The organism is Rubritalea profundi, from assembly GCF_002954445.1.
GTDB classification, from domain to species: Bacteria; Verrucomicrobiota; Verrucomicrobiia; order Verrucomicrobiales; family Akkermansiaceae; genus Rubritalea; species Rubritalea profundi.
This window is the reverse complement of sequence record NZ_MQWA01000001.1, coordinates 1,196,421-1,252,975: the sequence shown is the minus strand read 5'-3', so window position 1 is coordinate 1,252,975 and position 56,555 is coordinate 1,196,421. Positions and strand designations below refer to the sequence as shown.

Here is a 56,555-nt window from a genome sequence, read left to right as displayed (position 1 = left end):
AAGTAAGCTATGGATTTGCTGATTTATGGTAAACTCTGCTGAATGAGTATGACTGATCAACCTATAAAAGGGGTAAAATAAATGGTGATCTGACAGAATTACGACTTGGCGAGAGATGTTTCCTAGGGGATGCTGCCAGCAGCAATGAGTAATCCTTTCAGAGAAGATTTGGTTTCACGCTCCCGTGCGGAGTCGTGTACGGTAGTGATATTTGGAGCTACTGGAGACTTGACCCACCGCAAGCTGGTTCCAGCGCTTTATAACTTAGCTGTGGATGGTGAATTACCTCACGGCGTGAAAATTATTGGCTTCGCTCGACGAGAAAAGAGCGATACTGTTTTCCGTGAAGGTTTGGAGGAGTTGAATAAACAAGTCTCAAGGAGTGGCCACGATCCAGAATTATGGAGTGAGTACCAAGAGAGTATCCAATACCACCAAAGTGAGTTCACTGACCTCGATGGCTATCAAAGACTGGCGGATCGGTTGGATGCCATCGACCGCGAGCGCGGTGGCGCAGGCAATCGCTTGTTTTATGTCGCGAGCGCGCCAGAATTTTTTGATATTATCCTAGAGAATCTCAAGCTGTAGGCCTGAGTGACTCTGTGGGTGATTGTTGGTCGCGCGTGATTGTTGAGAAGCCATTTGGAACCGATCTCGCAACGGCAAAGCACCTCAATAAGGTGGTAAATAACACATTTGCTGAGGAGGATACTTACCGGATCGATCATTACCTAGGTAAAGAGACCGCGCAAAACATCATGGTCCTGCGCTTCGCAAATGCCATTTTTGAACCACTCTGGAACAATAAATATATCGAGCAAGTGCAGATCACTTGTGCTGAGCACCTTGGCATGGAAGGTGGACGCGGAGGTTATTACGATAAAGCAGGTGCGCTGCGCGATATGGTGCAGAACCATTTACTCCAACTACTCAGTTTGGTGGCAATGGAGCCGCCAACCGATCTTTCCGCCGACGGTGTGCGCGATGAAAAGGTGAAAGTCCTTAGGTCTTTACGCCAATTAGATACTCCTGAGTTGATCAAAGAAAATGTCGTGCGTGCGCAGTACACAGCAGGTCACGTCGATGCTAAGCAAGTAGTCGGCTACCGCGAGGAAGATCGTGTGGATCCTGAGTCAATGACGGAAGCGTATGTGGCTCTGAGGGTGCATATTGATACTTGGAGATGGAGTGGTGTGCCATTTTATGTCCGTATGGGTAAGCGGCTTCCTAAAAAGGCGACTGAAATTTCCGTGCACTTTAAAGCACCACCAAACGTTCTCTTCAATGCCATTCCCGGAGCGGCGGCTGGCGGCAATGTTTTGGTTATTCGCATTCAGCCAGACGAGGGAATTTCTCTTCGAATGGTGTCGAAACTGCCAGGTACAACCCTTCGTATGGAGCCCGTCAAAATGGATTTCCACTATGCGACAAGCTTTGGCAAAGGTAGCCCAGAGGCCTACGAACGTCTCTTGCTCGACGCAATGGCTGGAGATGCCACTCTCTTTGCTCGACGCGATGAGGTGGAGGAAGCTTGGCGCTTCATTGATCACATTGAGAAAGCGTGGCATGAGAGCGAGAAAGCTCCTGAGATGGCTGATTTTGTGGCTGGTAGTTGGGGGCCAAAGGCTGCTGACGACTTGCTAGAACAAGATGGTAATTCCTGGAGAAGACTTTAACCTAAGTATCAGATGACAGTTCCTAACGATTGCAATCAACTCGGGCGCGAAGTAGAAATTGGCCAAATTGAGGTCGAACTTAAGCGCTTGTGGGAGGCTGATGAGGCTAGTACAAATGCATCTTTGATCAATTTTGCGGTCTACTCTGAGGATGCTTCAGCGCTTTCTCAGAATTCCGACACTGTGCGTGAGATTACAAGTGAGCATGCTTGCCGAGCTATTCTTATCGGGGTGGACTGTGAAGAATCCGAAGTTTCAATGAGAGCTTGGATCACGGCACACTGTAATCTGATGAATGGAAACAAAAGTGTTTGTAGTGAGCAAATTGCTTTTCATCTGGGAGGTCGAGCCAGCGGACGGCTTTCTAACACAGTCTTTGCGCACCTCAATAGTGACTTACCTCTGGTTTTCTGGTGGCAAGGTGAATTGTCAGAACGCTTCAATGACCGTCTCTATTCTTTAATCCAGCGGCTCGTCATCGATAGTTCGGAGTGGCAAGACCCTGTTGCCCAATTTGAAAAAATTGTTCCAGCCATGCAGGAGTATAACTTGGTCGTGCAGGATCTTTCTTGGACGCGTACTTACCATGCCCGACTTGCGATTGCCGCGCTTTTCGATGATCCGATCGCTCTAACGGCAATTCCAGCTATTCAAAAAGTCAGGGTGGTGACCTCACCTGAAGGGAGAATCGCAGGACTTCAGTTGCTTGCTTGGTTTGCTGCTCAGTGTGACTGGCGCAAGGCGTCTGAATTGATTGCCTCTGAGTCAGTAGCCGATAGCTTTCATTTTGAGCACAGTCATGGTGGATCAGTAGAGGCCTCAGTGGTAACTGATAGCGATAGTGCTGCGATTGGCTTGATCAAAATTGATGCTGGCGATGTGCAATTCACTATTTCTAGAAGCAAAGGGAATCAGGTTTTACACCTAAATATGGAAGCTCAAGGCCACGTGTCAGAGCAGTCCGCACCTGCAGATAGTGAAGATGTTGTCGGGCTGGTGCGCGATCAGCTGTCCCGCGGCGGTAAAAACTCATTGTTCCGCAAAATTTTCCCAGTCTTTATCGACTTGATAAACGGCACTACCTAAACGATCTTAATCGAGCGAACGTCCCTCAAATTTGGTAAAACTACTTTGGTAATGTAAAAAAGTTATTTTGCAGGTTTGACAGATGGGGGCATCGCCAGTCTAAACTAGATGAAACAGTACCGATGATGGTTCGCCCATCACTTGGTTTTAAACACATCACCTAACGAAACCCATCAGAGGATGAGCGAAGAAAATAAAAATAATCACACAGGGCCGCTTGATACTGAGCCTCTGCTAAGGCAGCAAATGCGCAAGACTTCATCCGTGCCGCTCCGCAAGGAAACTGTACGAGTGGCTCTTAAGTCAACTCCGGCTGGAGCTAAACCAGCAGCACCAGCGGCGAAGGCTTCAGTGCCGACGTCAATGACTCCAGGGACGGCGCCGAATGCGACAAAGTCCCCAAGCTCGCACAATCCTGATATCCCAGGCGTAACCTCAGCAGTGCCTCTCAAACAGGAAACAATGCGTGTGACGCTCAAGGCTGATGTAGGTCCGAAGACTCCAACGCCTCCAGCTAAAACACCACCATCAGCGCCTAAAATGCCAGCCCCAGCACCGACGATTCCACTCGGTGGAGGTGCTCCCAGAATGCCAGCTCCAGCGCCAACGATTCCACTCGGTGGAGGAGCTATGGGTGCTCTAAAAATTGCAGCTCCGGCTCCTACCGTGTCATTGAATGTTGGTCCTTCTCTAGGTGGCCCAGCAACGATTCCTTTGGCAACTCAGCCATTAGGCAATGCGAGCCGGCCACTTCCTAAAGCAACTGTACAGCTCCAGCAGACTCAGCAACTCACACAGCCAGGTGTGGTAACACCAGGTGAGCAACCCCCAATCATTCAGACAGTAGTCGATGGGGAGTCTTCCGCTGATCGCGCAAGCAATGGTCAGACAATTTTAGTTGTGGCGGCATTCTTGCTTTCACTATTCCTTCTTTTTTCTCAATTCCAGCGTGCTGGTATTTGGGTGAACGAGCATGAAAACGAATCTTACGGTGCGATTTTCTCCTCAATGGATTAATTATTCACTACTAACTGAAAGCAAAGTATATGGCCCTACCCGTTTCACTTATCATTCTAGCAATTATCTCAATTGCTGTTTCGTTCATGTAATTGTTAGCCCTCAGGTGTGAATGACTTGAGGACATTATTAGCAATTCGACATCTTATTATTAGCCGCCAGATCGCAGAAAATGCGCTGGCGGCTATTGACGTTTATGGGGGGTGAGGCATAATCCAAACATGGCATTAGTATTAACTGAAGAAAATTTCGAAGCCGAAGTAATTAACTCCGGCAAAGCTGTACTCGTAGACTTTTGGGCTGAGTGGTGTGGTCCTTGTAAGATGATCTCACCTATAATCGATGCGCTAGCAGAAGAGCTTGGTGACGACGTCGTTGTTGGCAAGGTAGAGGTGGACAATGCACAGGCCCTCGCAGCTAAGTATGGTGTACGTTCCATCCCATTCCTGCTCTTTTTCAAAGATGGTGAAGTGAAGGATCAAATCGTTGGAGCAAACGTTACCAAAGAGTCACTTAAAGAGAAGCTTCTCGCCCTCTAGGTCACGACTCAGCATTTTGAATATCATCCATAGCCTGGCAGATTTCTGTCAGGCTATTTTTTTACAGATTTGGTTTGCGCGAACGAGAATTTTAGTTACCTTGCGCCCAGCAAAGGCCGGGATGGCGGAATTGGTAGACGCGCCTGATTTAGGTTCAGGTGCCTTAGGGCGTGCAGGTTCGATTCCTGTTCCCGGTATTTTTGCTAAAATAGCCGCTCACCTTACGGGATAAGGGAAAGCGGCTTTTTTGTGGCCAAATTAAGTTGTGTTTTTTTGCGAGATGGGAGATTTTGTTTCTTCGATCTGCTGAAACTTTTTAGGGCTGATCCCTTCGTGAGATTTAAATGCTTTTGAGAAGTGGCTTTGATCATTGAATCCGCATAGATGAGCCGTATCTGCAACTTTGACACCTTTGCGTAAGTGGGCCTTGGCTGTAGCTATTCTGCAGCGCATGCGGAACTTTTGAGGACTTTCTCTCATGAGTTCTTTGAATCGACGATCCATGGTGCGTCTGGAAAATCCCAAATCTGCAGACATATTGTCGAGAGATACATCTGTGCATGCATGTTTAGCAATAGCCTGGACGATAGGAGGGAGGATGTCTGTTCGCTTCTCGAGTTGGTCTGGGGCTTTGAGCTTAATGCCTATATTGATGAATCCTACGGCTTTGCCGTTTTTGACCCATGGGGCTTTGATTGTCCTCCATCTTTCAGGGATTCCCTCACTATTAAGCTGGAATTCCTCGTAGTCTTGAGTGAGTTGACTAGTCATGACGTTTTTCTCCTCCTCAATATAGCGTTTGGCTCGCCATTTGGGGAAAAGGTCCCATGCGGTTTTTCCTAAAATTTTAGAGGCGTCATTGTAGCCGAAATTATCCATCCAAGTGTTATTGATATAGATGTATTTATGCTCTAAGTCTTTGACTACAAATCGAATATCATCATGTGTGTCGAGTAGGAAGTTGAGTGGTCCTAGGTCTGGCGGTATGAGTGAACTAGTTTCAGGATTCTTTTTCATCTGTCACAAAATTACATATTTATGGGAACATTTCAGCTGAGTTTGGCAAGGAATTCCTATTTTTTTGTAGATGTGGCAGTGTATAGTTTGTTCATGAAACTACCTTATATAGCTCTGGCTGTTGTTCAGTTCTGCGTAGGCCTACAAGCATCCGATCTGGCCGTGATTAAAGTCATCCAGGAGTCAGATGCGTTTTCACCAACTCAGGATCTTGCTAGTATTGATAAAGTGACACGTGCTGTGGCAGACTGGCAAATAGCGAATCCTTATAAACAGCCAGATTGGGATTGGACCGAGGCTGCTTTATGGACAGGGCTAACTGCTCACGCGGATATCACTGGAGATAAAAAATATGAGGATTACCTCAAAAATATCTCAGCTGGTATAGAGTTCAAGTTGGGGCCGCGTAAGGGGTTTGGAGATGACCATTGTGTTGGTCAGTTGCATCTTTGGAACTACCTTCGTGATGAAAAGTCTCAGCAACTTACCGCTACTTATGATGTGATGTCTGACTATGTAAATCGTCCTCATGATGAGGATTTACTTTGGGTGAATCAAATTTCCATGCGTGAATGGGCGTGGTGTGACGCACTTTATATGTCCCCACCGACTCTGGCAGCCCTCTACTCTGCAACTGGTGAAGATCGCTTCCTCGATGCGATGGATGGATTGTGGTGGAAAACCACCGACTACCTCTACAACACAGAGGAAGACCTGTTCTTCCGCGATTCTAGATACTTCAAATCCAAGGAGGACAATGGGGCAAACATGTATTGGTCACGCGGCAATGGTTGGGTTTTTGCAGGACTTTGTCATGTGATGCAGCACATGCCGGATGATTACCCTAGTCGTCCTAAGTATGTCGCTTTGTTCAAAGAAATGGCTGCCAAGCTAAAGAGTCTGCAGCTAGCTGATGGATCATGGCGTGCTTCATTGCTCGACCCAGATAGCTACACGGCTCCAGAGTCATCAGGCACAGCATTTTTCGCTTACGGCTTCATGTGGGGGGTCAATAATGGCATTCTGTCCGAGGAAGAGTACCAGCCGTCAGTAATGAGGGCTTGGAGACGTTTGGTTAAGAATGTCCACGGCGATGGCAAACTGGGCTACGTCCAGCCGATCGGTGAGAACCCAAAGAAGGTAAATTTCGATATGACTGCAGTCTACGGAGTAGGTGGATTCCTGCAACTAGGCTGTGAGTTACGCACTTATCTGATTCTGCAAGGATCTCAGCAGGCTTCGATCTCAGCTACGAACGCTAGCAGTCGAGTGCGTCTCAATGAGGTTGTTACCGTTTCATGGGATGTAGTTAGCAATAAACTACCGATGGCAAACGTGACTAATATTGGTGTTCGTGATACTGTTCGAGGGCATTTCCTTCCCGTTCAGGTGGTTGATGAAGACCGCGACGGTAAGCCAGATGCATTGCTCTTTAGCTCTGACTTCACTCCTAATGAAAAACGTAAGTTTCAGCTGTTAGCCTTTGGTGAGAATAGGCCAAGCTATGGAGAGAATCAACTCACAGCGAGGTTTGTCCCTGAGCGTAAGGATGATTTTGCGTGGGAGAACGACCGAGTTGCCTTTCGTGTTTATGGTCCAGCACTCGCTGCGGAAAATGCCCGTGGCGGAGTAGATGTTTGGACTAAGTCGGTACGGACTCCTGTGGTAAATACTTGGTATAAAAATGATGACTACCATTCAGATAATGGTACTGGACTTGATGGTTACAAGGTAGGAAGCGGCCTAGGTTGCGGTGGTCTTGGTTATCTTGACGCTAGCGGGAAGTTGTTCACGAGCCCAGTGTTCGAGTCATATAAGGTTCTTGAGAGTGGCCCAGTCCGATTGAAGTTTGAGCTGAAGTATGGTGCGGTCGAAATTGGGGAGGCTAAAATTACAGAGAAACGCACCATCACTATGAATGCAGGATCTCATGCATTTCACGTGTCATCTAGATTCTCGGTGGAAGGTGATTCCAAGGGGATTCGGCCAGTAGCTGGATTGGCTGTGCGAAAACCGAAGTCCAAACCTGCAGCATTCAGTGGCTCATTCCTCGGGTATTGGGATCCTGTAATGTCCGATGGTGGGAATGGCCACATTGGCACTTTCATCTTGAGCCAAAAGGGAGCCCCGCTGAATTATAAGACTAATAAAAATCATATTCTTAAAGTACTTTCAACTAACCTGAATAAGCCTGTGGGCTATCATGCTGGAGCTATTTGGAGCAAGGCTGAGTCGGTCGAGAAAAAATCCTTTGATAATTCACTCTATGAGCTAAGTCATATCGTGACTAATCCAATCGCCGTGAAATGATGCTTAAATTTAAATCAAAGATTGTCCCAGTGATGTAATTACTGATGAAGCGAGCGCTCTTCCTTTGGTGCGTTGCTTAGTGGAGAATGGCATGCCGGTGGCTGAGGTCACTTTGCGTACGCCCGCAGCGCTCAGTTCCATTCGCAGAATGTGCGAGGTACCCGGCTTACAGGTGGGTGCAGGAACTGTGCTCACTGTCGATCAGGCAACAGCAGCGGTGGATGCAGGAGCCTGCTTCCTAGTGAGCCCAGGCTTACATGAGGATGTGATCCGCTACGCTCAGTCAGTGAATGTGCCAATTATACCAGGCATCGCGACACCTTCGGAAATGGCGCGAGCTATTTCACTGGGTTTAGATCTGGTGAAGTTTTTCCCAGCTGAAGCGCTGGGTGGCGTGAGGTTGCTCAAAGCAATCGGCAGTGTGTACCCTGATGTGGCTGTGATGCCTACTGGTGGTATCAGTCCTAGCAATATTTCGGGCTATCTGGATTTGCCAAATGTGGTGGCTTGCGGTGGTTCCTGGATGATACCGGCCTCAGAGCTAGCTGCTGGTGATTTTGAGGAGATTGGCGAGCTAGTGAGAGCGGCTTCAGAGCTCACAAAATAAAACCCACTTCTTATGTTTTTAAGTTTAGGAGAGATAATGCTGAGGTTTTTCCCAGCGGATAAACCGCTAAGGTTAGCTTCCGAGTTCACCTCCAGCGAAGGTGGCTGAGAATAATCCACCGACCTTCGTTGCTCAGCAACATTATGAGGTGTGTAAAATTTCACCTTTGACCATCATTCGCGCATTCCCGATGTACTTTCGATTTCATCATCCCTGTGGCAGCGCCTAAGCGAGCAAGAGCAAAAATGGGTGCTCACAGCCGCCCGTGAATCAAGTGCCTTTCAGAGACGTTTGTGGCAGCAGCGATCTGATGAAGCCGTGGAGGTGATGGTGAAAGAGGGGGTTACTATCCACCGTTGGGATGCTCAACTTTTCCGAGACGTGGCAGTTGGTTCGGCTAAAGGTGATGCAAGCCAAGAGGTGGAAGCAATTAAGCGATCCATCGCAAACCATAAGTAATTCGATGCTTAGTAAGATCACAAAAATATTGAGGATTGTTTGCGCCCTTTGTCTAGGAGTGTTGTTGCTTGTCGTGATCATTGTGATTATAGATACCAAGTTAAAGCTAGGCGCAGTCTGGGCATCCGGGCTATCTACGTTTTTGTTGGGATGGATTGTTATGTTTTGCGGGGCGCTTGCTTATGCTGAGAAAAGCCACCTTGGACTCGATATACTTTCCGAGAGATTTGCCCCTGAGACGCGTCTAGCATCTACCCGTGTAGGGCATGTTATCGTGCTGCTCTTCTCCTTAGGCGTGATGCTTTATGGTGGTGGGGCGCTGGTACAGGGTAGGGCCGATATGGGGCAGACCATCCCTGCCTTAAACATTTCAAAAGCTTGGTTCTACCTGAGTTTGCCATTAGCTGGTGGGATGATTTCGCTCACGGCCGTGGCTCACCTGCTGGCGCTAAGTCCAGCTCAACAGGGGAAGAAGAGTCCTAAGTCATGTTTCTAGCTATTCTCATTGTTACTTTCGTTTGCCTTCTCTTACTAGAAGTTCCCATCGCCTTTTCCGTAGGCATCGCTACCCTGTTAGCTGCTATCTCTCTGGGTGAGATCAACGTGTTCGAAAATGTTGCTAGTGATATGCTCAATGGCGTGAGTTCATTTTCACTGCTAGCGATACCCTTCTTTATACTCGTTGGCGACCTCATGGGGTCAGGTGGTTTAGCGAAGCGTCTGATTCATTTTGCGTCTGCAATCGTAGGACGCCTCCCTGGCGGGTTGTCGCTGATCAATACACTGACCTGCATGTTGTTCGGATCCATTTCCGGTTCAGCTGCTGCCGCCGTTTCATCGATAGGAAACACTCTCATCCCTGAGATGAATGCTAAGGGGTACGATAAAGACTTCAACGTGGCAGTCACCATCGCAGGATCTATCACAGGCTTACTTATCCCACCGAGCAATGTGATGATTGTCTATGCTGTGGTGGCATCAGGAGTCTCAGTTTCATCTCTGTTTTTGGCGGGAATCATACCTGGGCTTTTACTCGGTGTCGTCTTGATGGGTGTTTGTCTTCTGGTCTGTAAGAGGCGTGGATATGGTCAGACCGTAGAGGGTGAGTTGCCTAAGTTTAGATCTTCTTTTTTCGTTGCTCTACCTTCTTTATTGCTGATTATCTTTGTGCTCGGCGGTATTTTTTCTGGTTGGTTCACGCCGACTGAGGCTTCGGCGGTTGCTGTGGTTTGGTCATTGTTGCTCACATGTGTGATCTATCGTGATTTACCATTGAAGGAGTTGCCGGCTTTGGTTGCTCGATCTGCCCGGACGACTGGAGTGGTTTTATTTCTTGTTGCAACGAGCTCGGCGATGAGTCGCTTGCTAACCTCTGAGCAAGTTCCTCAAATGGTGAGTGCAGCTCTGTTAGGGCTAACCTAAAATCCGATATTGATATTATTGATCATCAATGTGGTGCTCCTGTTAGTGGGAACTTTCATGGATATCACTCCAGCGATTTTGATCTTCACCCCTATTTTCTTACCAGTGGCGATAGGTCTGGGACTAGACCCTATCCACTTTGGTATTCTACTTATTGCCAACCTGAGCATTGGCCTATGCACGCCGCCTGTCGGCACTTGTTTGTTTGTCGGCTGTAGTGTTGGCAAGGCTAGGATAGCAGGGGTGTCTCGTCAGATGCTGCCGTTTTATGGAGCGATGATCATTGTGCTCATGGCGATCACTTACATCCCAGTGCTGTCAACTTGGTTGCCAAATTTACTCAAATAGCAGGGGAGACCTGCAAATAGAAAATTTAACTCGATAAAAAATTATGATGAATCTCTTCGATCTAACTGGAAAAGTAGCCTTAGTGACTGGCTGTAAGCGTGGCATAGGTATGGCAATGGCAATGGCAATGGCAATGGCAATGGCAATGGCAATGGCAATGGCAAAAGGCCTGGCCGCAGCAGGTGCAGACATCATTGGTGTCTCAGCCAGACTGGAGTTGTCTGGTTCTGCAATAGAAAAAGCTGTGATGGCACTCGGTCGCAAATTTACAGCTTACCAGTGCGACTTCTCAGACAGAGAGTCGCTCAAGGCATTTTCAGCAAAGATGCTTTCAGAGAATGGAGCCCCCGATATTCTTGTGAATAACGCAGGGACAATCCTCCGTGATCCAGCGGCCCAACATTCAGATGAGTACTGGGACAAAGTGATCGAGGTGAATCTAAATGCTCAATTTATCCTCAGCCGTGAAATTGGCGCAAAGATGATAGAGCGAGGTAGTGGGAAAATCATTTTCACGGCATCATTACTCACATTCCAAGGTGGGATGACAGTCCCCGGGTATGCAGCGTCTAAAGGTGCGATTGGCCAGTTGACCAAAGCTCTTGCTAACGAATGGGCAAGTAAAGGGATCAACGTCAATGCCATCGCTCCAGGATACATCGCGACCGACAATACCGAAGCTCTCAGAAATGACCCAAACCGCGCTGAGCAAATTCTCTCGCGTATTCCAGTTGGGCGATGGGGGAGCCCTGAAGACTTCGTCGGGCCTACTGTCTTCTTAGCATCTGATGCGGCAAGCTATGTGAGCGGTGAGATCCTAGTCGTCGATGGCGGATGGATGGGGAGATAGGTTGCTGAAAATAGCTGTTAGGTCGTTTATTTGACGTTGATACTGGGGGCGATGAGTAGCACGCGCTGGTTTTGGAAGGCTTCTAGCTGATTGAGGAAGCTGTCTATCTGTTGGAGCTTGTGGCTGCCGAGCAGACCGAGGGTCTGGCTATTGAGCAATTCCTGGCGCAACTGCAATACAGGAGTCTGAGGCTGGGAGGCCTGGATGAACTCGTGCTTATCTTGCTGTGGTTGGGTGAACATGCCTTCGATTGCGCTTTTTGGCTCAGGTAGAAGGTGGACTTTGACCTCGTCAAGCTTGGCTTGGATAATCGCGTGATCGATCGCTTGGTTGAGCCCGCCTAGCTCGTCTATTAGACCGATGGTGAGGGCGTCTTTACCTGAGTAGACGCGACCGCCAGCGAGTTTTTCGAGTGAGCCTTTGAGTCGGTCACCACGTCCATCGATGATGCGTTGTTTAAAGGTCGCATAGACGTCGAGCATTGAGTCGCGAATGATTTTGGCTTCTTCGGGGGTGTAGCCTCGGGTGGTATTCATGAGGTCGGCGTGCTTGCCACGTTTGGTGGCGTGCACATCGATGCCGAGTTTTTCGAGGGCGTTACCGATGATAAACTTCATACCGACTACACCAATAGAGCCAGTAATCGTACCGGGTTCGGCGAAAATGTGGTCGGCACCTGCTGCGACGTAGTAGCCGCCACTGGCAGCGACAGCCCCCATGGATACGACGAAGGGACGGTCAGTGGCTTTGAATTCATCAGTGGCTTCCCATAGCACATCGCTGGCGAGGGCGGATCCACCTGGTGAGTTCACACGCAGCACGAGAGCTTTACAGTTCTTGTTGCGGGCTGCCTTGAGGATTTCCAGCCGCACAGGGGCGATAGAGCGTCGGTGATGGTGCCTTCCAGCGGGATGACGGCTATGTAGGGGGAGTTAAATTTGTCTTCACCACCAGAGTTGAGCATGACCTTGACGAGGTCGAAAATACCATTGATCTCAGGGCCGTTTAGGTCGGGGAGTTGGTATGAGCGGTCGAACTTCGTCTCCTCGGCGTAGTGGCCGCGAATTTTAGCGATGAAGTCTGTTCGGTAGTCGAGGTGGTCGACTAATTTGAATTCGAGTGCCTGCTGTGGGGTGATGAGGCCGCGATCGATGATAGCCTTCATTTTCTCAGAGGAAATACCGCGCCCTTCAGCGATCTGGCTGGTGATTTGTTCGAACAATGAGTCGAGCAAAGCGGCTTGCTGCTTGGCGGCGTATTCGCTCGGGCAATCACGGTAGAATGTTTCACCGGCGGACTTGAAGTCGCCAATGTGGATGACTTCGACTTTAACTCCCACCTTATCGAGCAGTTTTTTGAAGTACATGTTTTCTCCGTAGAGCCCAGTGAGCATGACGTTGCCTGCTGGCATCAGTGTCATGTGGTTAGCTGCGCTGCCTAGTAGAGCTGTGGTGGTAGAGAGGTATTCGGTGTAGAGCCAGACGTCTTTACCTGCCGAGCGGATGCTGAGTAGATGGTCGCGGATTTCCTGAATCTGAGCGAGCGACAAGCCTGATGAGTCGACATCGAGCACAACGGCCTTGACCTCAGTATCACTGGCGGCGCTCTGCAAACTCTGGATGATGTCGAAATGGGTGAGGGGGCGTGATGGGTTACCTATGCTGAGCAGACCAGATAAACTATCGGAGCTGATGCCTGTTTCGCTGACGGGGTTTTCAATGTCGTAGATGGCAACTGTAGGGGCGGAGTTGAGCGTGGTAGCGCTGATTATCGCAGCTCCAATACTGGTGGTGAGGAAGTGGGTGAGACGGAGTTTCATATGCGTTTTATTTTCTGGTGAGGGCCTCTGGTAGTTCTAGTTTAGCGAGGACTGCTTTATCGGGAGCGTGGTTTAGCGAGCATTCGAGGATGGAGAATTGGTTGCCCATCATGCCGGGGTGAGTGAGAGTTTGGAATTGACGTATCAACTTAGCTGGCGGTGCTTGTTGCTTATTCTCGATAGCCTTGAACCATGGTTTGGCAATCTGGATAAGAAAGCGTGACTGACTGTCGAAATACTGAGGTTCGAATCCAGCTGACTGATAGGCTAGCGCTAGCTGAGTGAAGTCGACATGCGCGGTGATGTCTTGCTCACCGGCGTTCACCAATGGAGTTTCATCGGCGGTCTGATTATAAAATGTTCTGAGTGTGCCAGTGGTTCTTCTCTCGGCGTAGTAGTCGCTGCGAATGTGGCCGTAATCGATGGTTAGCACCATGCCATGTTCGAGAACTGAGGCGCATACTTTGGCGTATGCTTCGAGCCCAGGTCGGTATTCGGTGGTGTAGCCATCGGGGAGTGGCGGCAGGTTGTTGCAAGACTCTAAAAGCTGAGGCGAGTGAATAGCTTCTGTGATGGAGGTGAAGTCGTCATTATGATTGACTACGTGCAGCTCACGCCACTGGCCGTCCTTTTTTGTGATGAGTTTGACTGGGAAGGCATCGATGAGTTCGTTGCTGAGCAGGATTCCATGCTTTTTAGCCTGTTTGATGCCGCTGAGAGTTGCGTGAAATTCCACAATTGCGCTGTGCTCTTTTAGAGTGGATACCTGTACTTTTTGCATGCTCGCGAGTGGCTCGCAGATGGTGTAGCGGACTTTTTTGTATAGATGAGGGAAGTCGGAGCGAAGCGAGTCTAGGATGTCGCAGGCTAGCTGACCGGTGTTAGCGCCGAGCTCGATGAGGTCGAATTGCCCTTCGATGTGGTTGACTCTAGCGTAGTCGGCAAGGCGGTAGCAAAGTAGCATTCCAAAGCATTTACCGACACTGACCGAAGTAAAAAAGTCTCCACTTCTGCCAACTCGCGCATCGCCTTTACTGTAGTATCCCCATTGTGGGTGATAGAGGCAATCGCTCATCCATTTGTCGAAGGGCAGTGGTCCAGTGGTGGAAATTTTCGTTTTCAAGTGAGAAACTAAGCATCTGGGGGTTGCAGTATTCTCGTCAACAGGGTAAGTGTCTTGAGAGTCAGTTTCCAAAGCGGCTGGCGTATTGTTCCTCATCATGATTCGTAAGAAGTTTAACTCACGTAGAAAAGTCCGCAAGAAGGCAATCTTCCTAAGGGTGTGGTTTCTTACATTAGTCTTTGTCGGTATACTTGGAGTGGTGGGGGCTTTGATTGGCTATCGCATTGTCTCTGAGTCGTATAGAGAGCGAGCCAATGAGTATGATATGGCTTTAGTGAATGTGATTGAGCTTCCAAGTTTGATCTATGATCGTGAAGAACGTGAGATTGGACGTCTATTTGTAGAGAATCGGAGCCCTATTCCGATCGAAGAGATCCCTCAGAAAATGATAGACGCCTTGGTTTCTGGCGAGGATAAGCGCTTTTTTGATCACAATGGGGTCGACTTTATTGGTATCGGTCGCGCGGCGTATTTGAATTTTAAATCCGGTGATGAAGATTCGGGAGCGAGTAGTCTCACCATGCAGCTGGCTCGGAATGCCTATGACCTTAAAGGCGAGGCTCTGGAACGAGAGGAGAGTAATTATGAGAGAAAATTGGTCGAAATCTACTTGGCCCAGAGAATTGAGAAGCATTATACCAAGCAGAAAATCCTCGAGTTCTACCTCAACCGCGTGGCTTTCGGTAGTGGCTATTTTGGTGTGAGGTCCGCCTCTTTAGGCTATTTCGGTAAGGAGCCAAAAGACCTGGATACTCAGGAATGCGCATCTCTAGTGGGCTGTATAAAGAACCCCTCTATTTTCTCGCCACTCAGAAGTAAGAAAAACAACAAGAAGGCTCGTGATCACGTGCTCAATCGTATGGCGCTGGAGGGGAGGATTACCTCATTTGAGCGAAATCGACTTCAGGCCTTACCGGTGGTGACGAATCCCAATCCAATTCAGCGCAATACCACCCACATCTATGACCGTATTGCGGCAACTGTGAAAAATCATGTCTCAGTGGATGCCTTAGCAAAGGGGGATTTACGTATCTTTACTTCGATTGATCGGGATGTCCAGCGGGCCTTGGAAAAGAGGTTGAAGAAGCAGTTAGCCCTCGCTGAGACGCAAGAAAACTATAAGCACCCACTTTATGCGGAGTATAAGCGTACCGCCACTAGCCGGCCGAAATACTTGCAAGGTGCTGCTTTGATGATTGATAACAGCACTGGAGAGGTCATTGCCTATGTTGGCGGACGGGATTTCTCTCACTCGCAGTATGACTTTATCGAGGCGGGTAGAAAGCCTTTGGGAACCGCCTTTTTTCCATTCATCTATGCGGCTGCTCTAGAAGCTGGCGAGACACTTTCTTCAAGGCTAATCGATGAAGCCATGGATAACCGGCAAGTGATGATTGACGGAGTGGAGGGAATTCTAGGGGAGTGGGGAAGTGAGGTGTATGAGCCTCGCTATGAGGGTGAGGTGCTTTTACGCCACGCTCTAGCAAATTCAAAAATTGCGGCGACTGTCCGCTTAGGCCGTAAAGTCGGATTAGATAAGGTACGCGTGATAGCCAAGCGCTTTGGATTTGCAATCCCAACGACCAAGGAATTACCACGTGAGTTGATGGGGACTGAGTCAGTCTCTCTCTCCGAATTGGTGCGAGCTTATGCCGCATTTGCCAGTAATGGCTCTACACCATCGAGTATGGTGTGGGTGACGCGTATTGAGCGGGGAGACGGGACTGTAGTGTATTCAAACGGTGGAAATGAAAGGCGCACTAAACAGACTCCTATTTTACATCCCGCGACAGCTTACCTGACGCATTCGATGTTGGAGTCTGCGCTCAAAGAAGGCAGTGGTAAACGTGGTTATGATGCTGCAGGCATGAAAGGATTCACTGGTGGTGGAAAGACGGGGACGACGAGCGACTTTGCCGACAATTGGTTCGTCGGTTATAACAGTAAGGTGAGTTGTGCCGTTTGGGCTGGTTTCTGGGATGGCTCGCGTAAGGAAATTTATCCAGGCGCGTTCAGTGTCGACACGGTGATGCCAGTTTGGGCTGATGCGATGAAAATCTATCAGGATAAGTATAAGCCAGGACCGATTGCCCGACCCGCTGACATTGAGGTGATGAAAATTTGTAAGACCTCGGGTCTACGGGTCACTCTCGAATGCGAGGAATACGAACGGAATCTCAAGACTGGAAAAATGGAGACTGTGAGTACTGTCGCAAATGAATTCTATTACGTGAAAAATCGGCCATTGAGTTACTGTGATAAGCATGGCAGTGGCTCCAGAGGTTCTGATGCGAGCGCGTTTATAATTACAAAAATCGGAGGACCAAGGAACTATAAGGATATTCAACCAGTGCAACCGGTTGCTCCGACCTTGTTAGGGGATGATCCTTACAATTCATCGCAACCTGCATTTGTCCCAAAGGATCTCACTATTTCTGCCACATCTAGGGGGCTAGAGGCCGTAAATCCAGATGTTTTGACCGACCAAGATGATGTTTCAGCTATTCACATGAAACGTCCTGGTAAGGTGCTAATCATTGTCGATTGATACAGCATCATTTTCAATATTGGTGGCTTGCCTATTGGGAGTCTCTCGTTAGTCTTGCGCGTGGCTATGGTAGAAGGAAATGCGATAAAGGGATTTATTTGCCCTCGTTGCCGCCTATTGGTCTCGGCAAGTACCGAGATGTTAGGGGCAGACGTCGCGTGCCCAGGTTGTCGTTCAAGCATTCGAATCCCAAGCATTGATCCGTCTATGAGCTCTGAAGGTCCCATTGTTCAGACAATTGACTTTTATATACCACCCCAAAATTTTTCTTCCGAGAATTGGAGGGACGACTTGCCGATAGAGGTATTAGCAGCTCAAACTAGATATCTTCCGTGGGCTATGCTATTGCCCGCATTCGCTGTTGGGAGTGGTCTTTTGGTGAGCCTCATCGTATTGCTATTCTTTACAGATTTGGGACCAGTTGAACAGGTCCATCCTGTAGAGGTTGCTAGGGTGGAGAATCGTGTCCAAACCTCTAAAGCTGTAGTTGCTCCGACTGCAGCTGAAGTGAAAGAACTTTTGACTCAGCTTTCTCAGGCGAAGACTCTTAGCGAAGTCACGCAGTGGCTCCGAGATGTCCCAGATCTTCAGACGAAATTGGCTAACTACTATAAAAGTGGGGAAGTTTCTGTGAGTGGCCCAGTGAACGTTTTCGAAGTTAAGGGGTTCTCGAATAAAACAGGATTCTATCCATTTAGAGCGTTGTTAGATGATGGGGTTAGCAGGGCTGGTGTGGTGTCGCAAAATTCCAGTGAAAATTGGGTAGTCGATTGGGAGTCCTATGTAGGTTACTGTGATATATCATGGGATGAGTTACCTAAGCTGCAGCCAAAACAACCAAGCCTAGTGCGTGCCATTCGTGAGAGAAACGAATACTATAACCAAGGGTTTAACTCTAAAGAGTGGCAGTCGTTTAAGCTGAGCTATCCCAAATCAGAAAAAACCTTGATTGGTTACGTGCGTCGGAATGATTATTCGATTAACCAGCTATTGCCGATTGGAAATCGATTCGGAGCGATGAAAGTGACACTTAAAATTCACTATCCTAAGAATGTGAGTGACCCAAGACTTGTGATCATTGATGAAGTGATTGCTGCTGACTGGATCGTTACGAAAACAAAATAACTTTATGAAGACTAGAGAAGTCCTGAGCTCTTATAACAAAGCTCTAAGAATCAACTTGGATCAAACCAAGTACGGAACTTTTGCTGAAATTGGTGCTGGTCAAGAAGTGGTGAATTGGTTCTTCCGCGCTTCGGCTACGGCGGGCACAGTCGCCAAGTCCATCTCGGCATACGACATGACAATGAGCGATGAGATCTATGGAAAGTCCCATCGTTATGTTTCGCGTGAGCGTGTGACGGCCATGCTGGATCATGAATATGAACTCTTGATTGAGCGTCTCGCTGAAGAACGCCACAATAAAACTACTTTCTTTAGCTACTGTAACACGGTGAGAGCCCGTGGGTATAAAGATAAAGAGGAATGCCACGGGTGGATGGGTGTCCGTTTGCAGCTTAAACCGGGTGAAAAACCGTGTGATATTTTATGTCACGTTAGATTACTAGATGAGGAGAATATGGATCAAATGGAAGCCTTAGGCATCATTGGTCTGAACTTGATGTACGCATCCTTCTACCATCGTGATAATCTCGGACGCTTCGTTGACTCATTAGTAGATAATCTTACCGCTGGCCGAGTCGAAGTCGACATGTTGAAATTTCTTGGAGAAGGATTCCGCTTTGTTGACAACCGGTTGTGCTCACTCCAACTGGTGCAGAGTGGACTCACCGCTGCTGCTATGTTTACACCAGAGGGTGAAGTTGTACAACCCGCTGAAATTCTCTATAAAAAGTCCGTAGCCTTGCTCCGCGGTAGCTTTGATCCAGTCACTCATCTGCATCTAGATATGATGAAGCAGACAAAGAAGAGTTTTTGTGGAGAATTAGACGACGATCAAAAAGGACGCTTCATTAGCCTGTGTGAGATCTCCATGAATAACCTTTTGCGCGGTGATGGAGGAGAAATTGACCACGTGAAATTTATAGATAGAGCAGATGCTTTGCAGGCATTAGGTCAGACATTGTTGATATCAAATTGCCCCGAGTTTCATCGGATTGCAACCTACTTGAGTCGTTACACCAAGGAGCCAATAGCTATTATCTTGAGTATTGGATTACTCAATGAACTGTTCAAAGAGAAGTGGTCAGAAAATCTTGAAGGAGGAATATTAGAGTCCTTTGGTCGATTATTTAAAAATAAAGTGTCGCTCTATGTCTACCCATGGAAGAATCGAAAAGATGGAGAACTCGTGACCGCCGAAAGCTTCAACGCACATGAGAAAGCTCAGCACCTCTACCAGTACCTGCTTCAAAATAGATTGGTACGCTCAGTAGAATCTGGCGACGAGAGTCTGCTGAACTATACTGGCCGCGAGATTCAAAAAATGATCGCTGAGGGCAGTGAGGAATGGAAAGATCTGGTGCCTCAAATAGCCCATAAAGCAGCAATGCACATTCATTAACGACTGACTATGGATCCATCTGTAACAGACCTTCGAGGCTTACTTCACTACGTTCCCCAGTTTTTAGGGAAACTTTTTGTGGTGGATATTGACTGGGGAATCCTCTCCGAGTCTTCCCAGGCCGAGATAGTGATGGACTTGAGCGCTCTGCAGTCGATCGGTGTGCGTCTGCTGATTGTTTCAACTGAGCAAGAATTGGAGTCTATTATTGACTGGGCGGTTGATCACGACTTCCGGTCATCGGTGGTTGCTGAAGGTTCTCCTGTCGATCAGCTCAAGGGGGTTTTAGGACGTGGTCAGGCGGCTTTACTCAAGCGTGGTAACATACTTTTAGCCGGAAATGTGATTGAAACCTCTGTCTCATTAGGGGCGGCTAAGTTGATCGCGTTGACTGATTTCCAGCCATTGGAAGAAAAGGGTCAGCAGCTCAAGTTCTTGCGGGTGAGAGAAATCAAAACTCTGAGTTCCCAGCTAACAGGTAAAGAACAACAGCTGCTAAATGCCGCAGCTTCAGCCTGCGCTTCTGGGGTTGAGCGGGTACATTTACTGGATGCATCTGTGCCAGGCGTTTTACTTAATGAGCTATTTTCTCACGAAGGTGTAGGGACGATGGTGTACGGTGGTATCTATCGACAGATTCGGATCTTGAAGGAAGAGGACATTTCTGAGCTTCTCGGCTTGATCGGGCGATCTGTTCGCAGTACGCACCTAGTGCCTCGGAGTTACGAGCAAATTGCTGAATCTTTAGACGATTACGCGGTGATGGAGGTCGACGGACACGTAGTTGGTTGCGTCGCTCTTTACCAACATGGCGAGGTCGGTGAAATCGCCTGCCTTTACGTGAAGCAAACGCATGAAGGGACTGGCTATGGAGCCGATCTCGTACGCTTTATGGAAGAACGCGGTAGAGAACGAGGAATACAGTCTGTCTTCGCCCTGACGAACCGAGCTGCTAAGTTTTTTACGGAACAAATGGAGTATCAACCATCAGCTGTCGATACTTTGCCGGCTGAACGGCTGAGAGAACTTCACGATAGTGGGCGAGAGTCTCAAGCGTTTACAAAAGTCCTGTAGCTATGTGACTGACGCGCAGCGCGGCTAGAATCCAATCATTCGGCGCCCCTTCGGCCTCAGCTCCGCTGACGATCTCACTCAACCTTAAAAACCCATCATTATGGTAAGATGACTGTTCAATTGGTATAACGTGGTGTCAGCGAATGCTTAAGATTAGCGGTCGGTGGTCGCTCGCTTTGTCCGTGGCTGGTAAATCAAGAATGAAAGATTTCTGTAAATCAACATGGCCGCGCATACTTGGCGAGACGAAGACGTAGTCAAAGCGTGAGTAGACATCCTCATAGCTCCAATAGTGAGTCCATTTATCGCCATTCGAATCCTTAAGGGTGAGAGAGCGTAGGAAATTAGGTTGGTGCTGGTGCCCCGCGATAGTTCGAACAGCGGGAGATTGTTTTGTGTCGTTGAAGTCGCCGTAGACGATCAAGTGAGAATCACCAGCAGCGAACACGCTGTCGATATGCTTACGTAAAAGGGCAGCTTCGCGTCTCCGGATTTGTGCTTGGTCCCAGTACTTGCTCGGGCGCTTAGATTTGAGATGCACGCCTATGAAACGCGTCGATCCAGATGGAAGCTCAATGCTGACATCGAGAATGCCTCGCAGCATCATGTGTCGCTTACCATCGAGTAGGTAAGTCAGCTCACTTGGCTTGTGGGTCTTGAGTCGGAGTTTAGAGAGTATAGCTAGCCGCCTATAGCTATCCGCACCTCCATGTAGATAAGTGTAAGGGTAGAGGAGGCCTACAGTCTTGAGCTGGGCGCTGAGGTGGTCGAGGTCTGCCTGCGTGCCGATTTCGCAGACTCCTAGTATATCTGGGGACACTTTCTTGATGTTGCCGATGAGATCTTCAATCTCAAGTGCTGGCTTTGGCCGGACATTTTTCTTATTAGACCCCCTCTGCATGCTGAGGTAGTTGCGAAGGTTATATGACATAAAGCTTATGGCTTTGTCCTCTGCTGTTATTGGTCGGGCTATTGCATCGGCGAGTGCGCTACCCGTGTTGCTAGCCTCAACTGGGCCTTCAGGCTCGACCCAGTCGGGCGTCTCTTGTTTTGAGTCACAATGACTCAGTAAGCAGCCGACCACGCAACAAAAAGCCCCACGAAGCAATGCTTGTGGGGCTAGAAATTTAGTGAGAAAAAGCATAAAGCTTAAGCTTCTTCGTCATCTTCGATTTTCTTCTTTTCTGTAGGTTTTTCAGTCTTATTGACCTCCTCGTGCTCAGCACGAGTGATTTCGTGTTCAAATTCTTCGCGAGCTCGCTTGAATTCGCCCATGCTCTTACCTACGCCGCGGGCCAGTTGTGGAAGCTTCTTCGCTCCAAATAAAAGAAGGATCACAATGAAGATGAGAACCATCTCGCCACCTTGCGGCAGAGAGATGAAAGAAAGTGTTGTGTTCATAATTGTTATACTAGTGTGTAAATGGGCGAAATGCAAACGCATTCGCTATGTGAAAATGAGCTCCTGTCAAGCTTATCCCGTTTGAAGTTACGCTACTTACGACCAAGTTCTTTCGATTTTTCTGTCGAGGCTTCCACCGCAGCGATCGTTGCAGAGCGAAATCCGTTGTCTTCGAGAGCTTTGATAGCGGCAATGGTGGTGCCACCAGGGGAGGTCACCATGTCGCGTAATATTGCTGGATGAAGTCCTGTCTCAGCCACCATTGAGGCGGCACCTAAGACAGTTTGAGTAGCAAGTTCAAGCGCTTGAGGACGTGGTAGTCCCTTGAGTACACCACCATCTGCCATGGCCTCTATAAAAGTATAGACATAGGCTGGGCCACTTCCTGAAACTCCTGTGACTGCATCCATCAGTGATTCGGGTACTTCTACCACCGATCCCACAGATCCGAGTAATTTGCAGGTTGTTTCAGCATCGGCTGAGCAGGCATTGGAGCCTGTTGTGTAGGCTGCCGCTCCTTTACCGATTAGAGCTGGGGTGTTTGGCATACATCGAACAACACGAGCTGAGCCGGGAAGGGCTTGTTCGATCTGCACGAGTGCCATTCCAGCAACAGCAGAGATGAGCAACGTGCCATCGAGGCACTCAGGAGACTCCGCCAGTTCGATCAGTACGATGGGGGTAATATTGGGCTTGGTGCAAATGTAGACAACGTCGGCTTTGTTCGCGAGGTCGGTGTTGCTAGCTACAGCATTGACTCCGAGCTCTTTAGCTAGAGCTGCTCGGGTTTCTTCCGTGCGGGAGGACACATAAACATCCTTCGCTTTTACGATTCCATTTTTCAGTGCTCCCTCAAGCAGAGCACGACCCATTTTACCGCAACCAATCAATCCTAGTTTCATGACTTCAATGTTAGAACTACTTGGTGTTGCTGTCGAGAAAAGCTTGTCGTTGGCTTTGTTGCTTCTATTCTAGCCTCGTTACTAGGATATAACTTTAGCGGGAATTTTGATGACTGACTTGCTTTGCTAAGATAGCTTTCTTTCGTCTCTAATGAAATGTGTCTAATGAAATCGGCTAAAAAAATATCACTTTCTTCATGTAAAAGAAGTAGTTTTCGTGGCTGCGCGTCGCGTAGTTTTTTAATGGTTCTCGCGGTGTTGTTGTCCGCTAATTTAACAGCCACTTCAGCTGAATATGTTGAGATCACTCAGAAGAAATCAAAGAAGACCCTCTCGGTAGAAATTCTCAGTTTTGATGGAAGCGAGATCACATTCGTCACGCGCCATGGGAAGAAATATACAATCGACTCCAATTTGCTCACTGAAGATTCCCTCAAGGCATTGAAATCAAAGGCAAAAGTGAAATCGACCGCTCAGCAAGAGCTCTATTCTAAAGTGAATGGGTGTCTTGGTCAGCCGCTTTTTACCGGAGACAAAGGTTTGTGGGAGCAGCCGGCAGGAGTGGTTGCTAAACGTTTGGGGTGGCCTAGAGAGTCACAGACCGACCAATCGAGCAGCTACCGCTACTATCCTCCGAGGGACTACCAATTTCTTGGAACGCACCCTTATTCAGCGACTCTCTATGGCGGCCAGGGTGGGGCGACAAGCCATCTGTCATTGGTATTTGCTAATAAAGGTGACTTTGGCAGTACATCAGGAATGGGCCCAAATCATTTCAAGAAGTTGCACCCAGAGAAAGTCTTACCAAACACATTAGAGGAAACTATCGAAATGGATGCTGAGCTGATTTCAGAATCTCTCAGTTCCGCTTTAGGTGAGTCTGTGAAGCAATACTATGGGGAAAAGGAAGATCGCCGTAAAGTGAAGCGTTGGAATCTTGAGAGTCATGCATTTCTTTTGTCCGAAGTTGAGGGTGAGTACACGAGCCTGCTGGTGGTTTCAAAAAAAATGCGGACATGGAAGGCAAAGTCGCATTTGTGAAGGATTCTGAGTTAAAGAAAATAGTATCCAAAAATGTGAAGAAAAATGATAATGGAGATACCTTCATTGATAATATACCTATGGTCGATCAAGGACCCAAAGGCTATTGTGCTCCTGCTACTTTTGAGCGGGCAATGCGCTATATGTTAGTGCCTGCTGATATGTACCTGCTCGCTACATTAGCCACTTCAGCTGGGGGCGGGACAAATACTTCAGCCCTCGCTGATAGCTGTAAAAGGATTGTACGCAGCAAGGCGAGAAGAATTAAGGACTTGGACCTAGAGAAGGACCTTAAAATGAGAAAAGTAAAGACCTACATCGACAAAGGAGTACCGATTCTTTGGTGCATGAGGAGTCTTGAAGAATACAATGCCATAGCCAATGTTCGCTCCAAGGAACGAGCTTCTGTGAAGGATTTTTTTCAGTGGGGAAAAACTATTTCGCTCGAAGCCGAATATGTATCTAAACGGCTTGAGCTCAACGAAAGTAATTATCATATCTGTATGATTATTGGCTACAATGAGGAGACCAATGAGCTTGCTGTGAGCGACTCATGGGGCGCGCGTTATGCTTTACGCTGGGTACACATTGACATTGCCAAAGCGGTGACTTCCCGAGGGGGATTTGTCATCGACCTATAATTTGAACATCTAGAGTGTTGGACTGGTATAGTGTTACGCACCATGTTTTGGGATTCGGCCCTAATAACTCAATACGTAAATCTACGCAGCTATGAAAGAAACGAATTCCTTTAGTTTCAGAGCTAGCTCACAATTTTACAAATATTGATGCGTGTCAGTATATTAACAAGTGGAGGGGCTATTTTTTACGAGTTGCTATGTCCACAGATTCTTGAATAGTCATTGCCATATGAAATGGATTTTGGCGTACTGGATCGCACTCTCAGTTGTCGTGCTGGCGCAAGAAAAGGCTAAGGAGTTAACCGTGACCGAGACCTTTGATGTGAAGGGCGTGATTGCGGAACCCGTGAGAAAACTAGCCAAGCCGGCGATGCTACCTCAGGCTGGAGAACCCCAGTTGTTGATATTTTCCTCTAGCCTTGAGGCTCAGGAACATGTGCGTCAGGGGTTTGCCATGATCCATGCTTCATGGGATTTTGAAGCCTACCGTCATTTCACCACCGCTGTGCAGGTTGATCCCCAGTGTCTGATGGCGTATGTTGGCATCGTTCTATCTCTCACCAGTCCACAGCACGAATTCCACGAACAACGAGCAAAAGCTTACAACCGAATGCTCACTCTAGCGGAATTCAAAGCCGATGGGGAATTCTACTACCCTGAGAGCGAGCGGATGTACGCGGTTGCTATCGCAGAGTTGGTAGCCAATGGCCTAGGCAATAGTTTGCGCGTCCTTAAACAATTAGCCAACAATTACCCCAATGATCTACAGGCTCAGCTCCTCGTGACTTACCTTTCACGTGGTGGCTATAATGCCCTTGGAAACCCTCGGGTAACTCAGCGGCAAGCGATCGCACGGTTCAAAGATCTAGTAAAGCAAAACCCCGAGGACCCGATGGCTCTGAACTTTCTGATCATGGCTCAGGCTGAGGCCCCATACGGGGCCGTAGATTTTAAAAATGAATTGCTGCCTCTCGCTCTCAAGCTCACTCAGATGAGTGAGGGTAAAGTTGCAACCTGGAAGTCCTTGTTAGGCTTCATAGCTTGGCGTAGCGGAGATGCTGAGCTAGCTGAAAAATCTTTTCGCGAAGCCATTGCACTCTTCCAACAATGGCAAGAAGCGAACAAGCTGGGTATTGCTGATAACCCAGGGCTTGTCAGAGCGCAGTTGTTTTTAGCCACAGTACTGCACGCTCAAGGGAAAACCAAAGTAGCTGCTGAATTAGTAGCCTCAATTCTCAAAGTGAAAATTGTGAGTGGTCGCGAGTATTCCGCTGGAGCCCTCACACTCAAATGGTGTGGTCAGTTGATGCCATTCAAAATGCATCTAGAGCAAGGGAAATTGCTTTCGGCTAAGGATTCATTACCTAAGCCGGCAACGACCAATCGTCGTGATATGGACCCTTACAGTGCTATCTTGTTAGCGTACAAACTTTACGCCAATGCCATTAATGCCGTTGAAAAGTCTGATGTCATCACAGCGCGTAAGTATCATACAAAACTGGCATTGATCTTGTCCGATATGCAAAAAATGCAGGCGCAGGTCAGCCAGAGCTACGAGTTTCCATACTTCTTACCAGTTTTGAGCGCGCTGGTTGTCCTACATAAGGAACTTACTGCTCACATCTCAGAGGAAGACGGGCTCGCTTATAATTGGTACCAAGCCTCTATCGAAGCTCAGTCCTCTGAATCGCGGCTGCTTCCTCCTGAAATTCTTTTCCCAATAGAATACCGGATGGGTCTCTACCAAAAGAAAGTGGGGAAGAAAAACCAAGCGAAAGAATCGTTTCAGAAGGCTCTAAAGCGCCGCCCGCTCTATCTAAAAGCGCAAATTGAGCTCGATTCTCTCAATCAATAGCCTCTTTTGAGGTCAACTATCCCAATGGCTCTTGCTCGTTACTTTTTGCTAATCCTTACTCTCACTTTGGTGAGCTGTGATAAAATGTTCCCTGAGAAAAAAGCGGAAGAGGAGGAGGAACTAGTCAGCCCCGAAGAAAAGAAAGCACTCGATAAATTTGGGAATAGATTGCCGGAGGCGTAGAGAATTTGGAAGATGGAATGGTATTCGTATTTATGTCGTAAATGAGAATAGGCTGTTCAAGTTGGGACTCAGAGCGTAAGGGATTGGCATGGAAGAGAGAGATCTAGGAACACAGCCATTGGATGCTATGATGACAGCATGGGGCATGAGCAACAACGAGGTGGTTGCTGTCTCTACTGAGCAGCTAACGCATAAGCAAATTCAACGTGCTCGCAATGGCCGCCGTTTGTCACTCAAGATGATGCAGAAGGTCAATCGCGCCTTCAATGTCACTATCTGGTTCAAGCTCAGCGATGTGCAAAAAGAAACGTACTTCGAGTACATGCACAAGCACCTCTTCAACTACGCCAAAGGCTATGATGCCGACTTCGCTGACCCAAATGAAGCGCTTCGCAAAGTCATCGCAGCCGGTAGCGAAGAAGCTTAATTCAACTTAGAGAAGATCCTGATGGAAGTAGATTTCATCATCGTAGGTCAAGGCCTAGCCGGCTCCGCGCTCGCTATGGCACTCATCCGCCGTGGCAAGTCCGTGGCCGTGGTCGATAGTAATGACCCATCCGCCGCCAGCCGTGTGGCTGCAGGGCTCGTGACCACTCTCGCGGGCAAAGGGATGAACCCCGCGTGGCGCCAATCAGAATACCTGCCAGAGGCGATGGACTACTACCGGACTCTGGAACAGGAGACTGGAATCCAATTGTTCTATCCACATCCAGTGCTACGCTTATTTGCCGATGCTAAGGAAGCTGCTAAGTTTAGCTGTAAGGCGGAATCGGTCTCAGAATGGGTGGCTAAAGACGTCGTCGAAATCCCACCGAACCAACTCCATGCTGAGTTTGGGGGATTTGAAATGGCACACGGTGGTAGGCTTGATACCTTGGCCTACCTCAGAGTGGTGCGTGAGAAAATTGAGGCCGAAGGAGTTTATCTTGAGCAAGCCTTCGATGAAACATCGCTAGAGCTTTCAGAGCAAGGGGTCTGCTGGAATGGCATCAGCGCTCAAAAAATAATTTTATGCCAAGGCTATGCGGGATTGGCTACTGGTCGGTTCTCACAGCTCAAGCACCGCAGTGCCAAAGGTGAAATGCTGACTGTCCGAGTTGATCAGTTAGGTTCTGATAGAATTCTCAGCCGCAATAGCTGGATGGTGCCTTTAGGCGATGGTTTATGGCGTGCCGGAGCAACCTATGAATGGGATGACCTCAGCACGAATCCCACCAAACAAGGACGAGCCGAAGTAGAGCAAAAAGTGGCAGATCTCACATCTCTCCCGTTCGAGGTGGTCGGCCACGCCGCCGGAGTGAGACCCATCATCCACCGTAGCCAACCGGTGATCGGACTGGACCCCAGCTGCCCGCAGCTAGGCTTCTTCAATGGTCTAGGATCGAAAGGCGTGATTACAGCCCCCAGCGTGGCAGAACATTTCACCAGCTACCTCCTAGGAGAATCAGACCTCGACCCAGAGCTCTCGCTCGAACGGGTCGAGCGAGTCTAGTTAGGAAAGCTGTAATTATAGGCTGATCCCTATAATGAGAGAGCGGACTCAGCATCACTTGGTAATCTCTGTACCAATTCCTGAGTTGGTGAAGATTTCTAGGAGGAGGGAGTGGGCTTGGCGGCCGTCGATGAAGTGGACTTTGTCGACTCCGTTGTTTAGCGCGTCGAGGGCGGAGTTGATTTTAGGAATCATGCCGCCGGAGATTGTGCCATCAGCTATTAGGGCGGCGGCTCGCTCTGTGTTGATAGAGGGGATGAGGGTCTCTGGCTTGGATGGCTCTTGCATCAGGCCTGGAACATCGGAAAGGTAAATCAATTTTGCGGCACGCAGGTCTTTTGCGAGTGCTGCAGCGGCGAGGTCGGCATTGACATTGAGCGGCTTACCGGTGCCGAGCTCGGAGGCGAGCGGTGAAATGACCGGCACTATGTTTGCATTGAGCGCTTCCAGCATTTGCTCTTTTTGCGAGCCGACAACTTGACCGACGCGACCGATGTCGACGTGTTCGCCGTCATCGTTGATGCCTTTGATGCGCTCGCCGATGAAAACGTCAGTGCCGGGAACGCCGACAGCCTTGCCGCCGAACTCACGGAGCATATCCACGAGTCCTGGGTTGAGGATGTCAGTGAGAGTTTTTTCGACGATGGTAATTGCTTCAGGCGAAGTGACGCGGAATCCGCCGATGAATTCAGCCTTGAGGCCGGCCTCAGCCATGGCTGCTGAGATTGCTTTGCCTCCACCGTGACGATGACTGGGTTGACGCCAACTACTTCGAGAAAGACGATGTCGCGCATGACTTTCTTGACCAATTCTGGATTTTCCATAGCGGAGCCTCCCATTTTGATGAGAAATGTCTGACCGCGGAAAGCCTGAAGGTAGGGCAGGGCTTCGATTAATGTGGCGGCTTTGGCTGTGTAGGCTTCGAGAGACATCATGAGTGGAATTGAGGAGTTGGGGAATTTAAGTCAGCGCACGGCGGGCTGGTTTAGCGAGGATGGCGCTGAGCGCCCAGCCTGCGAGTAATGTGAGAGTGTAGACTGAAACTGGACTCCAGTAGTGGAGAATGTGGTAGAGGGTCAGGAAAATGAGCCAGATGGCGATCAATGAGATCAGGAATGCAGTGTTCCGGCGCATGTGGCCGTAGGCTAATAACCAAGCTGCGAGAATGGCAATGTCGGCGGTGAGGATGCATTCGAGCCAGCTGGGGAGGCGGCTGAGGGTCTCGGCCCCAGACACTCGGGGGGTGTAGGCTAGTTGAGATAGTTTAAAGTAGGGATCGCCGATGGCTTCAAATTTCGAGGTCCTATTACCAGTAGCAGTAAGGATGGCATTTCTCTGGGTGGCGCCAATAATACTGGCTTCAGCACTGAGGGCAGAGGTGATTGTCCTGGGTGGTGATTTTGCGGCAAAGCTAAGGTCTGGGTGGAAATGGCCAAATAGATCGATCGGGATGATGTTGCCTGAATTGCCTATGCGAATGTATTCACCCGCTTGAACGAGAAGTTGGTCGGGTGTGATTTTACTATTCTGCATTAAGCCCAATAATACTGAGGAAAACACGATACGGTCATTCCAGCGTGCTAACATCGGCAGTGATTCGCTAGGCTTCTCTGACTCGAGAACGTTGAATCCAGCGAAGGTGTTCTGTGGAAAGTCGATACAGGGTGGTATACTCAGGCTGTTGACGATGGGGAAGAACTCGGAGCCACCCACGACTTCAGATGCTGGGATCGATGCTAGCATGAATGCTGGCGGCAATGGCTCTGAACTGAGCGTGCGACGCAATGGCGCTGTGACGACTACGCTTTCGAAGCCGCGCATGGCTGTGGCTAGAGTGCTGTTCTCTTCTGGCTCATGCGCGGGCCAGTGCAGGTGTGTGCTCAGAAAAACCCTTTTGGCTCCTTGTTCTTTGAGGTTGTGTAGCGTGATGGCTAGGTCGGCTGGGTGATAGATCCCAAAGGCATTGACTTGCTCAGGGTCGTCATCGATCTCACATACCACATAATCGAGCGCTGAATGCGATGGGGGAGCAACTTCGCGGATGACCCTATCCCTCGTATCGGAGCTGGAGTTATCTTCGATTTTGGCTCCAATCCCAAATGCCTCATTTTTAACAGGCGAGAGCAGGTTGTCAGCCCAGATCAACTTCCCTGCAGGTTGCCATGCAAAAAGCGCGAACATACCCACCGCAAATGCGAGGAGTAAGATGAATGCCTGAGCTAATCGAAAGAGTGACAAGTCGCTGACTAATTAGAGGCTTGGTATTTCACTTTGGCGATATCGAGCACTGGTTGGATCGCATGTTCCACGTCAGTTCCTTTGATCACTTCTGAAAGCAGGCGACAAGCGGCCGGGATGTGTTGCTCAAACCATTCTTCGCCTTTATTAGAGACAAGGTTGCCGTAAGCTCCGAGAGCCTGCATCAGGCGCTGAGTGGCGCATTTCTTTAAAATGTCATCGATCGGCCGTTCCTCACTGATTTCTTCCCAAAGGTCGAGCAGCTTCTCCTGCTCTTCGGCGGAGTGCTCCATGTAAGGATCAAAGATAAGTGAGGCTATATCGTACTCCTGGCGACCACGGCGCATGCCTTGGAAGTCGATGAGGTAGGCCTCGTTGTCCTTTACAATGATGTTCTGCGACTGGAAATCGCGGTGCACGAGGTGGCGGGCTGAGGCTCCGAGGGACTTAGCCATCTTCTTGACCGCTGGGTCATTGCGCAGGAGCGCAGTCTCACCACTGCTCATGCCAAGGTAGATTTCGGCGAAGTTGTCGTAGAAGTAGTCTTGTTCCCAAGTGTAGAGCTCTGGGGTGAATGAGGGCTGGAACTCGAGGTCTTTTGGCGCGCGGGTGTAAAAGAGTTTGTCGAGTTGAGTGAGGGCGGAGCGATAGATCGGTTCGCGCACTTCCCAAGGCTCATCTTTGAGCGAAAGCAAGTCGACTTCGCCGAGGTCTTCGATCAAGGCGCAGCGACGGCCGGTATTGTCGTAGAGTACCTCTGGGACGTTGAGGTTGGCCTTCTTTAGAAAGACTGAAACCGGTAGGTAGTTAGCGTTATCAGCGCGCTCAAGTGTGTAATAGATGCCGATGTAGGTCGGGAAGCCTTTGGGTAAAATGCGCACGATGGTGCGGCCTGAGCCACCTTTAACGATTGGTTCGATAACGACCGAGTGTGTAGGCTCAAGTTTGAGGTGGGCGCGAGTTGCGGTGAGAAGGGTGTCAGTAGGCATAGCGAAAGGAATTTAGTAGGTGAAACTAAATTGTGTTTAAGTTTAGAGATCTTCGTTTTGGTGGACTCCAGCAGCATAGTCACGCACAATACAACCGTCGAGATCAGTATGTTCGGCGACCTTTGCTGATGGCCATACAATGGTGTTGCGAAGTTTTACGCCCTTTTCAATCACACAATTCGGTCCAATGAAACAGGAATCTGATTCAATCTCTGCGCTAGGGTCGATTTTTGCGCTAGGATGGATGGCTGGCTGTCGTTCTGGGACTTGTGGGTTTAGGTGCGCGGCGAGGTATTCTTCGCGGGTTCCGAGGTCTTGCCACCGCGCTCCATCTGCAATGTGCGCTCCTAGCTTTCCTTGTTCGGCCAAGGCTAAAAATGCGGGAACAATTGAGGTTTTTTCATTGGCTGGGATCAGATCGAGAATCTCGGGTTCGATGATGTAGATTCCGGTGAACTGGTGAGTGCCAGCGTGTAGTCCTCGCGCGTGGCGTAGGTCAATGACTTTATCTCCTTCGACCGCTACATTGCAATTCGGCCCATCAGAAAAGAGCGCGAGTGTCGCGATGTTGCCAGACGCCTTGTGGCTGGCGATTAGTCTTTTCAGGTCGAGATCGGTAAGGATGTCACCATTATAGATGAGCACTGGATCTGCTCCAATCCATTTAGCTATATTCTTAATGCCGCCACCAGTCTCTAGCAATACGGGTTCGTTAAAGAATTCGAGGCTGGCCGAGCCAAAATTTTTATCGGGAAATGCACGCTGCCATTCCTCTGCAAGGTGGTGAGTGTTGATGGCAAAAGAATCGATGCCTGCTGCCATACAATGAACCAGTGCCTGGTGAACGAGAGGCTCGTGATAGTATGGAATGAGGGGCTTGGGTAACTTTTCAGTTAGAGGGCGCAGTCGCGTGCCAAGTCCGGCTCCGAGAATGAAGGCTTTGTGTAGGTCGCTCACGGCTGGTAGTCTGCATTCAGATCCTTTGTTTGTGAAGTGAGAACTCAAGCTTCACAAACAAAGTGAAAATGGGCAAACCACGGGCTAGATTCAAGGTGAATTACCGAAGCCATCTGAACCATCTATACTGGGTCGCATCCTCAGGAATCCAGTGAGAGACACAGCTGTCTGATATTTATCAGAGATCGGGGTATTAGAGCTTGGCGGGTGTCTCCTCTGGACTATGTTTCCACTATGGCGCAGGCACTTTGGATGAGGTTACGGGAAGAGAAATGGGAGAACTATGCCGTGGCCGAGAGTAGTGCTGATCGTTTTCCTAAAGTACTTCAAGACTTAGCGTGCCGCAAGCGCGGGCGTTCCATGAAAGCTAGCCACGATGTCTGGCGTATGCTTTGTAAGGATGGTGTGCACTCTGCCGCAGTGGTGGTTGTACCCTATCTTGTGGAAACCCTCGAAATATCGATAAGCGATGTGCAGATTGAAATCTGCGACACATTAAAGAGCTGTGCCGTGTCTGCCTCTGGAGTGAGCGAAGAATGGGGTAAGACCTTACGTGACGTGCTTCTCAGCCAGGAGAAGACACTGAAGCACTACTCCAAGAAGGCGAAGGGCGACGCAGCCATTGCATATGCTGCCGCACTAGAAGCAATCGCAGCCTTGTCATAGCTGCGAGATTCGTTATCGATTCTCCTAATTTTATCATCTTTGATTTTTCGGTGTGAAGTTAGATTAGTGATATCATTAATAATAGTTAATTATTGTTTTTTGTAAGTCAGTGTCATCAATCCCTTTGCCTACCAAAGATTTAAAAAATGTTGGAATGAACACTTGTGTATATTCGTTCTACTTATAATGATGATAAGTGAATTCAAAAGAGGTGCATGTGGTGTAAAAGCCACGTGCGATGATGCTGATTGAGAATTCATCCCCCAACCCCCACCCCCCCCCCTAAGAAAATGAAAATTATTGTTACGACTGCAGCCTTGGCTACTTTTCTAGCTGTCGATTCCCGCGCTGATCTTGCTTATTCTGCGCCAGGAATGTTCTTAGCCAAAAAGGTTACAGGCCAAAGTATTAGTGAGACTGAAGATCTTGGTATGTATTGGAAATACACCGTAGAAGGTATCAAATGGCAGCTTGTTGCGGCAACCCCTCTAGACGGTTTTGTAGCGACCAACGGTAACCTACTTGGATCTAATGGAAACTCCAGCTTTCAAGGTCAATCCCACCTAAGTATCACAGTGAATGGAACAAATGTTGTTGCTGGAGAAACGCTCTACTGTGGGAAAATTGGTGAATCGCGTAGTGAAGATGTAGATTTTACGACCCCAATCGTATTTCATAGCAATGATAAAGTGAACATCAGTGTGAACTTCGAGCAGAGCACGAATATGACCGGTGATTCAGAAAGTTATGCTGTGGTGAAAGGTAAAGGCCTCAAAGAGCCTCCGGGACCAGAAGGTGAAATCAACGCAGTCCTCGGCAGTGATGACCACTGTCTAGTGTCCTGGAAAATATCTCGCTCTGAAGGTATCTATAGAACCATCGAACTTGATGTAGTTCCCGTTGTGTTCACTACTGTTTCACGCGATAACAAAGGTCACGGTAATAACGAAGATAGTGTAGATTCTAATAATACAGGTAATGCTTGTAGTGCTTGGTTAGACTCGGGTAAAATTACTCAAGCAATAGCCGATGACAATGTCATGTTAACGGAAGACCTTGACGAAGGTCGCCGGAAATAGAAATCCGATGACTTATCATTTATTCCGCCAAGTGCGAGTGACTGTACTTAGTGTAGCGTTGCTCGCCATAGGCTTATCAGACGGAGTGTCCGCAGAAGGTTTATCTAGGAGAGGTATTGTTTCTATTGATATCAATAAGATTACAGATGTATTGAGTTCAAATGGAGATAGCACCGTTATCCCAAAGAGGTGTGTGTTGCATTTACCTGCTGGACTAGAAAACAAGATAGCTAGGAAACCAAATCAAAAATACGCGAAATTTAGCGAATTTTATAGAAAGAATCAGACTTGGATATTCAAGATGGAAATCACGATGGCGGAAGCCAGAGGCGATACATTGATTAATATAGAGAAGCTAAATCGAGCAACAAAGTTAGGTAAAGTGGTGCTGGCAGTACACAATGGTCACCCCATAGCAGTAAGGACACCTATGAAACCCGCGAATGACGCACAAATAGTAGAAATTAGAAAATGAACAAATTTTACACAACAATAATGACGATAGCGGCGCTCAGTCTACCGAGTTATGGACAAGTAGTAGCGAGCGGTGACTATGTGTTAGAACTGGACATCGAGTCCTATGGTTTAAATCAAGGTGATAGCTCTCGGTGGGTATTTTCCATCGTTGAGCTGAACGCTAATGAAGAAGGCGAGACAACTGGAACCTACAATTCGTCCATGCCCGTTCTAAAGGGGCTCTGGCTCGGTCTTTATGGTTACGACCTCTTAGATCAGGCAAGTCTTTACTTAGACTCGACAGTAATGAGCAATGCCCCGCTAGCATCGATCAATATATGGTCTAAAGATACCAACAATACCGGTCCGTACCCGAGGACACGTGCGAATGAGAAGTTCTACGCAGATCTAAATTTATCTCGATTTTCGGCAGAAGGAGCTTTGGATAAAGACGGTGTGGCCCTAGGTATATCTACAAGACGCCTATTGATTGAGCGGTTCACACTGGATTATGAGGGCCCCAGTGATCGTCAATCCGCTTATGAAGAAGCCAATGATGAAACCCGTGTTATTTCATACCGCTTAGTCACTGCAGCCGGTATATTGAAGCTCATTGGCAATGATATTGTTGATGGCGTCGTTTCTGGCACCTTGACTGTAGGCGCTTTGACAGAACTCAGGCCGGATGAAAATGGTTTGGTTCAGGGCGAGGACACGATCCAAGTTTACCAGATGACGACAGATGACGTAAATAATCCTGGGTGGATACCCGTGGCGCAAACACACGTCAATATTTTGGGTGTAGAGGAAGCTGACGTTGCTGTGGACCTTAATGGTGTTCCACTAAACTCGGTCCAGCATGCCGCTGCTCCCGATGTGAAATTCGCTGTGCGTAATCTATATCCAGATAGCCGGACATATATCTCTATCAAAAATCCAGCCGGACTGGATATCTATACATCAGATGTTTTATACCATAATAGCACGACGGTGTCACAGGATGATGAACTCTCTATCAGCGCTTCTAAGTACCAGCATCTTGCCGTCAATGACGGGACATACACAGCTAACCTCGTAACCCTTACTGTTTTTTCTGATACGAATGACGACGGTAAGGGTGAGACTCCAGAAACGATCAAGTCTACCGCCTTCGAGATCATGCGCTCAATCAATGTCAATGGAGTCATGGTGAGCGGTTCAGAATAATTTCCCATACATGTGAAAGAGGCTAGCCTCCAATTAATTGAAATAATCGACGGGGACGATAACAGAGGTGGTGATCCTAAAATCCACCAGAATATGCGAGGTAAGTCAAAAAGAGTGGCGAGGTGACGTTTTTATGAAACACACCTCGCCATTTTTACGTACTTATGTTAACAATCTAGCGTAATGCGCGGTTTACTTTTTCTTCTACCTCTGAGTGTTGTGGCAATTTTTGCTGCGGTGATCTCATGCTCATCGTCCTCACCACCCGTAGTGATGGTGAAGCCAGTGTCTGGCGATCCAAGCCTAGGGTCCACCGCTTCGTATGTGAATGGTGGTTCTTATCGATCTGTGATGGAACGTCCACGCAAGCGTCCGGGCGATTTGCTGGGAGAGGTGAATGTTTACAAAGACATTATCCCACGTGGGGTGCACGCGCGTAAATATAAGCGTTATATGAAACCTAGGTATATAACTATTCATAGCACTCAGAATTTCTCATCAGGGGCAGATGCCATGAAGCATTCACTCGCTTTAAAAAATGGAGCGCTACGGGCATACAAACGCAAGGGTGGCAATCGCATTGGCTATCTTGTCTGGCACTATAGTGTCGATCAAACCAGAGCAGTGCAGCATTTGCCAACCAATGAGCAAGGTGAACATGCTGACTTTAGTGGTCCAGGAAACCTTTATTCGATTGGCATTGAAATGTGTGAAAATCGCGGGAATAGCCGTTCAAAAACAATCGAACGCACAGCGAAGCTTACAGCGTATTTGATGCACCAACACAAGATTCCGCTCAAAAATGTGGTCCCTCATTATCATTGGGCGCGTAAGGGGCTTTCTAAGCCACATAAGAATTGCCCGCACTACCTACTAGACAATGGGAGGCCTGGCAAGAAATGGCGTTGGTACCAAGGTCGTGTGAAGCATTACCACGATCAGATCACATCTTCTTCCCCGCGTTTCGCCGGTATTTAACTGCTTTAAGTGAGGCGACATAAACCGGTGACCCTCCACCGCGTCGATCGGTAGCATGTAATATTACTAATTTTCACGACTCGAAACATAGGTTGACAATGTCCGAGTAAAAGTACACTGATGGCTCTGCCAAACCGCAGGGAGCTCAGTCTTGTACTGAGCTTATTGTAAAAGAGGTCTTCAGGTTCTCCCCTGGAGGCCTCATTTTTTTAGTAAAAGACTCCTTTGGACGAGAATACCTAGATGCGGGTTGTTTGTGGGCTTGATTTCCCATGGAATCTAGCGAATGGTCTGCCCAAGTTATGGCAATCGAATCGATCAAATCAGTAGTAGGTAAGGCAGTTCCAGTGCCGGGTGCAGATGTGGATACCGACCGTATTATCCCTGCGCGATTCCTCAAGTGTGTGACTTTTGATGATCTCTCTGAAGGAATGTTCTATGACGAACGTTTCGAGCAAGACGGTTCAAGCAAGGGTCATCCGATTGATAACCCAGAATACTCAGAAGCTAGCGTCATGATTGTAGGTCCAAACTTTGGGTGTGGTTCCTCACGCGAGCATGCACCTCAGTCGATCCGCCGTTCAGGATTCAACGCGATTGTGGGAGTTTCCTTCGCCGAGATTTTCTTTGGGAATTCAGTCAACCTCGGGATGCCTTGCGTTTCCCTCACCCTTTCTGATAACGAAAAACTTTCTTCAATGGTGCAGTCTGATCCAAGCCTTGAGGTAGCAGTGGACCTTGAAGCTAAAACTGTCACTTGTGGTGGTGTGATCTTCACAATGGAGATGCCAAATGGCGCTCGTGAAGCCCTCATCAATGGCAAATGGGATACCATCGGTGAACTAGCCGACAACGTCGATGCTATCGATGCGACGGCCGCATCACTCGCTTACGTTCAGTAAGAGTGAAACACACTTTTTTAAGGCCACTTAAGTTTCCGCTTATGGGGCCTTTTAGTTTAGTCGATTAAGCAATCGGGCCGCCGACTTCTGAGTGGCGGAGCAAGAATTCCTGTGCCGCAGCACGGTAGGAGCGAGAGCCTATGCCGCTAGGGTCGTGCTCGAAAATTGTTTTTCCGTGAGAAGGAGCCTCGCCGATACGGATGGTGCGAGGAATGACATTCTCGTAGAGTTGATCAGGGAAGTAGTTGGAGACTTCTTCGACGACCTGACGAGAGAGGTTGGTGCGTCCGTCAAACATAGTCATGAGTATGCCTTCGAGCTTTAGCTTAGGCGCGGCACCAGATTCGCGGATCTGTTCGATGATATGGACGATTTTTGCAAGTCCTTCGAGGCCGAACCACTCGCATTGGAGCGGGATGAGAACTTCGTCGGCTGATGCTAAGGAGGTGGTCATCAGCACGCCAAGTGAGGGCGGGGTGTCGAGGATGACGTAATCGTATTGTTTACCACGCTTGAGAGCTGTGAGTAGTTTTCTGAGACGAGTGAGGTGGTCGTCGCTGCGGGCCAGTTCGATTTCTACTCCTGCGAGGTCCATGCCCGATGGGACGATGGAGAGATTCTCGATACGCGTAGGGATGATTTTGTCTTTGATTTTCGCCTCACCAATAAGTGGGTAGTACATGGATCCTTCACTGTCGGGCTCAATTCCTAAGCCAGAAGTCGCATTCGCCTGTGGGTCGAGGTCGAGTAAAAGCACACGCTGGCCTGCCTCTGCGAGTGCTGCTGAGAGTGAAATGGCAGTGGTGGTTTTCCCGACTCCTCCTTTTTGGTTGGCAATTGCGACTACGTTCATGGTGATAAAATGGCTGAGAATTTGGGGAGGTTGGCAGCTAAGTCGAAAAACTTATGGCTTAGCGTTGCAGCACGGCGTGAGACTTGCATAAAAGGGGGCGGACACGGAAGATAAAAGCGCTGAGTGATGAATATAGACGAACAATGGATACGAAAAGCTGCTGGCTGGAAAGCGATGAAGGAGGGGAAAGAAATTTTTGCTCGCGGAGTGGTGACCAAGGCTAGTCAAAACCAAGGGCTCATTGTCGGCGAAATTTCCGGTGGTGGAAAACCTCTCAGAGTGACCTTACGCATCCATAGCGACACTGACATCGATACAGTGTGCCCACGCATGGCATGCCGACGGACCGGTGAAATCTGTCAGCATGCCGTCGCCGTCATGCTGGGAGTCATCCATGGAGCGGGCGAGCAAAAGCAAGCTCCAGGGCGCGAGTCCAGCGGAGGCACTACCGAGCCACTTCCATCAAACATTCCTCAGCTCCGAGTATTGGTTCCTCCCAATTTCCCCAAGGGGCTACCAGAAGGTGGACTTTCCGTCAAACTTGAGAAATGCGAGACCGAGCGTCCATTAGCTGCAGGAGACGTCCAACTCGCTCGTTGGCTAGACCAAAATGCTGCGGGTAAAATCCCACCAATGCTAGGCGTGAGAGGGAAACAGGCATTGCAGTTACTCAAGGCGCTAGATGGGCATGCTGAATTGTTGTCTGGTGCGCGCCAGTTGCGTGTAGGCTCCAGTGGAGTGCGTGTACCTATGTATGTAGGAATGGATGATGAGCGTGTTGAGCTCGGCCTGTGTCACAGCGTGACCGAGCATGGTGCGGCATGGTTCGCTGAGGGTGAGCTTTGGCTTTGGGATCAAGAACAAGCTGTGCTGGTAGTGATTGACGTCTCTTCGGTGCTGAATGAGCGGCAGTGGCTTCGAGTCGCGAGCGGCAACCCAGTTTTTGTTCCACTGAAAAGTTTTATGCAGCAGATGGCTGCTTGGCAGAGTCTCGCGCTATGGGATGATGACTCAGCGTTGGGTGAAATTCCAATCGTCGAAGGGCAACCCGAGTTTAAACTCAGCTTAGAGGGTTCCACGAATAAACTCCGAGCCACACTCACGGCATGCTACACCCCAGAGGTGGCGCTGGTTCTTGGACTGTTCGGTGCAGATCCATTCAATTTCCCGGTGGCTGATTCTAGCAATGAAGGGCATTGGATCGACCGTAACCGTGATGCGGAAGATGATGCGGCAGGGCATTTGATGCGCTACGGATTCCAAATTACCGGAAGCAAAGGTGAATGGGAATTGTCCGGCGATGACGCTGTGATCGACTTCCTGACCGATGCGCTTCCTGAGTTAGAAGAAAAATGGTCAGTAAAAACCGGCGGTAAGCTGAGCTCTATCAAAGGCAACTTAGTGCGAGTGCGGCCACATATGGAAGTCCAAGGGAGTGGTGAAGATTGGTTGGCATTCGACTATGGTTTCCAAACCGACACTGGACGAGAAATCCCACGCGAGGCGATCCAAAAAATGTTGGCATCAGGTAAACGGACCGGCACTACGAAGAATGGCAAGCAAGTCGTGATTTCCCAGTTTGATGCCGAGATGATGGAGGCTGTCCTTCGCGACACGGATCCTCGACAGGAGGGCGGGAAGTACTATGTGCCAAAAAATCAAGGAGCCTACCTCAAGCGCATTCGAGAATACTACCAAGGGGAAAGCCGACCCGAACCGGACCGCTCAATATTACAGCGTTTGCCTGCCGTTATCACTGATGCTTTACGAGGTTATCAGGAGGACGGCATAGCTTGGCTCTATGAGCGCTGTGAGAATGAATCGGCAGCCTTGTTAGCCGATGATATGGGACTAGGTAAAACCCTACAGACTCTCGCTCTACTATGCCTCCGACAGGAAGTAGGAAAGCCGTCCTTAGTAGTGTGTCCGACCTCGCTGTTAGGTAACTGGGCGGACGAGGCAGCAAAGTGGGCGCCGCAGTTGAAAGTGCAGATTATGCACGGGCCGCAGAGGAAAGACCTTTTTAAATCCATTTCCTCAGTGGATGTGATCATCACAAGCTATGCTCTCGTCGTTCGCGACCTTGCGGAGTATCAAAAGTTAGATCTTAATACATTGGTATTAGATGAAGCCAGTGTGATCCGTAATCCAGACACCCAGTCAGCAAAGGCATTGCGCAAGCTTCAGGCTGGAGCTCGTGTGGCTCTGACTGGAACTCCAGTGGAGAATGCCGTGCGTGATCTGTGGTCGCTCTACGCCTTCCTATTACCAGGCTATTTGGGGTCTAAAGAGGATTTTAAGAATCGCTACGAACTCGCTCTCGCTGGTGCTCAGCCAGATGAAAATGCTCTGCGTCGACTGCGGTTGCGCGTAGAGCCATTCATGATCCGTAGGACAAAAGCGCAAGTAGCCAAGGATCTACCACAGAAGTTAGAGCAAACGCTTTGGTGTGAGCCATCTAAATTACAAAAAGAAGCTTATCAAGAAATTCTACGTCAAGGAGTGGTTAAAGTGGATGAACTAGAAGGTGGACGCGCTAGGATGCAGATGTTGACAGTCTTATTACGCCTACGACAGGCGAGCTGTGATCTACGTCTTCTAGGGGACGAATCGATGTCTGAGCACGAGCTCTCGTCACTATCTTCAAAGTTGTCGATGTTGGTCGAACTCCTAAACGAAGCCAAACGCGGGGGCCACAGAGTGCTCGTATTTAGTCAATTCACTAAGATGTTAGGGTTTATCAAGGTCGAGCTGGAGAGGGAGGGAATTAGCTTTGCCTACCTTGATGGTTCTACTCGTGACAGATCGGGAGAAGTGAAGAAGTTTCAAGCCGCCAATGGTCCAGATGTGTTCTTGATCAGTCTGAAAGCTGGTGGTTACGGACTGAACCTTACTGCGGCTGACACAGTGGTACACTTCGACCCCTGGTGGAACCCAGCAGTGGAAGCTCAAGCGACTGATCGAGCGTACCGGATTGGTCAAACCAAGCCAGTGACCGTCTATAAGCTGATCGCGAAGGGGACGGTGGAAGAGAAGATCCTCAAACTCCAAGAAAGGAAGCGTGGTCTCATCGGAGCAGCCATCGGTGATGAATCCGAGCCAATGATGACTGGTCTCAGTGGGGATGATATGCGTGATTTGTTAGGCTAGAATCACCTCTAATACATTCTTGCTGAGCAGTTAGAATTTTGAGAGATTTACTCCATGAGTGTTTCTACTGTGTCAGAAGAAGATGCGCGTGCGATGGTGCGGCTGGTCGGTGAAACCGCTGCAGTCGCAGCTACGGGCAGCTATCAGAAAAGCCGAGATTTTTTACTGAGTGGGCTAATAGAGCTTGTTGATGCCGATGCGTGGGCGTGGACCCTAAGAAGCATCAGATTTTTTATCTCACAAATCAAACAGGGGGGATGGGTGAAGGGCAGTGGACAGCGGTGGCTGCAGCGGTAGAACACCCAGCTATGGCTAGCGCGGCCAAAGGATTCGGAGAAGCTTGGATGAATACCCGTGAGCCAATAACAATGAACCGTGAGAAGATCGACCCAGAGAATGTGGCTCGTGAAGGAGAGCTTAAGGAAATGTGGGATCGTACAGGCTTTGATGGATTGATCATGAGTGGGCATCCTGTCGACGAGGAATCCTATAGCCATATTGTCATTTATAGAAAAATGAGTAAGGGAGCTTTTACTGAACGACAAACCCAGATGGCACACATTGTATTATCCGAAGTTAAATGGCTGCATGCTCAAGGCTGGCCAGAAGATCGAGGCGCCACGATACCTAAGTTGACTCCGCGTCAGCGCTCAGTGCTCACCATGCTCACTGGTGGGCACTCTCGCAAAGAGATGGCCTCGGCTCTAGAGATTTCTGAGAATACGATTTCAGGCTATGTCAAAGACGTCTACCGCCATTTCGACGTGCATTCACAAACGGATCTGGTGCGTAAGTTTTCTGGAATGACTTAAGTGTAGATCTGACTTCCCAAGAAGGGACTAAAGTATTAGAAAACGACTGACATGTTCAGTGTATCCCAACTATCCGACGACCAGAAAAAGCAGATTGTAGCATGGGCTGAAGCCGGTGCCCAACTTCCTGATATCCAGAAAAATCTGCAGGAGAATTTTAAAATTCAAATCACCTATATGGACACACGCTTTTTAGTGTTAGATCTCGGAATTGAGTTAATAAAAGAAGTGGTGGTTGAGGAACCAGCAGAGGCTGAAGTAGTGAAAGTTCCAACAGGATTTGTCGATGCGAGCGTCGATGAGGTCGAACGACCGGGAGCATTGAAGTCGGGTTCAGTTACCTTTAGCGACGGAGAGCAGGCTTTATGGATGATTGACCAATCTGGCAGTCTAGCTCTTGATCCCGAAACTCCTGGCTATGAAGCGGAGGAAGAAGACCTCATCAAGTTTCAGGAGAAACTCCGAGACCTACTCACTTAAGTTTCCACGCAAATTGATGATGAAAATGCTATTTGGCTTGAGTTTTCTATTAGCGTTTCTGTGTGCCAGTTGCACAGCCCCGCAAGTGTTAAAGGCCCAATCAAAGTTAGCGATGGCTGATATCGATGGCTTGGTGATCATAAATAACACGGAGTCAGACATCACTGAGGTGAAGCTGACAATAGCGGAGTCTACTCGGCAGGTGAATGTGAACCGGGTGTTACCGATGAGCGAGTTCGCTACAGCATTTCAGGCTAAAGAGTACCGCGGTCGACCTGCCCAGCTTAGCTGGAGGCAAAATGGTGCGGCTCATGTTAGTCGAGAAATTACTTTCTTCCTCCCTCGAGAGGCGTACAAAGATAAGGTGCTGACTGCTTTCCTAACAATTAGTCCAGAGGGGAAGATCCGAGCTGAAGCGAAGTAGATTTTTTGACTAGAATTGAAAGTTTGTTCCACCGTTGGAACTCGGTTAGGTTGCTGAGTATGTGACTGATAGCAAAGTGGAAGATTGGCATAGCTGCGTTATGTGGAGTGAGTTTGGTCTCGTGCATGACGCGTGATCTTAGTCCACCAGATCTAAATGCGATCTATTCTGAGGCGGCTCAAAGCCACCACGAGTTTAGAAATCCAGTGATTGTGATTCCAGGCGTGCTGGGGTCAAAGCTGGCAGACCAGCGAACGGGGAGATCCGTCTGGGGAGTATTTGAAGGGAAATTCCTCAATCCGGAGAAGCCTGAAAATACAGCACTCGTGGCACTACCTATGGAGCAGGGTAGAAGTCTGGATCAACTTCAGAGCTCAGTGGTTGCTACTGCAGCCTTAGATCGATTGCGTGTGCGGGTGCTGGGGATACCAGTGGAGTCTAGAACGTATGCAGGTATTTTAGAAACTTTTGGGGCAGCATGCTATAGGGACCAGCAGTTGGCTGAGAGTGGTGCTATCGATTACGGCTCTGACCATTTCACCTGCTTTCAATTTCCGTATGACTGGAGGAAATCCAATGTAGAAAAATGCTGCGGCTCTAGATGTCTATATCAGAGAGAAGAAGGAATTTGTCAGAAAGAAGCATCGTGAAGTGTTTGGAAAAGAGAGAGGGGAGATCAAATTTGATATTGTGGTGCATTCTATGGGAGGTCTGATAGCGCGCTACTATCTGCTGCGCTATGGGGATCAAAGTTTACCAAAGGATGGTTCACCACCGAATCTCAATTGGGCGGGAGCGAAGAACGTCAATCGCTTGATCATGGTGGGAACTCCCAATGCAGGTTCGGTGTTAGCTTTTGAAGATCTGGTGCACGGTAAACACTTTGCTCCAAAGTGGCTGAGAGCTATCGGGGCTGTGAGTATTCCATCCTATTCGGCGGCTGTGATGGGTACCTATCCATCGATTTACGAGTTGATGCCTCGCGTGCGTCACCGAGCCTTTGTTGAGAACCTGAGCGACCAGAATGTCGATGTCTATGATGTGGAGCTTTGGGAAAAGTATGGCTGGGGGCCATTGGCTGCTGATCAGGATAAGGATTTGCAGGTTATCCTGCCACAAACACAGACCGTGGAGCAGAGGCGTGAGATAGCCCTTGAGCATATAGCAAAGTGTTTACGCAATGCGCAGAGGTTTCACCAAGCTCTGGATCGAGCAGCCAAGCCGCCGGCTAATTTGAAAATTAGCCTAGTGGCTGGTGATGCTGAACAAACTAAGGAACGAGTTCAGCTAGATCTAACGATTGGCGCGTTCGAGGTCACAAAGTATGGACCAGGTGACGGGACAGTGTTGAGAAGCAGTGCCTTGGCTGATGAGCGGGCAGGCGGAGACTATCAGCCGAAACTGCAAAGTCCGATCCACTTGCATGACGTCACATTTCTATTCAGAGATCATCTGAGCATGACCAAAGATCCTATGTTTTCAGATAATTTACTGTTCCGATTGCTCGAAGAATAAGCTGTTGAAGCAGCTAGTTAAACCTTGATGTCGATCATGGCAGTGCGCTTGAGGCCTTTGATCCAGCGCTTGTAGCGTGCTGAAGACTTCTCTCGTTCGACATTGCGACGGACAATTTTACGGACTTCTGGATCGGCCATGTCAGGGGCTGGCCCCAAAGATTTTTTGTTCACGACAATGATGTGGTATCCACCGGCGTCTTCTAGGGGGCCAATCACTGTGCCAGTAGGCTCTTCGAAAATCATTGTGGCGATGACGGGGGAAAGGTCGATGCGGTCGACGTCTTGTTGGAGTCCACCGTCTTCCGCCCAAGCGTCTTTCGAGTGCTCCTTAGCGAGAGGTGTAAATTCATCTCCTTTTTTGAGCTTCGCGACAATCCCTTCTGTCAGTTCGAGCTGGGAATCAGCTGTGGCGAGAAGGTTGTCTTCATCGATTTTTGGGATATAAATTTTCTCGAAGTCGCACTTATCTTTCGCGGTATCTCGGAGCTCAGGTTTGAGCTTGGCGTATTCTTTGCGCATCTCTTCTGGAGTGGCTGGTGGAGTGTCCGAAAACTGCTGGGAGCGCATGGCTTGGACAATCAGCTGGCGGTGGATGAGCTCGCGGTACTTCTTGAAGGAAAGGCCTTTTGATTGAAGTTCTTCGCGGAAGAGTCCGACGTTGTTGTTGTAATCAGCTCTGATCTTTCTGCGGATCTCAGAGTCGACAATATGCTCGGGGATTTGGGCTCCGATTGTTTTGAATTCGTGCAGAACGAGTTCACGCTCAATCAGCTCGTCGACGATCTTGGTTTGAGCTTCTTTCAGCTCTTTGTAGTAGCTGGGAGTCTTTCTCGGGTATTTGGTGGAGAGATAGGCGCGGAGTGGCGCGAGGGCAAAGGCGACCTCATTTTTGGTAACGACGCGGCCGTTGACTTTGGCTGCAATGCCGTTGAGTTCGACAGCTGCAGTAGCTGAGAGTGCGAGGCCAATACCTATGGCGAGGTGGAGTAGAAATTTCATAAGCGATGGTGGCTTTGTTTGAGGTGGTTTAACGCGAATTGAGCGCCATGGGAAGACCTATTAGTCTAACTTGGTAGAAGAATTGAGTGACAAGTTTGAAGCAATGAAGCGGAGGATGTTCAGATCGATTTTAACAATTGGATAGCTTCGGTGAGTTTTTTAGCAGGTTGCCCTTCGGTGAGCCGTGGGAACCTAGACTCGTTCAGCGTGATGTAGTTGCCGTTTCTGGTGAGCATCAGTCGCTGGCCTTGGAGTTCGATGCTTGTGATCATAGCTTTAGCGGCGGCGAGCTTGAGGCTAGTGGCTTGGAGTAGGTATTTCACTGACATTGGGTGGCGGCCAAATTGGTCTTTCCAGTCGTCGGCGATCCTTCTGAGTTCTTTTTCCGAGACGGTCTCAGCCAATTGTTTATAGGCGCGGATGCGCATGCTTGGCTCAGCCATGTAGGCAGCTGGGATGTAGGCTGGTAGATTGGTGTCTGGGTCGGAATGCGAGAACTCGGTTTCGTTGAAGGTGAGAAAGTCGGCTCTGAGAGTGACGTCAATGCGGGCGTGGACGTGATTTCCCCTGAGGCGGTCGATCGACTGGCGCAGCAGCTGGCAATACAGGTCAAAACCGACCGCCGCGATGTGGCCAGATTGCTTGGTGCCTAATAGGTTGCCTGCGCCGCGAATTTCGAGGTCGCGCATCGCAATTTTAAATCCAGAGCCCAGAGCGGTGTATTGCTTGATGGCATTGATGCGCTTCCGTGCATCGCCGGTGACCATTTGCGGGGGAAGCAGGAGGATAGCGTAGGCTTGTTCACCCGCTCGGCCAACTCTTCCTCGTAGCTGGTACAGATCTGAGAGACCAAAGCGATCGGCTCGGTCGATCAGAATGGTGTTGGCGTTCGGGATGTCGATGCCCGACTCGATGATGGTGGTGGCGAGCAAGATATCGGAGTCGCCATTGACAAAGTCGCGCATCACGACCTCGAGTTCTTCTTTCGGCATTTGGCCGTGGCCGATTGAAATCCGTGCTTCCGGGACTAGGTCGAGCAGCTTTTTCTTCATCAGATCGATGGTTTGAACTCGGTTGTGGAGGAAGAATACTTGGCCGCCGCGCTTGAGCTCGCGCTGGATAGCATCGCGGATGATGCGTTCGTCGTAGGAGCAGATCGAAGTCTGTATGGGGACTTTATTTGGCGGTGCTGTGTCGATAGTAGACATGTCGCGTGCGCCCATCAGCGAGAGATAGAGGGTGCGGGGGATAGGAGTGGCGGAGAGTGTGAGCATGTCGACCCCACGCATACGTTCTTTAAATTTCTCCTTATGGCGCACGCCAAAGCGTTGCTCTTCATCGACGATGGCGACCCCGAGGTTTTTAAATTCGATGTCGTCTGAAACCAATCGATGGGTGCCGATGACAATGTCGACTGAGCCATCAGCGAGACCTTTCAAGGTGGATCGAACTTCGGCAGGGGTGCGGAAGCGGTTGAGCAACTCAATGCGGATCGGGTAGTCCGACATGCGTTCGCGGAAGGTCCGCCAATGTTGTTCAGCGAGTACCGTGGTCGGCGCCATCATGCAGGCCTGCCTGCCACCTGTGACCGCTTTGAAGGCGGCGCGGATGGCGACTTCCGTTTTTCCGAAGCCGACGTCACCACAGATCAAGCGATCCATCGGCTTGCCAGATTCCATGTCGGCCTTGGTGTCGCCAATCGCTTCGAGCTGCCCCGGAGTTTCGGTGAAACGAAAGGAATTTTCGAACTCCCGCATCCACTTGGTGTCGGGCGGGTGGCTTTGACTGGTCTGGGTGTGGCGCTCGGCTTGAATTTTTAGCAACTGGGCGGCGTAATCGAGAATCGATTTTTCTGCAGCACGGCGGGATTTCCCCCACTTAGCGTCGCCGAGTTTAGAGAGCGGTGGAGTTTTCCCTCCCATGCCAACATAGCGGGCTAGCAGGTGGGATTGGTCAATCGGAACCGAGAGTATGGCGCCATCGCGGTACTCAATATGGATTTCTTCCTCACCTTCGTTGTTCGTCTCAATGCCTTCAAATCGGCCAACTCCATACTCAGAATGGACCACTAGATCACCTTCGTTGATGTCCTCGATGTTCGTCTGAGCTCGGGCTCGGCGTTGGTGGTCGAGCTTGTTTGCGCGGCGGGAGTGTTGGTTCTGGTAGCGTCCAAAGAGCTCGGCTGAAGAAAGGATAGCAAGCTTTGCCTCGGGGAAGGTAAAACCCTGTGCTAGTTCGCCACGGCAGCTCTGAATAGTTTTAAAAATTGCTTCCCCCATGAGCTCGGCGAAGCGTTCTTTTTCTCCGTTGTTGGCAAACACGAGGTGGACCCGCCACTCATCCTTGGCCCATTCAGCGATCTGTTGGTGGAAGGTGTGACGCTTTGATTCCTGCAACACAAAGTCACCAGCCTCAAAGGCTCCAAGCGGGCTGCCGTGCAGTGCGGTAGAGAAATCCGCCTCGCCACTGTCCAGTATCGGAGCCGATGGAGAAAAATGAAAGAGAGCGTCGGGGTGAGCATCTTCAGCTAGAGAGATGATAGCATCTTGGGTGCCTAAGAAATCGGCTAATGTCCCAGAGCAATCTGGTTCGCCGACCGCGATCTCTACCGAGTCTAACTTTTTGCGCGACGTTTGAGTGTCGAGATCAAAGGCGCGGATCGAGTCGATCTCGATATCGAAAAATTCCAGTCGGATAGGATCGGGGTTTTGCCAAGTGTAGATGTCGAGGATACCACCGCGTTGGGCGAATTGACCGCGGTTGTGGACCTGGCTTACGCGTTCGAATCCTTGCTCAGCTAGGTCGCTGAGCAAGGATTCGATGTCCACCTCTTGGCCGAGTTCAAAGTATAATCTGGCAGACTCTAAGGCCTTAGGTGCTGGAGCAGCTTCGCCGAGCACGCTTGGGTGGAGGATGACCACCTCAGGATAGTCCGCTGACGGAGTGACTGATAATGCATGGAGGCTAGCGAGCCGATCAGCTGCAGATTCTGGATCGGCAATCTCGCTGTCTTGGTCGGCTTGGGTGGTCTCTTTGAGTAAATGGCATTTGGTGCGCCAGAGCGGAAGCTCGTCGGCAATGCGCTCGCGTAGTCGTGGTAGATCACAAAGCAGCCAAAGCCGACCATTCGGGTTTACCTCAGCGTAGGGGTGAGCCAGCAAGGATGTAAGGAAAGCTGCGGCGGCGGGCTCAACCGGGCCGAGTTTTTTAGGTGTGTGATTCTTCGCCTCCGCCAACCAATTGGCCGGGGAGCAAACTTGCGTCGCATGGTCGAGACCTGGCGCTGGTGCTGGCTTACGTTTTCTCAGGGAAGTGTGAATACGTGGGATGTTACGTGAACGCTGAGAGTGATAGCACAGCTTCGGTTGGCGGGCAAATGGAACATCGCTGTGGCACTAGAGTATGAGAATTAGGTGGAGCTTCTGGGGTGATCTGCTAACTAGCGGAATGCAAAGCGAACTAAAGAAGGGGAAATATAGACACTTTAAAGGGAATGAGTATCAAGTGGTCGACGTGGCTCGCTGTAGCGAGACGGATGCTCAGCTAGTGATATACAAGCCGCTCTACGACGACGACGGCCAAGGCTTGTGGGTTCGACCTTTAGAAATGTTTCTAGAGACCATCGAGCGCGACGGAAAAACCTTCGAGAGGTTTGAGTACTTGGGGGCGTAATGAATCAAATGTCGAGTGAGCGCACCCAACTTTTGTAGTGCGCCGCGATCGATGTTTACCTCCGTGGAGTTTATCGATCATGATGAAACATCAGGGCAATAAAAAACCGGCAGAGCGAACTCTGCCGGTTTTGAAATTGTAGGAAGAGGCTGGAAGCGCTCTTTTACGTGGTGATTACGCAGTTGGTACAGACTGGATAGTCTGGATAACGCGTGAAGCGATGAGGTACGGGTCACCCTCGGAGTTAGGACGACGGTCTTCAAGGTAGCCTTGGTACTTGTCGTCTTTAACGAAGCTGTGTGGAACGCGAACAGAAGCGCCACGGTCAGCAACACCCCATGAGAACTTGTCGATTGACTGAGTCTCGTGAAGGCCGGTGAGGCGGAGTTCGTTCTCAGGTCCGTAAACAGCGATGTGCTCTTCAGTGAACTCTTCAAATGCATCCATAAGCTTGAGGAAGTATTCCTTACCACCCACTTCACGAAGGTGTGTAGTGGAGAAGTTACAGTGCATGCCTGAACCGTTCCAGTCGCCTTTGACTGGCTTGCAGTGCCACTCTACGTCGATCTCGTACTCTTCACAGAGACGGAGAAGGAGGAAGCGAGCCATCCACATTTCGTCAGCGCAACGCTTAGAGCCCTTGCCGAAGATTTGGAATTCCCACTGACCAGCAGCAACTTCTGCGTTGATGCCTTCGTGGTTGATGCCAGCTTCGATACAGAGATCGAGGTGGGTGTCAGAAATTTCGCGGCCAAGTGAACTGACGTTCTTGAAGCCAACACCACAGTAGTACTCACCTTGTGGCTCTGGGTATCCGCCAACTGGGAAACCGAGTGGGCGACCGCCTTGCATGAGGAAGTACTCCTGCTCGAAGCCGAACCATGTGCCTTCGTCATCAGCGATTGTAGCGCGTGAGTTAGATGGGTGAGCTGAACCGTCAGGAAGCATCACTTCACACATGACGAGGACGCCGTTGAGGCGTGTAGGATCTGGATAGAGAGCTACTGGCTTAAGTACACAGTCGGAATCTCCGCCTGCTGCTTGCTTTGTAGATGAGCCGTCGAAGCCCCACTCTGGGAGTTGCTCGAGAGTTGGGAACTCATCGAATTCGCGCATCATGCACTTTGTGCGGAGGTTAGCGACTGGTGTGTAACCGTCGAGCCATACGTAATCGAGTCTGAATTTGGACATAATGATGTGTTTACTTTAGAGTAGTGGAGTTTATCTCCAGCTGCTTGATACTTATGCATCAAGCATGATGTGTGCCAAGTCTTTAAAATTAGATTTCACTCTATTTTATCGGACATCAATGACAATGAGAGTCGTATCATCTGACCCGTCATTATCAATGGCGCGATCCATAAGAGCGTTTGCGGCAGCACTTGTCGAGTCTCTGTTTTTACCAAGTGCCGAATGGATGTGTTTTTCCCATAATCCGTCAATAATTCCATCTGAACAGAGCATGAACCGGTCTCCTTTTTGGTAGGGGATAGAAGCGACTGACGGGGTCACTTTTGAATGACCACCGCCGATGACTTCACAGAGTACTGAGCGCTTAGGATTGTTACGGTATTGGCGCTCTGTTAGTTCACCACGCTGAAATTTTCTCCAGCAGAATGAGTGGTCTTCGGTGAGCTGTTGGGTTTCTTCGCTTCGGAAGAGGTAGAGGCGCGAGTCACCAGCGTGAGCAATGTACAGGTTCTCAGGTGTAAACCATGCGAGAGTGAGTGTGGCCCCCATGCCCTTGAATTGTTCGTCGGTGGCCGCCTTTTGGTTAATGCCGAGGTGGACATCTTTGACCTTTTGTTCGAGTAGTTCGAGGTAGTCTGGGTGCAATCCTTGGGCTGCCGTTTTAAAAGTTTTAGGGATAGTCTCGCTGAGAGTTTGCAAAATCATAGATGATGCTAGGTGCCCAGCATTGCCTCCACCCATTCCATCAGAGACACCGAAGATAAGATCTTCGTTACTCAGAGGAGATGAAGATTCAGCCGAGAGCTCTATTGCTCCTTCGATTCCTGCTGAGAAAATCAGGAAAGAGTCGTCGTTTCTGGTTTTTCTGAAGCCCGAGGTTGTGAGAGCTGACCAATCAAATGTGGGAGTCATCTAGGCTTAGCTTTTAGATGGGTCGGCTAGCAAAGTTGCTAGTTCGAAGTCGATCACACAGAATTGACCAGCATTTGGGTCGTAGGTGATATTGCGCGGTTCTGGATCGTCGTGGCGAATGCCGAAGTCATTCTCCAGTTTAGCAAAGAGTGAGTCTGATTTTTTGCGTGAAATATTAGGAGCTGGCGATCCACAGTTAGTGGTGCAGAGATAATTCTCCTCCAGCTTATAGTCTATGAGAACAGGTACAAAGGGACACTTACGCAGCTCGAGCTCTTTGAGGATTTTGACTTCAGTCGCACAGCGCTGATCTGCGTCAGTTCCTCGGAAGTATTTGTGGACGTGGCCGTAGAAGTCGATTCTGACCAACGAGCGGATGCCATCTTTAAGGTTTTTCATAGGTGAGAGATTGAGAATAGAGTTTGTTGGCGGATGCTTAGTTCCAAGAGTCTAGTTATTCTTAACATGTATCCGTGCACCCTGAGAAGGGTAGAGAGTGAAAATTTGCTAGAGGAGTGGCTGAGGGCCTTTGTCATAGAAATCTCATCAGTATATTAGTGGAGGAGAGAAACTATATTTTTGGAAGGAAGACCACACGACTTGCGTATAGTTTTTATGCGCATTCCGATGTTGATCATTTCAGCGGCAGCTTCTTCACTGTTCTTGAGTTGTGCTCAGCAAGAGGTGACTGATTGTTTAGGGAATCACGCCCAGCATGAGGGCTTACGCTATGCGGATGAGGTGGCAGCTCAGTCTCCCTTCGAAACCGTCGAAGTATCATGGAGTGGTGCTTTACAGTTGATGGAAGAACGCAATCTAGCCTACCGGAAGGCTATGAATTCTTATCTGGCGGCGAATCAAGAAACCCCGATGGTCTCACAGATTCGTAGTCAGTTGAAAACCTCCGTAAAAGTTTCTCTTAACGATGTTCTGAAGCCTCAGTCTTTAGCGAAGAGTTTTCAGGATCCGATCACAGCCTTGCCTAAACAGCTGGGATCGATCAGTGCTTTGAAGGATATTTCTCATGAAATGGAGCAAACGGTCTGGAGTAAAGAAGGTGATTCTGTAGAGGCTAAGTTGTTGATGAGAAAGGAGCAAGTGAAGCTCTACACCTTGCTATGCAAGGGAGAGGTGATCGATCGGGAAATCAAGCGCATCGATGCAGAGGCGTCTGAGCCAAGTGACCAGATAGATCCGAAACTAAAAGTGGCTCAAGAGAAATGGGTAGCAAGTGTAATGAAAGACCGTGACGACTGGATCGGTGAGGTGCGAGATTTCTTTAATGCTGAGTATTACGATGTGATTTTTCGTAAAGATGCTTCGGCAAAACCGTCTTACCGAAGTGTGAGTGCGCCAGATCTCACAGAATGGCAAAGATGGTGCTTTCTCAGCCGCTCTCAAAGCTTGGTCAAAGCGCTGAAAGAAAATCATAAAAAGAGTAAGCCTGCTGTGCCTGGCACAAGAGTGATGAAAGAAAAAGTGGCTGAAATGTTAAACCAAAGAGCCGAGTATGCTGTTACTTTAAGCACTGACAAGGTGCGTGGAGAGGTGCGAACTTTGATTAGTAATTGGCGTGAAATGAAGAGCACTCAGGCTGAACTCAGTTTATTAGACCCCGGAAAGGTCTCGAGTGATGACCCTAAGCGTGATCTCGTGAAGGCCCAAAAAGTGTACAAGCTACGACACCAAGAAATCAACCATACCAGCGTCGTCTGGATGATGGACGAGGATTGTTGGAGGGATTGATTTTCTATTAGGCGGGGTGACTCTATTTCTTGAGCATGCCGTGGCGGGGGCTGAGCAGGAAAGAGAGTAGGAATAGCAAGCCTAGCAGAATGATGATGGCGGGGCCGGCTTGGATATCGATCAGCTGTGCTACGAAGATGCCGGCGATACTGCTGAGTGAGCCGATGATTGCTCCGCCCCAGAAAATGGCTGAAGTGCGGTCCGTGAAGAGCAGCATAATCGCTCCCGGCGTGACTAACAGCCCGACTGAGAGGATGGTGCCAACAGCCTGGAGTGAGGCAACTAGCATGAGGATGAGCAGGGTGAAACCTAGGTATTGCATGCTGCGGACCGGGACCCCTTGGGCCGCAGCCACATTGGGCTCAAACAAGGTGAGCAGCATCGGACGCATGAAGAGGTTTGAGAGCACTAAGGTGATAGCGCTGACTGTGAACACTAGATTGAGATCCTGTTCTGAAATGTGAATGATATTACCGAAGAGCCAATCGTGAAGGTTAGTTGCCACAGGTAAATGGGGGAGTAGCGCTATGCCGCCGGCGAAGGCGGTGGTATAAATGATGGAGAGCGCGGTGTCTTGGTGAATACGCGAATTTCGGCTCACTAAAGTAGAGCCAAGCCCTACAGCTAAACAGGCAAGAAGCGCTCCAATGAAGGCATTGGTGTGGTTGAGAGTTTGGGTGACGAGAATGGCAATGGCGATGCCTGGGAGCATGGTGTGCGACAGTGCTGATACAGATAGAGCATTGCGGCGAAGGTTTACAAAGCCGCTAAAGAAGCCATTGGCAAATCCTATCAAGGCTGCGCCGATCAGCGCATTCTGCATGAACTGATTGTCAATGACTGTTTGAATGAACGACATGCTGTTAGTTAGTGAGTGAAGGTGGCGGCAAGGTTTTCCTCAGTGATGAGTTCATCGCTGTTACCAAATCCACAAGAACTCTGGTTCACCAGCAGTACTTTGTTGAACAAATTTTTGACCGTGGACATGTCGTGGTGGGAGGCAATGATGAGACGTCCTTCCTGAGCGAGCTGGTTGAGCAGTTTACCTAATGCCTCAGAGGAGGTGCGGTCGAGTCCGGTGAATGGTTCATCTAACAGTAGTACGTGGGCTTCCTGAGCAATGGCGCGGGCTAAAAAGGCACGCTGTTGTTGGCCGCCAGAGAGTTCTTTGATTTGGCGGTTCTGCAGTTCAGTAAGATCGAGAGCTTGGAGAGCCTGATCTACGGTGGCGGCATCCTTCTTGCTAAAGCGCTTCCACATTCCGAGCTGCGGGTAGCGGCCCATTTCAACGAGCCCACGTACGGTGACAGGAAAATCCCAATCGACTTCTTCTCTCTGAGGGAGGTAGGCAAACTCACGTGACCATTTTTTGATCTGTGTGCCACGCCAGCGGATGTGGCCACTCGATTTGGGGACGAGTCCGGCGATCGCTTTCAGTAGTGTGGACTTACCCGCGCCATTGGGGCCAACGAGCGCTACGCGATTACCGCACGATGTGTTAAAAGAAATATCTTTTAGCGCGGTGATCTTACGGTATAGCACGCAAAGATCCGTGATGACCAAGTCGTGGTGATGACTGTGGTGTGCACAACAAGTATGTTCTGAAGCTTCGATAATGAGGCTTGGTGGGAAGTGATCTCGGGTGAGATGGGTTTACCAGTTGAACTCTGCTATGTCAGAGATGTCGCCATCACTGCGGAGGGTTTTATCGCGCGAATCGTGGCGTGCCGGGCTGACGACGATTTGAGCGAAATTCATTTCGCTCGGAGTCTGCCATTCGACATCGATCTGAAGTTCTACAAAATGACCATTGAGGCTCATCGTACCAGAGCCAGTCCACTCAGCTGAGTCTAAATCAGTGATCTTAACGATTTCCTTTTTGGTCGATGGCTGGGTGATAGTCACCGTTTTTGGAATGGATGAAAAATAGAGTTCAAAGTCGGTCTCTAGGGCGTTGTCATCATGACCGCCTGTCGATTCTTGGTGGCTGCTGTGATCGTGGCCTGCGTGGGCGTCAACTGTAGCACTTTTGAGTTGCTCCGGCAGGATGATGGCGCGCATGCCAATGTAGAGTCCGAGCAGGACAACTATCGTGATCGCTGTTGCAATGATGGGTGAGCCTTTCATAAATAAAACTGGTTTCCTACTGAGTTAATGAAAGAAATTGCTAATTGCAAGAATTTTGCGTTATCCGGCGGCTCGGATTCCGGCTTGGATCGCGCGAATTTTTTCAAAGTCCTTGATGCCAGGAGAGGACTCAGATCCTGAGGCTAGATCGAGGCCTGCTGGTCGCACGGCACGGGTTGCTTGCTCTGCGTTTTCCGAAGTGATTCCACCCGCTAAAAGGATCGGAAGTTCGGGGTTTTCTGCCACCACTTTCTGAGCGAGGTTCCAGTCGAAGGTGTCTCCTGTGCCGCCATACACTCCCGGGGCATGCGCATCGAGTAATATGGCAGTGGCTTGGTAGTCGAGGAGGTTGCTGATCGAGTCAGCATTTTTTACTCCAAGAGCGCGGATGAAAGCATGTCCAGCTTCGGCAAAAGCCCGGCAATATTCAGGTGATTCATCACCATGGAACTGTGCTACATCGATGATGTCGTTTTTGAGCAATTCTAATACCTGCTGAGGTTCAGCATTAACAAAAACGCCGACACGAAGAATTTGACCTTTGAGCGCTGGGAGGAACTCTGCAGCTTTGGCTGGCGCGATGAAGCGCTTGGACTTAGGCCAGAAGTTGACACCTAGCGCGGCAATGCCTTCGCTGACGAGTCGCTGGGCATCTTCAGCCAGCGTGATGCCACAGACTTTAAGTGAGGTGGTCGAAGGATCGAAGAATGAGTTCATAGTAATAAGTAACACTATTGGAGAATAAGGCCAGGGGGTTTGCGAAGGCCGATGGCGATAGGGAACATCGCTATAAGGACACTAGAGGAAGCCGCTATAAAAAGTATGGATATGTCAGTTTGAGGGATGCTTATTTGAGCTGCTGATTGTAGAGTGAGAATTGAGATTTTGCTACTAAGTTGATCATAAATGTACTCCCAGCTAAAAAGTGCCGAAAAGAGACCTACAGTAACTAGTAGAAAATTCTCAAAGAAGGTGTGTATTAGTAAGATTAATTTGGATGTGCCAAAGCTTTGTAATAGGGCTAATAAGTATGACTCTTGTCTGTACTCTAGCCAGGCTATAGTGCCGATAATAAAAGAAAGTATGATGCCGCAGGATACCGTAATGCCAATTCTGACATAGACTTGAAATTCATTGAGAGTGTTTATGTCCTTCAAAAGAGTTAAAGTTGAGAAGGTTCGTGGAGATCGTCCTTGAGCTGTATAGTAGGCGTCAGTGAGCTGGGCAAACTTCTCGACTTCTTCTGTGGAGTCAAATGAAGCCAATA

General features: G+C 49.2%; 55 protein-coding genes, 1 tRNA gene and 3 pseudogenes (1 of these 59 only partly in view). 37 read left to right on the top strand and 22 right to left on the bottom strand.

Annotation, left to right across the window (positions count from 1 at the left end):
• The 6 genes and pseudogenes from BSZ32_RS05445 to BSZ32_RS05420 all read left to right on the top strand — a co-directional run.
• On the top strand, window positions 1-6 hold the 3' portion of the coding sequence (locus BSZ32_RS05445; RefSeq protein ID WP_129589607.1) for a hypothetical protein. The gene continues 399 nt to the left of window position 1, outside the view; the window shows 6 of its 405 coding nt (coding positions 400-405); its start codon lies off the left edge, out of view; its stop codon occupies window positions 4-6.
• Between the two features lie 138 nt (window positions 7-144).
• Window positions 145-1,676 (top strand): annotated as a pseudogene (gene zwf, locus BSZ32_RS05440) (glucose-6-phosphate dehydrogenase).
• 12 nt (window positions 1,677-1,688) lie between these two features.
• Window positions 1,689-2,762, top strand: a complete 1,074-nt coding sequence (locus BSZ32_RS05435) for a glucose-6-phosphate dehydrogenase assembly protein OpcA (RefSeq protein WP_105042492.1) — start codon at window positions 1,689-1,691, stop codon at window positions 2,760-2,762.
• 180 nt (window positions 2,763-2,942) lie between these two features.
• On the top strand, window positions 2,943-3,779 hold the full coding sequence (locus tag BSZ32_RS05430; protein WP_105042491.1) for a hypothetical protein: 837 nt from the start codon (window positions 2,943-2,945) through the stop codon (window positions 3,777-3,779).
• A 221-nt stretch (window positions 3,780-4,000) separates the two neighbouring features.
• A complete protein-coding gene (gene trxA / locus BSZ32_RS05425) occupies window positions 4,001-4,318 on the top strand; it encodes a thioredoxin (protein ID WP_105042490.1) in 318 nt (105 codons plus the stop codon).
• A 115-nt stretch (window positions 4,319-4,433) separates the two neighbouring features.
• A tRNA-Leu gene (locus BSZ32_RS05420) sits at window positions 4,434-4,515 on the top strand.
• 61 nt (window positions 4,516-4,576) lie between these two features.
• Here BSZ32_RS05420 and BSZ32_RS05415 read toward each other — a convergent pair.
• The gene (locus tag BSZ32_RS05415; protein WP_105042489.1) at window positions 4,577-5,335 is read right to left on the bottom strand and encodes a helix-turn-helix domain-containing protein; all 759 of its coding nucleotides are present in this window, start codon (window positions 5,333-5,335) and stop codon (window positions 4,577-4,579) included.
• 93 nt (window positions 5,336-5,428) lie between these two features.
• On the opposite strand from BSZ32_RS05415, the gene BSZ32_RS05410 reads away from it, so the two are divergent.
• From BSZ32_RS05410 to BSZ32_RS05385, 6 genes and pseudogenes are all read left to right on the top strand, one after another.
• Window positions 5,429-7,645, top strand: coding sequence for a glycoside hydrolase family 88 protein (locus BSZ32_RS05410; protein ID WP_165788662.1), 2,217 nt, complete (start codon window positions 5,429-5,431; stop codon window positions 7,643-7,645).
• Between the two features lie 13 nt (window positions 7,646-7,658).
• Window positions 7,659-8,252 (top strand): bifunctional 4-hydroxy-2-oxoglutarate aldolase/2-dehydro-3-deoxy-phosphogluconate aldolase, encoded by a 594-nt coding sequence (gene eda, locus BSZ32_RS05405; protein WP_105042487.1) that lies wholly within the window; start codon window positions 7,659-7,661, stop codon window positions 8,250-8,252.
• Window positions 8,253-8,423: 171 nt separating this feature from the next.
• Window positions 8,424-8,711, top strand: a pseudogene (locus BSZ32_RS05400) (TRAP transporter substrate-binding protein); the annotation flags it as partial.
• Window positions 8,712-8,715: 4 nt separating this feature from the next.
• Window positions 8,716-9,207, top strand: a complete 492-nt coding sequence (locus BSZ32_RS05395) for a TRAP transporter small permease (protein ID WP_165788661.1) — start codon at window positions 8,716-8,718, stop codon at window positions 9,205-9,207.
• Window positions 9,198-10,481: pseudogene (locus BSZ32_RS05390) on the top strand (TRAP transporter large permease). Before BSZ32_RS05395 ends, BSZ32_RS05390 begins: the two are co-directional and overlap by 10 nt.
• A 43-nt stretch (window positions 10,482-10,524) precedes the next feature.
• Window positions 10,525-11,331 carry an SDR family oxidoreductase gene (locus BSZ32_RS05385; RefSeq protein ID WP_105042484.1) on the top strand — a complete coding sequence of 269 codons (807 nt, stop codon included), beginning with the start codon at window positions 10,525-10,527 and terminating at the stop codon, window positions 11,329-11,331.
• Window positions 11,332-11,357: 26 nt separating this feature from the next.
• Here the strand turns inward: BSZ32_RS05385 and sppA are convergent, their stop codons facing one another.
• The 3 genes from sppA to BSZ32_RS05370 are packed head-to-tail and all read right to left on the bottom strand — an operon-like array spanning window position 11,358 to window position 14,273.
• Window positions 11,358-12,203: a signal peptide peptidase SppA gene (gene sppA / locus BSZ32_RS05380; RefSeq protein WP_165788660.1), complete on the bottom strand. Its 846-nt coding sequence runs from the start codon at window positions 12,201-12,203 to the stop codon at window positions 11,358-11,360.
• Window positions 12,140-13,150, bottom strand: coding sequence for a S49 family peptidase (locus BSZ32_RS05375; RefSeq protein ID WP_105042482.1), 1,011 nt, complete (start codon window positions 13,148-13,150; stop codon window positions 12,140-12,142). Before BSZ32_RS05375 ends, sppA begins: the two co-directional genes overlap by 64 nt.
• Before the next feature lie 7 nt (window positions 13,151-13,157).
• A complete protein-coding gene (locus BSZ32_RS05370) occupies window positions 13,158-14,273 on the bottom strand; it encodes a class I SAM-dependent methyltransferase (protein ID WP_165788659.1) in 1,116 nt (371 codons plus the stop codon).
• Window positions 14,274-14,370: 97 nt separating this feature from the next.
• Here BSZ32_RS05370 and BSZ32_RS05365 point away from each other — a divergent pair, with 97 nt between their 5' ends.
• The 4 genes from BSZ32_RS05365 (at window position 14,371) to BSZ32_RS05350 (ending at window position 20,419) form a co-directional block, all read left to right on the top strand.
• The gene (locus tag BSZ32_RS05365; protein WP_105042480.1) at window positions 14,371-16,821 is read left to right on the top strand and encodes a transglycosylase domain-containing protein; all 2,451 of its coding nucleotides are present in this window, start codon (window positions 14,371-14,373) and stop codon (window positions 16,819-16,821) included.
• A gap of 339 nt (window positions 16,822-17,160) precedes the next feature.
• Window positions 17,161-17,946 carry a polysaccharide biosynthesis/export family protein gene (locus BSZ32_RS05360; RefSeq protein ID WP_105042479.1) on the top strand — a complete coding sequence of 262 codons (786 nt, stop codon included), beginning with the start codon at window positions 17,161-17,163 and terminating at the stop codon, window positions 17,944-17,946.
• A gap of 4 nt (window positions 17,947-17,950) precedes the next feature.
• Window positions 17,951-19,345, top strand: a complete 1,395-nt coding sequence (locus tag BSZ32_RS05355) for a nicotinate-nucleotide adenylyltransferase (protein WP_105042478.1) — start codon at window positions 17,951-17,953, stop codon at window positions 19,343-19,345.
• Between the two features lie 9 nt (window positions 19,346-19,354).
• Window positions 19,355-20,419 carry a GNAT family N-acetyltransferase gene (locus BSZ32_RS05350; RefSeq protein WP_105042477.1) on the top strand — a complete coding sequence of 355 codons (1,065 nt, stop codon included), beginning with the start codon at window positions 19,355-19,357 and terminating at the stop codon, window positions 20,417-20,419.
• Between the two features lie 136 nt (window positions 20,420-20,555).
• Here BSZ32_RS05350 and BSZ32_RS05345 read toward each other — a convergent pair whose 3' ends face one another.
• From BSZ32_RS05345 to proC, 3 genes are all read right to left on the bottom strand, one after another.
• The gene (locus tag BSZ32_RS05345; RefSeq protein ID WP_105042476.1) at window positions 20,556-21,563 is read right to left on the bottom strand and encodes an endonuclease/exonuclease/phosphatase family protein; all 1,008 of its coding nucleotides are present in this window, start codon (window positions 21,561-21,563) and stop codon (window positions 20,556-20,558) included.
• Between the two features lie 5 nt (window positions 21,564-21,568).
• The gene (locus BSZ32_RS05340) at window positions 21,569-21,820 is read right to left on the bottom strand and encodes a Sec-independent protein translocase subunit TatA/TatB (RefSeq protein WP_105042475.1); all 252 of its coding nucleotides are present in this window, start codon (window positions 21,818-21,820) and stop codon (window positions 21,569-21,571) included.
• A 92-nt stretch (window positions 21,821-21,912) separates the two neighbouring features.
• Window positions 21,913-22,722, bottom strand: coding sequence for a pyrroline-5-carboxylate reductase (gene proC, locus BSZ32_RS05335; protein ID WP_105042474.1), 810 nt, complete (start codon window positions 22,720-22,722; stop codon window positions 21,913-21,915).
• Between the two features lie 261 nt (window positions 22,723-22,983).
• On the opposite strand from proC, the gene BSZ32_RS05330 reads away from it, so the two are divergent.
• The 6 genes from BSZ32_RS05330 (at window position 22,984) to BSZ32_RS05310 (ending at window position 27,934) form a co-directional block, all read left to right on the top strand.
• Window positions 22,984-23,763, top strand: a complete 780-nt coding sequence (locus BSZ32_RS05330; RefSeq protein WP_129589605.1) for a hypothetical protein — start codon at window positions 22,984-22,986, stop codon at window positions 23,761-23,763.
• Window positions 23,739-24,404, top strand: a complete 666-nt coding sequence (locus BSZ32_RS05325) for a C39 family peptidase (protein ID WP_105042472.1) — start codon at window positions 23,739-23,741, stop codon at window positions 24,402-24,404. Before BSZ32_RS05330 ends, BSZ32_RS05325 begins: the two co-directional genes overlap by 25 nt.
• A gap of 229 nt (window positions 24,405-24,633) precedes the next feature.
• The gene (locus BSZ32_RS05320) at window positions 24,634-26,259 is read left to right on the top strand and encodes a tetratricopeptide repeat protein (RefSeq protein ID WP_105042471.1); all 1,626 of its coding nucleotides are present in this window, start codon (window positions 24,634-24,636) and stop codon (window positions 26,257-26,259) included.
• Between the two features lie 24 nt (window positions 26,260-26,283).
• On the top strand, window positions 26,284-26,442 hold the full coding sequence (locus tag BSZ32_RS18700; protein WP_165788658.1) for a hypothetical protein: 159 nt from the start codon (window positions 26,284-26,286) through the stop codon (window positions 26,440-26,442).
• A gap of 88 nt (window positions 26,443-26,530) precedes the next feature.
• Entirely contained in the window at window positions 26,531-26,869 is a 339-nt protein-coding gene (locus tag BSZ32_RS05315) for a hypothetical protein (RefSeq protein WP_105042470.1), read from the top strand.
• A gap of 21 nt (window positions 26,870-26,890) precedes the next feature.
• On the top strand, window positions 26,891-27,934 hold the full coding sequence (locus BSZ32_RS05310; protein WP_105042469.1) for an NAD(P)/FAD-dependent oxidoreductase: 1,044 nt from the start codon (window positions 26,891-26,893) through the stop codon (window positions 27,932-27,934).
• Window positions 27,935-27,988: 54 nt separating this feature from the next.
• On the opposite strand, the gene argB is transcribed toward BSZ32_RS05310, so the two are convergent.
• From argB to BSZ32_RS05290, 4 genes are all read right to left on the bottom strand, one after another.
• A complete protein-coding gene (gene argB / locus BSZ32_RS05305; RefSeq protein WP_240610570.1) occupies window positions 27,989-28,648 on the bottom strand; it encodes an acetylglutamate kinase in 660 nt (219 codons plus the stop codon).
• Between the two features lie 246 nt (window positions 28,649-28,894).
• On the bottom strand, window positions 28,895-30,172 hold the full coding sequence (locus BSZ32_RS05300; protein ID WP_129589604.1) for a hypothetical protein: 1,278 nt from the start codon (window positions 30,170-30,172) through the stop codon (window positions 28,895-28,897).
• An 8-nt stretch (window positions 30,173-30,180) separates the two neighbouring features.
• Window positions 30,181-31,161 (bottom strand): phosphotransferase, encoded by a 981-nt coding sequence (locus BSZ32_RS05295; RefSeq protein ID WP_105042467.1) that lies wholly within the window; start codon window positions 31,159-31,161, stop codon window positions 30,181-30,183.
• Between the two features lie 42 nt (window positions 31,162-31,203).
• Entirely contained in the window at window positions 31,204-32,118 is a 915-nt protein-coding gene (locus BSZ32_RS05290) for a nucleotidyltransferase family protein (RefSeq protein WP_165788657.1), read from the bottom strand.
• A 234-nt stretch (window positions 32,119-32,352) separates the two neighbouring features.
• Between BSZ32_RS05290 and BSZ32_RS05285 the strand changes: the two genes are divergently transcribed.
• The 6 genes from BSZ32_RS05285 (at window position 32,353) to leuD (ending at window position 37,405) form a co-directional block, all read left to right on the top strand.
• Window positions 32,353-32,784, top strand: a complete 432-nt coding sequence (locus tag BSZ32_RS05285) for a hypothetical protein (RefSeq protein ID WP_105042465.1) — start codon at window positions 32,353-32,355, stop codon at window positions 32,782-32,784.
• 290 nt (window positions 32,785-33,074) lie between these two features.
• On the top strand, window positions 33,075-33,863 hold the full coding sequence (locus BSZ32_RS05280; RefSeq protein ID WP_105042464.1) for a hypothetical protein: 789 nt from the start codon (window positions 33,075-33,077) through the stop codon (window positions 33,861-33,863).
• Window positions 33,841-34,338, top strand: coding sequence for a hypothetical protein (locus tag BSZ32_RS05275; RefSeq protein ID WP_165788656.1), 498 nt, complete (start codon window positions 33,841-33,843; stop codon window positions 34,336-34,338). The genes BSZ32_RS05280 and BSZ32_RS05275 overlap by 23 nt, the downstream gene beginning before the upstream one ends.
• The gene (locus tag BSZ32_RS05270; protein ID WP_105042462.1) at window positions 34,335-35,525 is read left to right on the top strand and encodes a hypothetical protein; all 1,191 of its coding nucleotides are present in this window, start codon (window positions 34,335-34,337) and stop codon (window positions 35,523-35,525) included. The genes BSZ32_RS05275 and BSZ32_RS05270 overlap by 4 nt, the downstream gene beginning before the upstream one ends.
• Before the next feature lie 183 nt (window positions 35,526-35,708).
• Entirely contained in the window at window positions 35,709-36,503 is a 795-nt protein-coding gene (locus BSZ32_RS05265) for a peptidoglycan recognition protein family protein (RefSeq protein WP_240610569.1), read from the top strand.
• A gap of 302 nt (window positions 36,504-36,805) precedes the next feature.
• Window positions 36,806-37,405: a 3-isopropylmalate dehydratase small subunit gene (leuD, locus tag BSZ32_RS05260; RefSeq protein ID WP_105044776.1), complete on the top strand. Its 600-nt coding sequence runs from the start codon at window positions 36,806-36,808 to the stop codon at window positions 37,403-37,405.
• 64 nt (window positions 37,406-37,469) lie between these two features.
• Here leuD and BSZ32_RS05255 read toward each other — a convergent pair whose 3' ends face one another.
• On the bottom strand, window positions 37,470-38,258 hold the full coding sequence (locus BSZ32_RS05255) for a ParA family protein (protein WP_105042461.1): 789 nt from the start codon (window positions 38,256-38,258) through the stop codon (window positions 37,470-37,472).
• Between the two features lie 126 nt (window positions 38,259-38,384).
• Between BSZ32_RS05255 and BSZ32_RS05250 the strand changes: the two genes are divergently transcribed.
• The 7 genes from BSZ32_RS05250 (at window position 38,385) to BSZ32_RS05220 (ending at window position 44,639) form a co-directional block, all read left to right on the top strand.
• A complete protein-coding gene (locus tag BSZ32_RS05250) occupies window positions 38,385-41,408 on the top strand; it encodes a DEAD/DEAH box helicase (RefSeq protein ID WP_105042460.1) in 3,024 nt (1,007 codons plus the stop codon).
• A 54-nt stretch (window positions 41,409-41,462) separates the two neighbouring features.
• The gene (locus BSZ32_RS18695; RefSeq protein ID WP_105042459.1) at window positions 41,463-41,705 is read left to right on the top strand and encodes a hypothetical protein; all 243 of its coding nucleotides are present in this window, start codon (window positions 41,463-41,465) and stop codon (window positions 41,703-41,705) included.
• Entirely contained in the window at window positions 41,666-42,220 is a 555-nt protein-coding gene (locus tag BSZ32_RS05240; RefSeq protein ID WP_105042458.1) for a helix-turn-helix transcriptional regulator, read from the top strand. Before BSZ32_RS18695 ends, BSZ32_RS05240 begins: the two co-directional genes overlap by 40 nt.
• Window positions 42,221-42,271: 51 nt before the next feature.
• Window positions 42,272-42,700: a hypothetical protein gene (locus tag BSZ32_RS05235; RefSeq protein ID WP_105042457.1), complete on the top strand. Its 429-nt coding sequence runs from the start codon at window positions 42,272-42,274 to the stop codon at window positions 42,698-42,700.
• A gap of 112 nt (window positions 42,701-42,812) precedes the next feature.
• Window positions 42,813-43,124 carry a hypothetical protein gene (locus BSZ32_RS05230; RefSeq protein ID WP_129589603.1) on the top strand — a complete coding sequence of 104 codons (312 nt, stop codon included), beginning with the start codon at window positions 42,813-42,815 and terminating at the stop codon, window positions 43,122-43,124.
• A 125-nt stretch (window positions 43,125-43,249) separates the two neighbouring features.
• Window positions 43,250-43,774: a hypothetical protein gene (locus tag BSZ32_RS05225; RefSeq protein ID WP_105042455.1), complete on the top strand. Its 525-nt coding sequence runs from the start codon at window positions 43,250-43,252 to the stop codon at window positions 43,772-43,774.
• Window position 43,775: 1 nt separating this feature from the next.
• Window positions 43,776-44,639 (top strand): lipase family alpha/beta hydrolase, encoded by an 864-nt coding sequence (locus BSZ32_RS05220; RefSeq protein WP_105042454.1) that lies wholly within the window; start codon window positions 43,776-43,778, stop codon window positions 44,637-44,639.
• A 17-nt stretch (window positions 44,640-44,656) separates the two neighbouring features.
• Here BSZ32_RS05220 and BSZ32_RS05215 read toward each other — a convergent pair whose 3' ends face one another.
• Entirely contained in the window at window positions 44,657-45,640 is a 984-nt protein-coding gene (locus BSZ32_RS05215) for a peptidylprolyl isomerase (RefSeq protein ID WP_105042453.1), read from the bottom strand.
• 119 nt (window positions 45,641-45,759) lie between these two features.
• Window positions 45,760-48,876, bottom strand: coding sequence for a transcription-repair coupling factor (mfd, locus tag BSZ32_RS05210; protein ID WP_105042452.1), 3,117 nt, complete (start codon window positions 48,874-48,876; stop codon window positions 45,760-45,762).
• A 211-nt stretch (window positions 48,877-49,087) separates the two neighbouring features.
• Between mfd and BSZ32_RS05205 the strand changes: the two genes are divergently transcribed.
• Complete coding sequence (locus BSZ32_RS05205; RefSeq protein WP_105042451.1) at window positions 49,088-49,312, top strand: DUF1653 domain-containing protein; 225 nt, start codon at window positions 49,088-49,090, stop codon at window positions 49,310-49,312.
• Between the two features lie 174 nt (window positions 49,313-49,486).
• Here the strand turns inward: BSZ32_RS05205 and BSZ32_RS05200 are convergent, their stop codons facing one another.
• The 3 genes from BSZ32_RS05200 to BSZ32_RS05190 form a co-directional block, all read right to left on the bottom strand.
• Window positions 49,487-50,503 (bottom strand): glutamine synthetase beta-grasp domain-containing protein, encoded by a 1,017-nt coding sequence (locus BSZ32_RS05200; RefSeq protein ID WP_105042450.1) that lies wholly within the window; start codon window positions 50,501-50,503, stop codon window positions 49,487-49,489.
• Window positions 50,504-50,608: 105 nt separating this feature from the next.
• Complete coding sequence (locus tag BSZ32_RS05195) at window positions 50,609-51,415, bottom strand: PP2C family protein-serine/threonine phosphatase (RefSeq protein WP_105042449.1); 807 nt, start codon at window positions 51,413-51,415, stop codon at window positions 50,609-50,611.
• A 6-nt stretch (window positions 51,416-51,421) separates the two neighbouring features.
• Entirely contained in the window at window positions 51,422-51,814 is a 393-nt protein-coding gene (locus tag BSZ32_RS05190) for a BUD32 family EKC/KEOPS complex subunit (protein WP_105042448.1), read from the bottom strand.
• 201 nt (window positions 51,815-52,015) lie between these two features.
• Here BSZ32_RS05190 and BSZ32_RS05185 point away from each other — a divergent pair, with 201 nt between their 5' ends.
• The gene (locus BSZ32_RS05185; RefSeq protein WP_206018728.1) at window positions 52,016-53,161 is read left to right on the top strand and encodes a hypothetical protein; all 1,146 of its coding nucleotides are present in this window, start codon (window positions 52,016-52,018) and stop codon (window positions 53,159-53,161) included.
• Window positions 53,162-53,183: 22 nt separating this feature from the next.
• Here BSZ32_RS05185 and BSZ32_RS05180 read toward each other — a convergent pair whose 3' ends face one another.
• The 5 genes from BSZ32_RS05180 to BSZ32_RS19165 form a co-directional block, all read right to left on the bottom strand.
• The gene (locus BSZ32_RS05180; RefSeq protein WP_105042446.1) at window positions 53,184-54,020 is read right to left on the bottom strand and encodes a metal ABC transporter permease; all 837 of its coding nucleotides are present in this window, start codon (window positions 54,018-54,020) and stop codon (window positions 53,184-53,186) included.
• Between the two features lie 8 nt (window positions 54,021-54,028).
• Window positions 54,029-54,703 carry a metal ABC transporter ATP-binding protein gene (locus tag BSZ32_RS05175; RefSeq protein WP_240610568.1) on the bottom strand — a complete coding sequence of 225 codons (675 nt, stop codon included), beginning with the start codon at window positions 54,701-54,703 and terminating at the stop codon, window positions 54,029-54,031.
• Between the two features lie 111 nt (window positions 54,704-54,814).
• Complete coding sequence (locus BSZ32_RS05170) at window positions 54,815-55,288, bottom strand: hypothetical protein (protein ID WP_105042444.1); 474 nt, start codon at window positions 55,286-55,288, stop codon at window positions 54,815-54,817.
• Between the two features lie 60 nt (window positions 55,289-55,348).
• A complete protein-coding gene (locus BSZ32_RS05165; protein WP_105042443.1) occupies window positions 55,349-56,005 on the bottom strand; it encodes a phosphoribosylanthranilate isomerase in 657 nt (218 codons plus the stop codon).
• A gap of 14 nt (window positions 56,006-56,019) precedes the next feature.
• A partial coding sequence (locus BSZ32_RS19165) for a hypothetical protein (protein WP_206018727.1) occupies window positions 56,020-56,555 on the bottom strand: 536 nt, incomplete at its 5' end.

Bases quoted from the DNA above. Each gene is read 5' to 3' on its own strand.
- BSZ32_RS05435 (WP_105042492.1), top strand. From the start codon at position 1,689: ATGACAGTTCCTAACGATTGCAATCAACTCGGGCGCGAAGTAGAAATT.
- BSZ32_RS05430 (WP_105042491.1), top strand. From the start codon at position 2,943: ATGAGCGAAGAAAATAAAAATAATCACACAGGGCCGCTTGATACTGAG.
- trxA (WP_105042490.1), top strand. From the start codon at position 4,001: ATGGCATTAGTATTAACTGAAGAAAATTTCGAAGCCGAAGTAATTAAC.
- BSZ32_RS05415 (WP_105042489.1), bottom strand. From the start codon at position 5,335: ATGAAAAAGAATCCTGAAACTAGTTCACTCATACCGCCAGACCTAGGA.
- BSZ32_RS05410 (WP_165788662.1), top strand. From the start codon at position 5,429: ATGAAACTACCTTATATAGCTCTGGCTGTTGTTCAGTTCTGCGTAGGC.
- BSZ32_RS05395 (WP_165788661.1), top strand. From the start codon at position 8,716: ATGCTTAGTAAGATCACAAAAATATTGAGGATTGTTTGCGCCCTTTGT.
- BSZ32_RS05385 (WP_105042484.1), top strand. From the start codon at position 10,525: ATGATGAATCTCTTCGATCTAACTGGAAAAGTAGCCTTAGTGACTGGC.
- BSZ32_RS05375 (WP_105042482.1), bottom strand. From the start codon at position 13,150: ATGAAACTCCGTCTCACCCACTTCCTCACCACCAGTATTGGAGCTGCG.
- BSZ32_RS05365 (WP_105042480.1), top strand. From the start codon at position 14,371: ATGATTCGTAAGAAGTTTAACTCACGTAGAAAAGTCCGCAAGAAGGCA.
- BSZ32_RS05360 (WP_105042479.1), top strand. From the start codon at position 17,161: ATGCTATTGCCCGCATTCGCTGTTGGGAGTGGTCTTTTGGTGAGCCTC.
- BSZ32_RS05355 (WP_105042478.1), top strand. From the start codon at position 17,951: ATGAAGACTAGAGAAGTCCTGAGCTCTTATAACAAAGCTCTAAGAATC.
- BSZ32_RS05350 (WP_105042477.1), top strand. From the start codon at position 19,355: ATGGATCCATCTGTAACAGACCTTCGAGGCTTACTTCACTACGTTCCC.
- BSZ32_RS05345 (WP_105042476.1), bottom strand. From the start codon at position 21,563: ATGCTTTTTCTCACTAAATTTCTAGCCCCACAAGCATTGCTTCGTGGG.
- BSZ32_RS05340 (WP_105042475.1), bottom strand. From the start codon at position 21,820: ATGAACACAACACTTTCTTTCATCTCTCTGCCGCAAGGTGGCGAGATG.
- proC (WP_105042474.1), bottom strand. From the start codon at position 22,722: ATGAAACTAGGATTGATTGGTTGCGGTAAAATGGGTCGTGCTCTGCTT.
- BSZ32_RS05325 (WP_105042472.1), top strand. From the start codon at position 23,739: ATGGAAGGCAAAGTCGCATTTGTGAAGGATTCTGAGTTAAAGAAAATA.
- BSZ32_RS05320 (WP_105042471.1), top strand. From the start codon at position 24,634: ATGAAATGGATTTTGGCGTACTGGATCGCACTCTCAGTTGTCGTGCTG.
- BSZ32_RS18700 (WP_165788658.1), top strand. From the start codon at position 26,284: ATGGCTCTTGCTCGTTACTTTTTGCTAATCCTTACTCTCACTTTGGTG.
- BSZ32_RS05315 (WP_105042470.1), top strand. From the start codon at position 26,531: ATGGAAGAGAGAGATCTAGGAACACAGCCATTGGATGCTATGATGACA.
- BSZ32_RS05310 (WP_105042469.1), top strand. From the start codon at position 26,891: ATGGAAGTAGATTTCATCATCGTAGGTCAAGGCCTAGCCGGCTCCGCG.
- argB (WP_240610570.1), bottom strand. From the start codon at position 28,648: ATGGCTGAGGCCGGCCTCAAGGCTGAATTCATCGGCGGATTCCGCGTC.
- BSZ32_RS05295 (WP_105042467.1), bottom strand. From the start codon at position 31,161: ATGCCTACTGACACCCTTCTCACCGCAACTCGCGCCCACCTCAAACTT.
- BSZ32_RS05285 (WP_105042465.1), top strand. From the start codon at position 32,353: ATGGCGCAGGCACTTTGGATGAGGTTACGGGAAGAGAAATGGGAGAAC.
- BSZ32_RS05280 (WP_105042464.1), top strand. From the start codon at position 33,075: ATGAAAATTATTGTTACGACTGCAGCCTTGGCTACTTTTCTAGCTGTC.
- BSZ32_RS05270 (WP_105042462.1), top strand. From the start codon at position 34,335: ATGAACAAATTTTACACAACAATAATGACGATAGCGGCGCTCAGTCTA.
- BSZ32_RS05265 (WP_240610569.1), top strand. From the start codon at position 35,709: ATGCGCGGTTTACTTTTTCTTCTACCTCTGAGTGTTGTGGCAATTTTT.
- leuD (WP_105044776.1), top strand. From the start codon at position 36,806: ATGGCAATCGAATCGATCAAATCAGTAGTAGGTAAGGCAGTTCCAGTG.
- BSZ32_RS05255 (WP_105042461.1), bottom strand. From the start codon at position 38,258: ATGAACGTAGTCGCAATTGCCAACCAAAAAGGAGGAGTCGGGAAAACC.
- BSZ32_RS05250 (WP_105042460.1), top strand. From the start codon at position 38,385: ATGAATATAGACGAACAATGGATACGAAAAGCTGCTGGCTGGAAAGCG.
- BSZ32_RS18695 (WP_105042459.1), top strand. From the start codon at position 41,463: ATGAGTGTTTCTACTGTGTCAGAAGAAGATGCGCGTGCGATGGTGCGG.
- BSZ32_RS05240 (WP_105042458.1), top strand. From the start codon at position 41,666: ATGGGTGAAGGGCAGTGGACAGCGGTGGCTGCAGCGGTAGAACACCCA.
- BSZ32_RS05235 (WP_105042457.1), top strand. From the start codon at position 42,272: ATGTTCAGTGTATCCCAACTATCCGACGACCAGAAAAAGCAGATTGTA.
- BSZ32_RS05230 (WP_129589603.1), top strand. From the start codon at position 42,813: ATGGCTGATATCGATGGCTTGGTGATCATAAATAACACGGAGTCAGAC.
- BSZ32_RS05225 (WP_105042455.1), top strand. From the start codon at position 43,250: ATGACGCGTGATCTTAGTCCACCAGATCTAAATGCGATCTATTCTGAG.
- BSZ32_RS05215 (WP_105042453.1), bottom strand. From the start codon at position 45,640: ATGAAATTTCTACTCCACCTCGCCATAGGTATTGGCCTCGCACTCTCA.
- BSZ32_RS05205 (WP_105042451.1), top strand. From the start codon at position 49,088: ATGCAAAGCGAACTAAAGAAGGGGAAATATAGACACTTTAAAGGGAAT.
- BSZ32_RS05200 (WP_105042450.1), bottom strand. From the start codon at position 50,503: ATGTCCAAATTCAGACTCGATTACGTATGGCTCGACGGTTACACACCA.
- BSZ32_RS05195 (WP_105042449.1), bottom strand. From the start codon at position 51,415: ATGACTCCCACATTTGATTGGTCAGCTCTCACAACCTCGGGCTTCAGA.
- BSZ32_RS05190 (WP_105042448.1), bottom strand. From the start codon at position 51,814: ATGAAAAACCTTAAAGATGGCATCCGCTCGTTGGTCAGAATCGACTTC.
- BSZ32_RS05180 (WP_105042446.1), bottom strand. From the start codon at position 54,020: ATGTCGTTCATTCAAACAGTCATTGACAATCAGTTCATGCAGAATGCG.
- BSZ32_RS05170 (WP_105042444.1), bottom strand. From the start codon at position 55,288: ATGAAAGGCTCACCCATCATTGCAACAGCGATCACGATAGTTGTCCTG.
- BSZ32_RS05165 (WP_105042443.1), bottom strand. From the start codon at position 56,005: ATGAACTCATTCTTCGATCCTTCGACCACCTCACTTAAAGTCTGTGGC.